The following is a 57,181-nucleotide window of genomic DNA, read 5'->3' on the forward strand; positions in this document are numbered from 1 at the left end:
GAAGCACCAGCGCAATGGCCGAGGCATAACCGAAATCCAGACGCCGGAAGGCCTGCGTGAAGATGTAGCTGGCGACGATCTGCGTGCGGTCCGCCGGTCCGCCATTGGTCATGACGATGATGAGATCGGCGAAGTTGGCGATCCAGACGGTGCGCAGCAGAATGGTGATGGCGATGGTGGGCGCCAGAAACGGCAGCGTGATGGAGGTGAAACGCTGCAGCGGGTTCGCTCCGTCAATTTCCGCCGCCTCGTAAAGATCGCGCGGGATGGCCTGAAGTGCGGCAAGCAAAGTGATGGCGAAGAAGGGAATGCCCCACCAGACATTGGCGATGATCGGCCCCCACATGGCAAGCTGCGGATCGGCGAGGATATTGTTGGGTGCGGATAACAGCCCGAGCGAGACCATCCAGTGCGGCAGCGGCCCGATGACCGGGTTGAACAGCCAAGCCCAGTTGAGACCGGCAAGGAAGGTCGGCACGGCCCATGGCAGGAACACCAGCGCCTGCGCCAGCCCCCTGCCCGCAAAGGGTTTATCGAGCAGCAGCGCCAGAATGAGGCCGAAGAAGAATTGCAGGAAAACCGAAGCACCGGTCCACCACAGCGTATTTTTCAGCGCCCGGTAAAAGGCCGCATCCTGCGACAGTGCCTCCAGATGTTTGAGACCAACAAAACCGCCGGAAAACGGATTGAGCAGCTGCACATCGCGAAAGGCATAGGAGAGGCCGAGCACCAGCGGCACCAGCATGACGGCGACGATGAGCACCAGCACAGGCGCGCTGTAAAGCCAGGGTTCGGCCCAATCGGCAAACCGCCGCATCGCAGGCTTGCCAGCCGGTTTGCGCGCAGCCACCGGCCCGGCGCCATGGGCATAGGACATTGTATCGCTCCCTGATCGGACGATGGAACGGACGGGTTTTCCAGCCTCACGGCTTACCGATCCGAAAAATTTCTATGAAAAGGCCTGTCGCAGCGAAGGCCGGCAAGACCCGCCGCACGGGCATTTGCGCCCGCGCAGCCGGTCAATGTCGTTACTTCGAGGCCAGGAACTTCTGCTGCGCCTTGGTCATGTAATCAGCCCATTGCTTGGCAAGGTCTTCCGGCGTGATATCGCCGAGCAGCGCTTCCTGCGATGTCTTGATCACAAGCGAATCCTTGAAGAAGGCGAATTCCTCAAGATAGGTCGGCATCGTCGTCGGCACGGCGTTCTTGTCGGCCAGTTCGTCGAACCAGCCCTTGAACTGCTCGCTGGCATAGAAGGGGTCCTTCTCCGCCGACTTGTGCACCGGCAGCGCGCCAGTCTTCTTGTTCCACTCGATATTGCCTTCCGGCCCTTCAAGTGTCTCGATCAGCTTCCAGGAAAGGTCCTTGTTTTCGGATTTCGACATCATCGACCAGCCGGCGAAACCGATCGTCGGGAAGGTCTTGCCGTCAGGTCCCTTGGGCATGGTCATGACGCCGAAATCTTCCGGCTTCATGCGCTGGGCGATGGCGATAAGTGCATCCGGGTCCTGATCGAGGAAAGCGCAGGTGCCGGAATAAAAGCCGGCGACGATCTCGTTGAAGCCCCAGTTGACGCTGTCCTTCGGCGCATAACCGTTCTTGTAGAGATCGATCACATAGGTCAGGCCCTTCACCCAGCCGGGGCTGTCGAAGGTGGAGGTGCCGTCCTTGGTGAAGAACTCGTTCGAACCGGCCATGGATGCGCCGAACATGACCCAGCCGTTAAGGCCGCCCGGGCCGCCGCGCAGGCAGTAGCCAGATTTACCGGGAAGGGCTGCGACCTTCTTGGACGCATCGGCAAATTCCTCGAGGGTCTTCGGCGGCTCCTTCACGCCGGCTTCGGCCAGCAGTTTCTTGTTGTAGAACATGGCGCGCAGGTAGAAACCATAGGGCAGCATATAGGCCGTGTCCTTGACATCGCGGCCGAGTTCCAGCGTGCGCTCGCTCAGGCCCGCGGTGTGCTCCCATTTGGCAAGATAGGGCTCAAGGCTCTCCAGCATGCCGTTATTGGCATAAAGCGACAGCCATGTGTCGGGCATTTCCATCACGTCAGGCACATCGCCGGCCGAGACCATGGTGGCGAATTTCTGAAAGGCTTCGCTCCACGGCAGGGAGATGATTTCCACCTTGGTGCCGGGATTGGCAGCCTCGAATTTCGAGACGATGCCTTTCAGCGTTTCCGTCCGCTCGGGACTTGTGATGACCTCGACCAGTTTCAAGGTCGTGTCCGCCAGCGCCGTTCCGGTCATCAGGGCGGTGAAGATTGCTGCTGTTACCAGTTTTTTCATGTCGTTCTCCCCTTTTTTGTCGTCAGTTTAAAAACGCGTCAGGCGGCGGAGGCCGCCTTGATCGCGGGTTCGAGATCGTTCCAGAGGGCTTCCGTGCCCTCCAGCCCGACATGCAGGCGCACCGAACGCGCGCTGATGCCGAAGGTGTGGGCGGAGTTTGGCTGCGCCTTCTGTTCGAGCACCACTTCGCCGGGGACGATGAGGCTTTCATGCCCGCCCCAGGAAACACCCAGTTTGAAAAGCTTGAGGCGGTCGGCAAAAGCGCGCACATCCACCCCGTCCTTGAAGATGAAGGAAAACAGGCCCGAGGTGCCGTGAAGGCCGGGCGGCAGACGGTTCGCCAGCCCCGGATGGCAGACCTTCTCCACCACATCCAGCGCCTGCAGGCGGGTAGCGATCTCAAGCGCCGAGGCCTGATGCGCCTTCATGCGCAGCGGCAGCGTGCGAAGCCCGCGAATGAGCAGCCAGGCATCGAAGGGCGACATCTTGCCACCGAGATAGGGATAGGTTTCCGCCCGGATGCGGTCGATCATCGCCTTCGAACCCGCCACCACGCCGGAGACCACATCGCTGTGACCGCCCAGATATTTCGAGGCCGAATGTACGACGAGATCCACGCCGAGCGAGATCGGCTGCTGGAAGACCGGGCTTGCCCAGGAATTGTCGATGACGGTGACGGCGCCATGCCGCTTGCCGATGGCGGCAAGCGCACCGACATCATGGGCTTCCATCACCCAGCTCGTCGGGCTTTCCATGTAAAACAGCTTTGCGCCCGGCATCGCCTTTTCAACCGCCGCCTCATCGCGGCCGTCGACATAGGTCACCTCGATATTCATGCGCTGCATGAAGGTGCCGAACAGGCGGAATGCATCGGGATAGACATGGCGCACGGCGACGATCCGGTCGCCCGGCGAAACGAAGGACAGCACGGTGGAGGAAATGGCCGACATGCCGCTTGCAAAACCGAGCGCATCTTCGGCACCTTCCAGCTTCGCCAGCATCTCTTCAAACAGCCGCACGGTGGGATTCAGCCCGCGCGTATAGACCGGCCGCACCTTTTCGCCGCGATAGGTGGAAACCATTTCGTCATAGCTGGAAAAGGTGAAAAGCGAGGTCTGCACGATGGGCGGCACCACGGCTTCGAAGGCGTGGGCCTCGTCATGCGCAACGATAAATGAGGCGGGATCGAAGAGATCGTTGCCATGGTTCATTTCGACATGTCCTTGATATCCTCCTCGACGACGGCGAGGATTTTCAGTGTTTCTTCACGGGCGGTCTCGGCATCACCGGCGGCGATGGCATTGAACAGCGTGCGGTGAAAGGGAAAGGAGCGGCTGGCGAAATCCGGGCGGTCGAACGGCTTCGACCAGAAGCGTTCGAAGCCTTCGCGCATCTGCTCCAGAAGCTGCTTGAACAGTGTATTATGGGTGGCATCGTAGATCGACAGATGGAAGGCAAGGTCGGCCTTGCCGGAGGTGCCTTCGGCCAGATGCACCCGCTCCATCTCATCAAGCCGCGCTTCCATCGTGGCGATATCGTCTGCCGTGCGGCGGCGCGCAGCCGCCATGGAGGCTTCCACCTCGATGCCGCGTCGCACTTCCAGCGTCATCAGCAGCGCATCGCGCAGGCTTTCGGCATCGATGGAAATCGGCATATGCACGGTGGCGGCGGAAATCGGCTTCAGCAGATAATTGCCGCTGCCCTTGCGGCTGTCGATGACGCCGAGCGCCTGAAATTTACGGATGACTTCGCGGATGGTGGAGCGGCCAACACCCAGCGCCACCATCAGTTCGCGTTCAGCGGGAAGCCGGTCTCCGGCCTTCAGCCCTGCCCGCTCCACATAGTCGGAAAGCGCGGCCTCCACCTGGCGCACGCGGTCGCTCGGTGGAATCGGCTGCATGAGTTCCCGGCTGGACCTGTCCAAGACACACCCTCTAAATTGGTCTGACATCTTACCATTTCAAACGGGATGTCAATTGTCAACCGGCAAGGCGGCCGTGCCTGCGCACCATTCGGCTGGAGTCGCGAAGAGTACCGGCGCAACCGCTCGATACGGAAAAAGGTAGAGACGGGGATGGTTGAAGTGAAGGGATTGACGCGCCGCGTCACGGCGACGGACGGCCGCCGGCTAAAGTACCTTCGCGCGGGCCACTCCACGCGCCAATGCATCGGCATGCTCGTTGCCGACAGTGCCGGAATGCCCTTTGCACCATTCTACAACCACATGGGGATGCCGCTCCAGCAGGCTGTCGAGCTGCTGCCAGATGTCCCTGTCGGGTATCGGTCTTCGGCGGGTACGCTGATTGGGCGTGATCCGCTTCCAGCCGTTGTTGCGCCAGATCGCCCTATATCGGCGGCAGCCTTCGATGACATGAACGGCATCCGTCCAGAGCGTGACTGACCGCGTTGGCGCTTCGACGGCGACCCACGACATTGCGTTGAGGACGGCGAGGACTTCGAAAGTATTGTTGGATGTGCCGACAGTCCTGCCTGAAGCGGAATGGACTTGGTGGCCCGCTTCATGAACCACGAACGCCCATCCTCCGGATCCGGAGGCATCGTCGAAGGAACCGTCAGTGAAGATGTGAAGCGCATCGGACATGAGGAAGCTTTTTAGCACCAATATGGAAATCGCTAAAGGAGGAGTTCCAGGGCCGTTGCATTAACACAAAAGCAGAGAGGGCGGCATAGGCCACCCTCCCCGAACTCGCAGCGATATGGTCAAACTTACTGGCCGAGCACAGCCGCCGTGATCGTCTCGATATTGTGGTTGATCATGTCGATATAGGTCGCGGCCGGGCCCTCAGCGGTCGAAAGCGCGTCGGAATAGAGCGTGCCGCCAACCTTCAGGCCGGTTTCGCTGGCGATCTGGTCGATCAGCCGCTTGTCGGTGATGTTTTCGACGAAGATCGCCGAGGCCTTGTCGTGCTTCACCTGATCCACCAGCTTGGCGACATCGGCGGCCGAGGCTTCGGATTCCGTCGAAACGCCTTCGGGTGCGAGGAAATTCAGGCCATAGGCATGCTCGAAATAACCGAAGGCGTCATGGGAGGTGATGATGACGCGCTTTTCCGGCGGGATGGCGGCGATCTCGGTCTTCACCTTCTCGTTCAGAGCGGCAAGCTTGGCGATATAGGCGTCCGAATTGGCGGTGTAAGTGGCGCAACCGGCCTTGTCGACCTCGCAAAAGGCGCCGGCAATGTTCTTCACGTAGATTTCGGCGTTCTTGATCGACTGCCAGGCATGCGGGTCGAACTCGCCGTGATGGTGATGTCCCTCATGGCCGTGGTCGTGATCATGGGCCTCGGCGGTCTCATGGCTGTGGCCGGCTTCTTCTGCCTTGTGGTCGTGACCTTCCTCTTCCTCGGCTTCCGGATGGGCGTGACCGGCCGGCTCTTCGGAAAGCTTGAGCGGCTCCACACCCTTGGTCAGTTCCACCACCGGCGCCTTGGTGCCGCTGGTGTCGATCAGCCGCTTGAGGAAGCCTTCGAATTCCAGACCGTTGACCAGCACCACATCCGCCTTGCTGACGGCGACGGCATCGGCCGGGCGGGGTTCATAGACATGGGCGTCGCCATCCGGCCCGACCAGCGTGGTGATTTCGACACGGTCGCCGCCGACGTTTTTCGCGAAATCGGCGATGATCGAGAAACTGGCAACGACCTTGAGTTCGGCGGCGGACGCCTGCGCCATCAGAACCGGGGAGAGGGAAAGAAGGCTGACGCCGGTGGCCAGACGGAGTGTTTTGAACATGAAGGTTCTCCTTTTTCGAACGCTGTTTTCAGGCCGTCCTGTGACGGCCGGAACCGAGAAGATCGCTGAGCACGCCGCGCGTGCCGACGAGGATGGAGAGCGCATAAATGACGCCCGCGGAAAGGATGATCGCCGGGCCGGATGGCAGCGACGCGTGATAGGACAAAAGCAGGCCGGCAAAGCAGGACACCATGCCGATGCCGATGGAAATGAAGCACATGGGTGCGACACGGTTGGACCAGAAGCGGCTGGCGGCGGCGGGCAGCATCATCAGCCCGACGGAGAGCAGCGTTCCCAGCGCCTGAAAGCCGCCGACCAGATTGAGGACGACGATGGCAAGGAAGAGGAAATGCACCGGGCTGCCCCAGTTGCTGACCGAGCGCAGGAACAGGGGGTCGAGGCATTCCGCCAGCAGCGCCCGCCAGAAGGTTATCATCACCAGAAGCGTTACGATGCAGATGCCGCCGATCAGGCCGAGCGCCTCATTGTTCAGCGCCAGCACGGTGCCGAACAGCACATGCATGAGATCGACGCTCGAACCGCGCCATGAGACGAGCAACACGCCGAGCGCCAGCGAGATGAGATAAAAGGCGGCAAGCGAGGCGTCTTCCTTCTGGATGGTGAAGCGTGACACAGCGCCTGCACCCAGCGCGACCAGAAGGCCGACGGCCAGCCCGCCGATGGTCATGGGCAGGATTTCCAGCCCGTAGAACAGAAACCCGACCGCCGCTCCCGGCAGGATGGCGTGAGACATGGCGTCGCCCGTCAGGCTCATGCGGCGCAGCATCAGAAACACACCGACCGGGCCGCAGCTGACGGCAAGGATCAGCGCCCCGGCAAGCGCACGCTGCATGAAGACATACTGAACGAAGGGTTGGATGAAGATATCAGCCATGGACATTCGAATTCGCGTGGGAGTGGGGATGGGAATGGGCGGATGCCGCCTGCGGACTTGCCCCGACGAACTGCAGCGAAGGCGCCGCGGCCGGTTCGCACCAGGGAGCATTTTCCTCCCACGCCTCGTGGAAATGTCGCGCCTGCCGGATGTTCTCCGCCTTCAGAACTTCGGCCGTAGGACCAAGGCCGACAAGCTTTCGGGCAAGGAACAGGGTCTCTGGAAAATGCTGCCGTACGAGCTGGAAGTCATGAAGGACGGCCAGAACCGTGCGTCCCTCCGCCACCCATGATTTGATCAGGACCATAAGGTCGGAAACGGTGCGCTCGTCGACGGCGTTGAAGGGTTCGTCGAGCAGGATCAGCTGCGCATCCTGCAACATGGCGCGGGCAAAAAGGGCGCGCTGCATCTGCCCGCCGGAAAGCGAGTCGATATTGCGCCTTTCAAAACCGGAAAGCCCGACCGCCTCCATCACGCGGCCCATCGCCGCCCGGTCTTCGGGACGGTGGCGGCCAAGCAGGCCGCGTTTCGGCCAGAGACCAAGCGCCACCAGATCCCGCACCTGCGCTGGAAAAGAGCGGTCGAGTTCCGATTGCTGCGGCAGATAAGCGACGGACAGATCTGGGCTTATCCGGCATTCGCCGCCGAGCGGCTTCAAAATGCCGGCAATGCCTTTCATCAACGTCGATTTTCCAGAGCCATTGGCGCCGACCACCGCAGTGAGCGAGCCTCTGGCGATATCGCCATTCAGATGATGCACGGCCGCGCGGCCGGCATATCCAAGCGTCAGGTTTTTGAAGGCGAGGCACGGATCGCTCATCGATCCCTCCGGGGCAGGATGTCATTCGATGGCCCTTGATATGTAATGTTATTACATTCGTCAAACGAATATGTAATGAAATAACATTAACTATCGGAAAGATACGTTGCGCTTCGCATAAGCCTCGGCCCCCGCATTGCGGGACGCTTTTTTTCTGTCGCCCGTTGACAGGCGGTCAATATGTAATGTTATTACGTTACAAAACAAAGACGGGGCAGCACCGAACCGTCATTTCCAGATCGTGTGCGTGGCCGCCATGAGGTCCACGCGAGCTTTGCCAAAGAACGAGGTCCATATGTCGCAAAAACTTCCCGTCACCGTGCTTTCCGGCTTTCTCGGCGCCGGCAAGACGACGCTTCTCAATCATATTCTCGCCAATCGCGATGGTCTGCGCGTGGCGTTGATCGTCAACGACATGAGCGAGATCAATATCGACGCCGCACTGGTGCGCGATGGCGGCGCCAATCTCTCCCGCACGGAAGAGCAATTGGTGGAAATGACCAATGGCTGCATCTGTTGCACGCTGCGCGACGATCTCTTGACGGAGGTGCGGGCGCTGGCCGAACAGGGCCGTTTCGATTACCTGCTGATCGAATCCACCGGCATCGCCGAGCCGCTTCCGGTGGCCGCGACCTTCGATTTTCGCGATGAAAACGGCCGCAGCCTTTCCGATGTCGCGCGTCTCGACACCATGGTGACGGTGGTGGATGCCGCCAATCTTCTCAACGACTACGGTTCGTCCGATTTTCTCGCCGACCGGGGCGAAACGGCGGGGGATGGCGACAACCGCACCATCGTCGACCTTCTGGTGGAGCAGATCGAATTCGCTGATGTCGTCGTCCTCAACAAGATCGGCACCGCGACGCCGGAGGAGCGGGACGCCGCCCGCAAGATCATCGTCGGGCTGAACCCGGATGCGAAACTCATCGAGGCCGATTTCGGCAAGGTGGCGCTGAAGGAGGTTCTCGGCACCGGCCGTTTCGATTTCGCCAGGGCCGAAGAACACCCCCTGTGGTTCAAGGAATTGCACGGCTTCAAGGACCACATTCCCGAAACCGAGGAATATGGCATTCGCTCCTTCGTTTACCGCGCCCAAAAGCCGTTCGACCCCGTGCTGTTCCAGCGCTTCATCGACCGCGCCTGGCCCGGCGTGGTGCGCGCCAAGGGCTTTTTCTGGCTGGCGACGCGTCCGCGTTATGTCGGCGAGATCAGCCAGGCCGGCGCATTGGTGCGTACCGGCAAGATGGGCCTGTGGTGGTCCGCCGTGCCGAAGGAGCAATGGCCGCGCGAAAAGCAGTTCCTCGATATGATGAAGCCATATCTCGATCCGGTTTTCGGCGACCGGCGACAGGAAATCGTCTTCATCGGCTCCGATCCGATGAACGAGGCGCGCATCCGCGCCCAGCTCGATGCCTGCCTGATCGATACCGAGGCATTCACACCGGATGCATGGCGGCACCTGCCCGATCCTTTCGCAAGCTGGGACAGGCAGGCGGCTTGATCGATAGCTACCGATGCGAAGCATCTGTAAGCCGTCACCCCGGACTAGGTCCGGGGTCCAGCGCGATCAAGTCCTTGATCGCGAGAGACTCTTTTCACGGCGCAGACGCGCCGTGGCTGGATGCCGGATCTAGTCCGGCATGACAGAGGAGAGGCTTTATAGAAAATTCAGCGTCACCAGCGCCAGAACGAGATAACGCCCGACCTTGGCGATGGTGACCAGCAGCAGGAAGACCGGCAGCGGTTCCTTCATGATGCCGGCGGCGACCGTCAGAGGATCGCCGATCAGCGGCGCCCAGCTGAGCAGCAGGGACCATTTGCCATAGTGCCGATACCAGTTCTGGGCGCGCTCCAGCGCCGCCTCCCCGACCGGAAACCAGCGTTCATGCCGAAAGCGCTCGATGCCGCGGCCGAGCAGCCAGTTGACGAAGGAGCCGGCGACATTGCCGGCGCTGGCCACGGCGACCAGCAGCCAGATGGGCTGTGATTTCAGAAGGATGAGGCCGGCCAGTGCGGCCTCCGACTGCATGGGCAGAATGGTCGCCGCGATGAACGCCGTCAGGAACAAACCCGCATATACCGCCAGATCGGCCATTGCCCGCCCTTTATCATCCGCGAATCTCACGGTCTTGCCGAAGTGCCGGAAGACGCTCTTGCCGTCAAGCGGGCGATATTTCACACGACCCTACGGCACATCGGCGGCAATGGCCCCGAGGATGTCATGGCGGGCTACATCCAGCAGCGCCTTGTGAACCGACAATTGCCGGGTACTGCCGGATGCGGACAGAATGAGGATCACGGTTTCCTTCGGGGGGCAATTCGGCAACGCGCAGGCGATCTCGTGGACGGAAACAATGTCGTCTTCTGAAAGAAACAGCAGTTCCCGCGTCCAGTCCTTCATGATGCGGGCCTGCGAGACGATCGCAGAGCCGCTGCGCGCAAGCGGATTCGTTTTTAGCGTCATCGGAATACCTTTCGCCCCGTCTGCGCGGCCAATGTGTCGAAGAGAGCGCGGATCGGCTGTTGCGGCATGTCCATGCCGATCAGCACGATGCGCGTGGAACGATTGCCATCCGGCCAGCGCTCCAGCCGGGTCAATGGATAAAGCCGATGCTGCACCGCGTGCGCGACAACCGGCCGCTCCGGGTCATCCGTTGCGCCGAAAACTCCCTTGAGCCGCAGCAGGCCGGAATGCACATTGCTGGTGACGAGCTCCAGAAAAGTGACAATCGCCTGCGGATCGAAAGCGCCGTCAAAGGTAAGATCAAAAGCCTCGACCCCGACGCCATGGCGATTGATATCGTGCTGATGGGCGGCATGAAGGCTCAGCCTGTCGGCCGCAAACCATCCCGGCGCATCCTCCGGCTTGCCGCGCAGCGAATAATCCGATGCTGCAAACAGCGACATCAAGTCGAAATCGGCCGCATTGCGGTCATGGAACGAGGCCGCAGGATTGAGATCGGCGAGGCTTTCGCGGTCCACGGCTGCGGCATCGGCAAGATCGGTTTTCGTCAGAACGATATGGTCGGCAAAGGCAAGCTGTTTCCAGCCTTCGATAAAGTTGTCGAGCATCGCGGGGCCGGAGACAACGTCGAAAACCGTGACCACGCCTGAAAGGTGGAAATGCCGGGCCACGATGTGATCGCGCAGGCCAAGAGCCGGCGTGCCGCCGGCGATCAGGCTGTTGATGATCGGCGCGGGATCGGCAAGGCCGGTGGTTTCGATGACGACCCGCGATACTTCCGGCATCATCCCTTCCAGAAAGGCCTGATGCAGCTCGTAAAGCGAGGTGCGGATATCGCTGGTGGCCGTGCAGCAGATGCAGCCCGTCGTCGTTCTGAAATATCGTTCAGAACCCGTTCGCACCAGACCGTGATCGATGGGCACCGAGCCGAATTCATTGACGATGACCGCGGCATCGCGCATGGCCGGCTCAGTCAGAAGCGCGTTCAGCAACGTCGTCTTGCCCGCGCCCAGAAAACCGGTCAGCAGGGTAACCGGCACCGTGCGGACAGGTGGCGCGACGAGCGAATCTTGCCTGGAATCGACCGCCTTTTTCCGCTTCATTCCGAACACATCCGCACCTTCGACATCCATAAATTCACCGCACCATAATGCGTAATGTAATAACATATCAATGGTGATTGTTGGATTTCGGCGGGAGTCAATCCCGCACCCGCACGCCGCCAACGGCAGGGCGCATGAAAAAACCATGGAACGAAGGAAATGGAATAATAAATCCGTTTCCTTCACTTTCGTTTTAATCGTTCCACGTTCTCTTGCATTTTCGTTAGAGTTCGCTTTTAATCAGATCGCTAATACAGAAAAGATCGCCCGCAGCCGGATCGAGGAGGATAGGCTGCAATAAGGGGCTGTATCTTTTACTGTTTTCATAACGGGAGGAATGACCTTGAAAAAACTCAGCTACCGCCTCGCCGCGGCATCCGCGCTTTCGTTTTTTGTCACATCGAATGCATATGCAGTAACCGACATTCAGTGGTGGCACGCCATGACCGGCGCCAATAACGAGGTCGTGGATACGCTTGCCAAAGAGTTCAACGACAGCCAGAAGGAATACAAGATCACGCCCGTCTTCAAGGGCACCTATCCGGAAACGCTGAATGCCGGCATTGCGGCGTTCCGCGCCAAGCAGCCGCCGGCGATCATTCAGGTCTTCGATGCCGGTTCGGGCGTGATGATGGGGGCTGCCGGCGCCATCAAGCCGGTGGCGGACGTGCTGAAGGAAGGCGGCTACACCTTTAACAAGGATGAGTATCTGGCCGGCATCGTCGCCTATTATTCCAAGCCTGACGGCACCATGCTGTCCTTCCCTTACAATTCGTCCTCGCCGATCCTTTATTACAACAAGGATGTCTTCCAGAAGGCCGGCCTTGATGCCGCCAACCCGCCGAAGACCTGGCCGGAAGTTTTCGAAGCCGCCAAGAAGATCAAGACCAGCGGTGCGGCCCAGTGCGGCTTCACCTCCACCTGGCTCACCTGGATCCAGACCGAAAACTTCGCCGCCTGGAACAACGTATCCTACGGCAGCAATGAAAACGGCCTTGGCGGCACGGATGTGAAGCTTGCGGTCAATGCGCCGCTCTTCGTCGAGCATTTCCAGGCCATTGCCGATCTCGCCAAGGACGGCACCTTCCGTTATGGCGGCCGCACTTCGGAAGCCAAGCAGCTGTTCATGTCCGGCGAATGCGGCATCCTGACCGAATCCTCCGGCGGTCTTGGCGATATCGTCAAGACCGGCATGAATTACGGCATCGGCCAGCTGCCCTATTATGAGGGCCATGGTCCGCAGAACACCATTCCCGGCGGCGCCAGCCTCTGGGTCTTCGGCGGCAAGAGCGAAGCCGAATATAAGGGCGTGGCCGAATTCTTCCACTTCCTCTCCCAGACCAAGATCCAGGCGCGCCTGCATCAGGTCTCCGGCTATATGCCGGTGACCATCGCGGCCTATGAGGAAACCAAGAAGTCCGGCTTCTATGATAAGAACCCCGCCCGTGAAACGCCGCTGCTGCAGATGATGGGCAAGCCGCCGACAGAGAACTCCAAGGGCGTGCGTCTCGTGAACCTGCCGCAGGTGCGCGACATCATGAATGAAGAGTTCGAGGCGATGCTGGCCGGCAAGCAGGACGCGAAAGCGGCGCTCGACAAGATCGTCGAGCGCGGCGATGCGGCCATCAAACAGGCTGCCGGCAACTAAACGATCCCCTGCCCCGCCCGCATCCTCAACAGGGTGCGGGCGGCATTCCCATCTCATCAGGAGATCGCCGTGCAAAGCGTCGTATTCCCCAACAAGATCCTGCCCTATCTGCTGGTTGCGCCGCAGATCATCCTCACGGTGATCTTTTTCTTCTGGCCGGCAAGCCAGGCGCTTTATCAGTCGACCATGCGCGAGGACGCCTTCGGGCTGAACAGCAATTTCGTCGGGCTGGCGAATTTTTCGGCTGTGCTCTCGGATGAAAGCTATCTGAACTCGCTGCAGGTCACGGTCATTTTCAGCATCCTGACCGCGCTCGTCTCCATGGGGCTGGCGCTGCTTCTGGCGACGGCGGCCGACCGGGTGGTGCGCGGCAAGGGTTTTTACCGCACCATGATGATCATGCCCTATGCCGTCGCCCCTGCGGTGGCCGGCATGTTGTGGCTCTTCATGTTCAACCCGGCCATGGGCACCTTCTCCTACATCCTGCGCCGCAACGGCATCATGTGGGACCCGCTGCTCAACGGCGATCAGGCCATGCTGCTCGTCGTCGCGGCTGCTGCGTGGAAGCAGATCAGTTACAATTTCCTGTTTTTTGTCGCAGGTTTGCAGGCAATTCCTAAATCATTGCTGGAGGCGGCCTCCATCGATGGCGCGCGCGGTTCGCGGCGCTTCTGGACCATCGTTTTCCCGCTGCTTGCGCCGACAACCTTCTTCCTTCTGGTCGTCAACACGGTCTACGCCTTCTTCGATACCTTCGGCATCATCCATGCGGTGACCGGCGGCGGCCCCGCCAAGGCGACGGAAACGCTGGTCTACAAGGTCTATAATGATGGTTTCGTGAACCTCAATCTCGGCTCTTCCGCCGCGCAATCCGTGATCCTGATGGTGATCGTCATCGCGCTCACCGCATTCCAGTTCCGCTTCGTCGAGAAGCGCGTGCATTACGGCTGAGGATTTCACAATGATTGAAAATCGCCCGGTCGCCCGCGTGATCGCCCATCTGATGCTCGTTCTCGGCATCATCATCGTGGCCTTCCCGATCTATTACACCTTCGTCGCCTCCTCCATGACATCGACGGATATCATCCGCCCGCCCATGTCGCTTTTGCCCGGCGATCATCTTGGCGCCAATTACACCGAGGCCATGGCCGGCGGTGTCGAAAGAGTGGTCGGCGTCAGCCTCGAGCGGCTGCTGTTCAACAGCTTCGTCGTGGCGCTCGCCATCGCCATCGGCAAGATCGTCATTTCGTTCCTGTCGGCCTTCGCCATCGTCTTCTTCCGCTTTCCCTTCCGCATGGGCTTTTTCTGGATGATCTTCATCACGCTCATGCTGCCGGTGGAAGTGCGCATCCTGCCCACTTACAAGGTCATCGTCGATTTGGGCCTGATCGACACCTATGCGGGGCTGACACTGCCGCTGATGGCGTCGGCGACCGCGACCTTCCTGTTCCGGCAGTTCTTCCTGACCATTCCCGGTGAGCTGGTCGAGGCGGCGCGCATCGACAATGCCGGTCCGTTCCGCTTCATGCGGGATATTCTGCTGCCGCTGTCGAGAACCAATATCGCCGCCCTTTTCGTGATCCTGTTCATCTATGGCTGGACCCAGTATCTCTGGCCGCTGCTCGTGACCAACGACGCCAAGATGAACACGATCATCATCGGCCTGAAGCGCATGGTGGATTTCACCGACGCTTCGACGCCCTGGAATTACGTGATGGTGACGGCGATCCTCGCCATCATCCCCCCGATTATCGTTGTGGTGCTGATGCAGCGCTGGTTCGTCAAAGGTTTGGTGGAGACCGAAAAATAATGGCAAAAATTGCGCTGAAAGACGTCCGCAAGGTTTATGGCGGCAATGTCGAGGCCATCAAGGGCGTATCGATGGACATCGCCGACGGCGAAATGATCGTGCTCGTCGGCCCCTCCGGCTGCGGAAAATCCACCCTGCTGCGCATGATCGCCGGGCTAGAGGGCATTTCGGGCGGCCAGATCGTCATCGGCGACCGTGTCGTCAACGATCTGGAGCCCTCCGACCGCGATATCGCCATGGTGTTCCAGAACTATGCGCTTTATCCGCATATGACGGTGCGCCAGAACCTTGCCTATGGCCTGAAGAACCGCAACACGCCGAAGGAGGAAATCGAACGGCGCATCACCGAGGCGGCCAAGGCGCTGGAGATCGAGCAGTTCCTGGAGCGCAAGCCGCGCCAGCTTTCCGGCGGCCAGCGCCAGCGCGTGGCCATGGGCCGCGCCATTGTGCGCAAGCCCGCGGCCTTCCTGTTCGACGAGCCGCTCTCCAACCTCGATGCCAAGCTGCGCGTGCAGATGCGTGTGGAAATCCGCCGCCTGCAACGCTCGCTCGCCACGACAAGCGTGTATGTGACCCATGACCAGATGGAGGCCATGACGCTGGCCGACCGGCTGGTGGTGCTGAATGCCGGCCGCATCGAGCAGATGGGCACGCCGATCGAGCTTTACGAAAAACCGGCCACCACTTTCGTCGCCACCTTCATCGGCTCGCCTTCCATGAACCTGTTGAACCATGGCGCGACATCGGCAAACGGCTCTTCCGGCTGGTCGGTGCAGGCAACCGCGGCACTGCCGCAGGGCGTCGCCACGCTCGGCATCCGCCCCGAGGACATCACCCTTGCCAATGAAGCCCCCGCGGACGCCGCCTTCGCCGGCACCGTGCAGGTGGACGCCGTGGAACTGGTGGGTGCGGAAAGCTATGTGCACGGCTCCTTCGCCGACGGCACAACAATCGTCTTCCGCGTCCACGGCCGCTCTCAGCTGCGCATCGGCGAAACGCTGAAGATCGCCGCACAGGCGAAGGATTTTCACCTGTTCGATGCGGCGGGCAAGCGGATTTAAGCTTGGTCGCAGAAACGGGACACCCGCCGCTGGGCGGGTGCTCACACTATAGCTAGAATCTCCGACGGCTCGTTACCACACCAGCTCCACCTGCGGCCGGCCGTTGGAGGTTTTCTCCACCGTGCGGCCGGAGGTGTCGACATTGCAGTGGACGCGCTGGCGGAAGGCGGAAAAGCTTTCGAAAGTCACCACATCCACCGGATCGTCGAGATGCAGGGTCAGCCGGTAGCGTTCGGGATCGCCGCCGAGCGCCTGCACGCCCAGAACGGAGGCCACGAAAGGCTGGCCGAGGTAAAAACCTTCCACCCTTGAACCCAGAAGATAGGGGTTGAAGGCGGGGCGGTTGCCGGCCGATGCGTGGAGGGTGTTCCAGTCGCGGAAGCCATATTGCGCGGCGATGAGTTCCAGCGCTTTCGAATGGGTGATTGCCTGCCCCTGATCCTCAAGGGCGGCGCGCAGGCGTTTCGCCTGTTCTTTCAGCCCCTCAAGTGCGGGAAGCGGTTTGGACACGTTCATAACGGTTCTCCAACATGCGCATGCCGAATGTTCCGAAGGGGGTCCGCGTTGCCATCGACGACATGCAAAACATGGGATGACCGTTATCAAGGATAAGAGCTTCACCAGGGGCATAAATGCCTGCGGACGGCCGGGGCTCTTTGCCCGTGGCCGTCCGTATAACTCAGAAAGGGCGGCCCGTCAAAGGCCGCGCTGAAGCGCGTCCCGGGATCAGAAGCGATAGGTGATACCCGCGCCGATCAGCCATGGATCGAGCTTGGCCTTGCCGCTGATCGGCGTGCCGCCGAGTTCCGCAGTCCAGTCGGTCTTGAGGAAAATCTTCTTCACGTCGAAGTTCACGCCCCAATGTTCGTCCAGCATATAGTCGAAACCGACCTGCACGGCCGCGCCGACCTTGTTCTTGACGTCGAGATTGCTGAAACCGGGCTTTTCCGTCTGGTTATAGAACAGCGAATAGTTCACGCCCGCGCCGATATAGGGCTTGAAAGCGCCGAAATCGGTGAAGTGATATTGCAGCGTCAGCGTCGGCGGCAGCAGCCACGTCTTGCCGACTGGCGTGCCGGCCAGCACACCTTCGCCATTGATCTTGGCATAGGTGGTGCCGAGAATAAGCTCTGCAGCAAAGTTTTCGGTGAAGAAATAGCTGATGTCGAGTTCCGGGATCACGGTGTCCGAATAGGACAGGCCCGCCCCCGGCAAACCGTCGACGCTGCCGCTATCATGGGTGATGACGCCGAGGCCGCGCACGCGCAGCATCCACGGGCTTGCCGCCGCAATCGCCTCTTCGGCGGTGGGGGCCGGCGCTGCCGGGGCCAGATCGGCGGCCATGGCATTGGCGGATACCAGCATGGTCGCAACACCAACCGCGACACTGGCAAGCAAGGCGGTTTTTTTGTTTCTGTTCGTCATTCCATCTCTCCTATAGCGCACCGCAGCCGGGCAAGTCCCCGGAACCGGCTGATGACGGCGGGCTTTCGCGAATCTTCGCCTGCCGCAACCGCTTGGGGCCACTATGACGAAGGCAGAGGCGGGCCGATTGAGATGGATCAAACCGGGACGCCGATCATGGATCGGAGCGATTAACCGGCAAGCATTGTGACAATTACGCAACAAATGCCATGCGGCGATCGGGAAGCGGATGCACAACGCGCCCGGCAGATGCCGGAAAAATACGAAAAAGGCCTGCATTTGCAGGCCTCCTTCCAGTGCATCACCTCGATCACGCGGCCTGGGGCGTCAGTGTTACGGAACCCGGCTTGCGCAGAAGCAGAACCGAGACGGCCGCGATCATGCACATCAGACCGGCAATCTGCAGCGCGGGCATATAGGTGTCGAAGTCGCTCTTGAAAAAACCGGCGCCAAAGGCGGCGGTGGCGGCTCCCAGCTGATGGCCGGCAAACACCCAGCCGAAAACGAGACCGGCCTTTTCGCGGCCGAAATTCTCGGCAGCGAGCTTCACCGTCGGCGGCACGGTCGCCACCCAGTCCAGACCGTAAAAGACGGCGAAGACCGAAAGCTCCACGAAGCTGAACCCCGAGAATGAGAGATAAAGCAGGGACAGCCCACGCAGACCGTAAAACCAGAACAGCAGGAAACGATTGTCGAAGCGGTCGGAAAGCCAGCCGGCGAAGATGGTGCCGAAGAAATCGAAAATGCCGATCACCGCCAGCGTACCCGCCGCCGTCACCGCAGCCATGCCGAAATCGCCGCAGATCGAAATCCAGTGTGTCTGGATGAGACCGTTGGTCGAAAGCCCGCAGACAAAGAAGGTGCCGAAAAGCACCCAGAAGACCGGGTTGCCCGATACGCTCTTCAGGGTCACCAGCGGCGATACCAGCGTGGCGAGAAGATTGTGATCCTGCCTGACCGGCTTTGCCACCGCTGTCTCGCCATAGGCCGGCAGGCCGACATCGGCGGGATGGTCACGCATCAAAAGCAGGACGAGGACCATGGCGGCTGCGATCACCGCAACGGACAGGGTCAGGGCGGTTCGCCAGCCATAGGCTTCCGTCAGCGCCGCCAGCAGCGGCAGGAAAACAAGCTGGCCGGTGGCGTTGCTCGCCGTCATGACGCCGATTACCAGTCCGCGACGCTTGGAAAACCAGCGTGTCGCCACGGTGGCGCCCAATACCAGCGCGGTCATGCCGGTGCCGACGCCGATCACCACGCCCCAGAGCAGCAGCAATTGCCATACCTCGGTCATGAAGAAGGAGGCGACGATGCCGCCCATGATCAGGGCAAGCGCGGTGGACACCACCTGCCGGACGCCGAAATGATTCATGAAGGCGGCGGCAAAAGGCCCGAGCAGGCCAAAAAGCACCAGCCTGACGGCCATTGCGGAGGAAATATCGGCGATATCCCAGCCGAATTCCTGATGCAGCGGCTGGATCATCACCCCCGCGGACCCCATGGCACCGGCGGTGGCCAGCATGGTCAAAAAGGTGGTTGCGGCAACGAGCCAGCCATAATGCAGATTTCTGCCGGCCATCCAGCTGGCGAGGCGTGTGGAGAGCATGTTCAAATTCCCTTTCCAGCGGCCGCGGCCGATATTTTACGGGTATATACCCTATATTGCGGGCAGATACCCGCATATCCCCAAAAATCACAGGGCTGCGAGCAGTTCCTGCAATTGTGCTGTCTTCTCAGGCCCAAGCCGGGCCTCTATTTCATCCTGCACCCCATCCCAGAGCGGCGCGCCCGCTTTCAGGATCGCGTGGCCTTCCTTCGTCACCGTCAGCATCGCTTCCCGCTGATCCTCCCCGTGACCGATGGCGACCAGACCCATGCGAGCCAGCACCCTGGCGTTGCGGCCGACGGTGGAGCGATCCAGCTCCACCCTCGCGGCGAGATCGGTCAGCGAGACCGGCGCGGTGCGATTGATGTTTCGCAACAGGCTGAACTGACCGATATTCACGCCAAGCGGCGCCAGGGCCTCGTCATAATAGGACGAAACCTTGCGGGATGCTTTGCGCAACAGGATGCAATGGCAACTATCGTTTGGCATTTGTCTCGGGTATATACCCGTAAATTTCTGCGCGCAAGAGACGCTCCGAGAAATTATCGGCGGGCAACGCCCGACCCATGGCCATAGAGCAGAAACAATAAACCCCGGCTTTGGGCCGGGGTTTGATATCAGCAGCGAGACCCGTCTCAGGCAGAGAGCCTGCGGCCGCTTGCCACCAGCAGGCCGGCAGCGCCTTCAAGCCAGCCGGTTTTCAGTTCCAGCGCCAGGAAACGGCTGCGCTCGAACGGGCCGGGCATGATGAGGTGCTGGGCCTTGTCGGCGAAAAAGCCGAAGCGCTCGTAATAGGGTGCATCGCCCACCAGAAGAACGGCGCCGTGGCCACGCCTGGTGGCTTCGGCAATGGCGGCACGCATCAGCGCCGAGCCGATGCCCTTGCCCTCATGGGCGGCATCGACGGCCAGCGGGCCGAGCAGCAGCGCTTCGACGGCGCGGCCTTCGCGCGAGATGCCGGCCTCGACGTTCCACAGGCGCACCGTGCCGATGACATGGCCATCCTCATCGCGGGCGACGAGCGCGAGGCCTTCGGCCGGAATACGGCCGGCGCGCAACTTTTCGGAAGACTTGCGGCGGCGGCCGGCGCCCATGGCGCGGTCCAGCAGGTTCTCACGGGCGACGACATCGCCCGGATTTTCCTGATCGACATGAAATGTCTGCGGCGTGAAAAATGCCCGTACCGAATTCAAAAGAGCGGCCATCCTTGGCCTCCCGTCACACTACCGCCCACACGCGGCCCTTGATGAAAATTGGTGGAGCCGTTCCGGCCCGCCGACACGCTTTCCTCGGCTGGAAGAGGTGCAGCAAGCAGGGATTTGCGCAACAGCACAATCGGCAGGGCCGGAACGGAAGCTTGGTCGAGACGCCGCCCTTTTCAGCGGACGGCGCTCGGATCAGATGACGTAGGCCTTCAGCGGCTCGAAACCGTTGAACGCGACCGCCGAATAGGTGGTCGTGTAAGCGCCCGTGCCTTCGATCAGAACTTCATCGCCGATGGTCAGCGAGACCGGCAGCGGATACATGTTCTTTTCATACAGCACATCGGCGCTGTCGCAGGTCGGGCCGGCCAGAACGCAGGGCTCCATCTCGTCCTGATCGCGCTCGGTGCGGATCGGGTAACGGATCGCCTCATCCATCGTCTCGGCGAGACCGCCGAACTTGCCGATGTCGAGGAACACCCAGCGGTGGTTGTCATTGTCGGACTTGCGCGACACGAGAACGACTTCCGCCTTGATGACGCCGGCATTGCCGACCATGCCGCGGCCCGGCTCGATGATCGTCTTCGGGATCTGGTTGCCGAAGTGCTTGCGCAGCGCCGTGTCGATCGCCTGACCGTATTCTTCGGCAGCCGGAACGTCGCGCAGGTACTTGGTCGGGAAACCACCGCCCATATTGACCATCTGCAGGTGGATGCCCTGCTTGGCAAGCGAAGCGAAGACGCGCTTGGCATCGGCCAGCGCCGCATCCCATGCGTCGAGATTCATCATCTGCGAACCGACATGGAAGGATACGCCGTAGGATTCGAGACCGAGCTGATGCGCGTAGACGAGAACGTCGACAGCCATCTGCGGAACGCAGCCGAACTTGCGCGACAGCGGCCATTCGGCACCTTCGCCATCCGTCAGCACACGGCAGAAGACGCGCGCGCCGGGAGCGGCACGGGCGACCTTCTCGACTTCCTCATGGCTGTCCACGGCGAAGAGATCGATGCCGAGCGCATGGGCGCGTGCAACATCGCGTTCCTTCTTGATGGTGTTGCCGAAGGAGATACGGTCGGCCGTCGCGCCGGCATCGAGCGCCATCTGGATTTCAGCCACGGAGGCGCAATCGAAGTTGGAGCCGAGCGAAGCGAGCAGCTTCAGGATTTCGGGAGCCGGATTTGCCTTGACGGCATAATAGATCGCGCTGTTCGGCAGGGAGTGCCGGAAAGCGTTGAAATTGTCGCGCACGACGTCGAGATCAACCACGAGGCAAGGGCCTTCGGGACGTCGGGTCTTGATGAAGTCGAGAATGCGTGCAGTCGTCATCGATGTATTCCCTGTTAAACCGGCTCCGGAAAAATCCGAAGGACAAAGGACGCTCGAGATATGCATTCGAATCAGCCGGTGGAGGCGCAGAATCGATAGCATACGCTCAAGGCGCGAATGTGAACGACGCCCTGCCAGAGCATCATTCGGCTTTGTCTGCCATGGATTGGAGGGAATGACCCGACCGCACTTCAGGCAATGATGGTGTGCCTCTTTAGTACCCCGGCTGATGGAAAGCCGGCAGAGAACCAGAAAGGCCCGCACCGTCGTTGCTTCGTATGTCCTCGCATTTTCCGGTTGGCCGGAATAGCGACTGGAGGGGTTAGTTCCAGGTACCTTACCTAAATCCTCACCACATCGAGGAATCGGCGGACACACATGGGCACGTGCGACTTTGGGCAGCACGGGAAATAAGAATATTCGCCGTCATAATCAAGAGGAATTTTTCATCATATCGCGGATTTTTTCGGCATCAATTTTAAGGTTGAACAGTAGCCTTCCAGCGTTCAATTATGTGGAACGAACCGGAGGATTTTCATGGACACGCTGACCCGCATCCGCGCCTTTATCGATGTCGTCGAAGCGGAGGGTTTTTCCGCCGCGGCGCGCAAGACGGGGCGTTCCAAGGCGCTTCTGTCCAAATATGTGCGGGAACTGGAGGACGATCTCGGCGCGCTGCTCCTCAATCGCACCACCCGGCAGTTCTCGCTGACGGAGGCCGGGCACACCTATTACCGCACCGCTTCGGATATTTTGAAGGAGATTGATAACCTTGCCGATCTGGTGCGCGAAAAGAATGCCGATCTGAAGGGCAAGCTCAGGATTTCCGTTCCCCGCACCTTCATCGATGCCGATGTCGGCCAGAGCCTGATCGACTTCGCCAAGGAAAATCCGGAACTGTCGCTGGAAATCGTCGCGGAAGACCGGTTCGTCGACCTGATCGAGGAGGGTTTCGATCTCGCGGTTCGGATAACCCGGCTGGAAGATTCCGGTCTCATCGCCCGCAAGCTTTCCGATTTCCGGGTCTATGCGGTGGCGACGGCGGATTTCGTGGCGCAGCACGGGCCGCTCGACGGACCGCAGGATTTCTCCCGCGTCCCCTTCATCATCGACACCAATACGCGTTTTCACAATACGGTGCGCTATCTCGAGCCGGATGGCGGCTCCAATTCGGTCACCATCAGCGGGCCTATCGAGGTCAACAGCCCACAGGCGACGCTGCGCGCCGCCCGCGCCGGCCTCGGCATCGCCATGGTGCCGGATTTCATCGCCCGGCCCTATATCCAGTCCGGCGAGCTGGTGACGCTGTTCGACGATTATATCTCCAAGGACAGGGGTATCTATGCGGTCTATCCGCATCGCCGTTACCTGCCGGCCAAGGTGCGCAGCTTCGTGGATTATCTCTCGGCGTGGTTCAGGAAGAATGGATGAAGGGCCGGGCGGCATTCGCCGAGCGTCCTTCCGTCATGCCGGACTTGATCCGGCATCCAGCCACGGCGCGTCTGCGCCGTGAAAGGACTCTCCCGCGATCAAGGACTTGATCGCCCTGGACCCCGGATCAAGTCCGGGGTGACGGAGTGGGGATGCAGCCGTCTCGTCAAATCCAAACCTCGGCAAAACTTTTAGCAGCATCGACGCCCGCGTTTTAGCGGGCGTCGCTTGGCAGAAGCCAGCGCGTCAGAACGGCGAATCCGGGAAGTAGAACTGCTCGGCATTGTCCTTGGTGATGAGCGTCGCATCGAGGATATATTCACCCGCGACCGGCACCTGATCGTAGAAATGCCCGGCCGTCAGCTGCATGGCTGTCGCCACCATCGCCGGCGGGTAGAGCACGTCGACCGGCACCAGCTTGTCCCCGTCCATGACCTTCTTGATCATGTCTTTGGAGCCGGCGCCCGCGACGATATACTGGATATCGGTGCGTTTCGCCTGCTGGATGGCTTCCAGCACGCCAATCGCCATGTCGTCATCCTGACACCAGACCACGTCGATCTTCTTGTACTTGGTCAGATAGTCCTGCATCACGCGGAAGGCGTCGTCGCGGTTCCAGTTGCCGTACTGGCGGTCGAGAACCTTGACGCTGGAACCAGCGATACCCTGGTCGAAACCATCTTGACGCTGCTGGTCGATGGGGATCGGCAGACCGCGAATGACCACGACTTCGGCGTCAGGCGTCGTCTTCTTGATGTATTCGCCGGCCACCTGGCCAAGTGCGGGGTTGTTGCCGGCAACATAGAGATCGCGGATCGAATTGTCATTGACGCTCGGCGCGCGGTCGACCAGCGCGACGAAGGTGCCCTTGTCCTTGATCTCCTTGATGGCGTTGACCAGCGGATCGGGATCGGACGGCAGCACGACCAGCGCATCGAGCCCCTGCACGGCAAGATCCTGCAGGGCGTTAGCCTGATTGGCGGCGTCCGGCGATGTCTTGACGATCACATTAAGCCCCGGATGCTCCTGCATGAGCAGCTTCGCCACGCGCTCGGCATGATAGACAACGCCCGCCGTCCAGCCGTGATCGGCGGCTGGAATGGATACGCCGATGGTGACTTTCTTGTCCTGCGCATGCGCTGAAGCGGCAAGCACCGTGGCCAGCGCGGCAAAGGCCACGCCGATGAATTTACTACGCATAGTCTCTTTCCTCCCAAGACCGGGGCGTTCCTCCTTCGACCGCGCCTGCCCCACATGGCGCGGCGTGATACCTCACCTGCGGCTGAGCGAACGCTGCACCAGCATGGCGATGATGATGATGGCCCCCTGAATGGCGCCGATCAGATATTCGCTGACGAAGTTCGACAGGATCATGATGTTGCCGACAATCTCCAGAATGAAGGCGCCGCAGATCGTGCCCCAGATGCGCCCTACCCCGCCTCTCAGAGCCGTGCCGCCGACAACGACGGCGGTGATGGCCTGCAACTCCCACAACATGCCTGTCGTGGCGGAGGTGGAGGCAAGACGCGGCACGTAAAGCAGCACCGCAACGGCGACACACAGCCCCTGCACCACATAAGCGATGGTGCGCACCCGCGCGACCGAAATGCCGGAATAACGCGCCACATCCTCGCTCGACCCTACCGCGGTCAGATGCCGGCCGTAACGGGTGCGGTAAAGCACGAAGGCGGCTATCGCAGCGGTGACGAAGATGACGATGACCGGCACCGGCACGCCAAGGACATTGCCGAAATAGACCGGACGATAAAGCGTCTGGATTTCCGGGTTGCGCAGCGTGATCGCCCCGCCCTGCGACAGCCATGTGGTCAAGCCGCGATAAATGCCCATGGTGCCGAGCGTGGCGATGAAGGGTTCGATACGGCCGATGGTGGTGATGAGGCCGTTCGTCAGCCCGCAGGCAGCCCCAATGGCGAGCGCCAACGCCATGGCGGTGAGCAGCATTAAAAGCGGACTGGCGATGACGCCGCTATTCATGAACAGGATCATCAGGCTGGCGACGAAAGCCACCATCGCGCCAACCGAAAGATCGAGCCCGCCCGAGGTGATGACGTAAGTTGCGCCAAGAGCGATGATGGCGATGAAGGCGCTGCGGGTGACGACGTTCAGGAGATTGTCGATGCCGATGAAATTGGGATTGGCGATGGTGCCGAGAACCAGCAGCAGGGCCAGCGCCACGAAAGGCGCGACGGCGCGCAGGTCCCAGTCCTTCGAGGTCTTCGGCGTTTTGCCGTTGTCAAATGCGGCCTCAGTCATGTTTCCCCTCAGTCTCTTTTGTCAGGCCATGTTTCCCGGCACATGGGCGCTCAGGCGGGTTCCTGCGTATGAACACCCGTCGCCAGCGCCACAATGTCGTTTTCGGTCATGCGCTCGCCGGTCACCTCACCGACGATCCGGCCCGACCGCATCACCAGAATGCGGTCGCAGATGCCGATCAGCTCCGGCATTTCCGAAGAAACGACGATGATCGAGCGCCCCTCATCCGCGAGCCTGGCGATGAAGCGGTAAATCTGTTCCTTCGTGCCGATATCGATGCCGCGCGTCGGTTCGTCGATGATGACGATGGACGGATCGAGCAGCATCATCTTCGCCAGCAGCAGCTTCTGCTGGTTGCCGCCGGAAAGCTGGCCCGCCAGCAAATCCTTGCGGCCGGTGCGGATGTCGAAATCCCGGACCGCATCATCGAGCGCCGCCGTTTCCCGGCGGGTATCGATCTGGAACAGCCGGCTGAATTTCTTCAGCGAAGCAAGCGTGAGATTGACACGCAAATCCTTGGTAAGCAGCAGGCCCTTGCCCTTGCGGTCCTCGCTCAGATAAACGATGCCGGCCTTCAGACTGTCTTCCGCCTTTGCGAAATGCACCGGCCTGCCATGATGCCGCACGGTTCCCCGCCCGGCGCGCAGACCGAGCATTCCTTCCATGAGTTCCGTTCTGCCCGCGCCGACCAGACCGGCAAAACCGAGGATTTCGCCCCTGCGCAGGCTGAAACCGGCATCCTCCGCGTAACCCGGAACGGTAAAATGCTCCACCTGCAGAACCGGCTCGCGCTCGCCGCCGGCGGCGCGGTCCGGATAAAGCTTGGCGACATCGCGCCCCACCATCAGCCGCGCCATATCTGCAGGCTCCAGCGCCGATGCCGGATGGGAGGCGACCAGCCTGCCGTCTCGCAGAACCGTCACCCGGTCGGCGATTTCCTTCACCTCCGGCAGACGGTGCGAAATATAAAGCACGGCCACGCCCTTCGCCCGGATGTCCCTGATGACATTCAGCAGCGCATCCGTTTCGATGGGGGTCAGGCTCGCCGTCGGCTCGTCGAAAATCACCACACGATGCGGCACCAGCAGCACACGGGCGATCTGCACCAGTTGCCGCTGGGCAATCGACAGGCTGCCGACAATGGCGTCCGGATCGATCGTACCGCCGAGATCGGCGATTGCCTTGCGGGCGCCGGCGCGCATGGCGCGGTCGTCCACCATGGCGCCCCGGCGCACTTCGCGGCCGAGATAGATGTTCTGCGCCACCGTCAAATCCGGGGCCAGCAATATTTCCTGATGCACGAGAACGATGCCGCGATGTTCGGCATCCACCGGACCGCTCAGCGTAACGGCTTCGCCATCGATGCGGATTTCGCCGCCCGACGGCTTTTCATTGCCGGCGAGCAGCTTCATCAGCGTCGACTTGCCGGCGCCGTTCTCGCCTATGATCGCATGGACCTCACCGGCGCGCACCGCGATCTCTATATCCTTGAGAACCTGTACCGGCCCGAAAGACTTGGACAGCCCAACCGTCCGGATAAGGGCGTGGTCTGGAGATTCGTCAGCAAAAGCCATGTGCCGTCACCGGTATCCGGCGTGAACGGGCGGCGCTTGCCCCTTGATTTTATCTGAAACGACCATCTGCGAACTCCTCCCAAAGCTCGAGGAAGAAGCTAACCTCCGTTTTGAGGTACGTAAAGCAAATTTCGCTGGTCTTCTGGAATACTCTTAAATTTGACCCGTATTGCACGGACGATGCAGGCCGCCTTCGGTCATGACGCCGGGGGACGCTGGAACCCCTTCATGAGACGATGCATGGCCTCGGCGCCTTCCTTGACCAGATCGAAACGTTTCCCGAACAGCAGCCAATCGTAGACGATACCTTTGATCAGCCAGTAGAGCGCACCGAGCGCCGATTCCGCCGTCCAGTTGTCGTTGAAGATGCCCTCGGCCTGCGCTCGCTCGAAAGCCGCCTCCAGCCGCTCCTTGTGGTAACGGTCCAGCTCTTCCTGCGCATGCAGGACGGGGGCGAATTCGTCGGAATAATTGGTGCGCAGGCTAATCGTCATGATGCGCTGGCGCTGTTCGTCTTGCGCCAGAAGCGCAAGCCACTTGCACGTCGCCTCCTCGATCTTTTCCAGCAGCGCCGCACCCTTAAGGTCCGGATCGGCAAAGTCCAGCAAATCCGACTCAGGCAACGCGACCGATTCGTAAAGGCCGATGAAAAGGTCGCTCTTGCTGGAAAAATGCCAGTAGATCGCTCCGCGCGTAACGCCGGCCGCAGCCGCCACCTCATCCAGAGAGCTGTTGGCCACGCCCTTCTTGAAGAACACACGCTCGGCAGCGGCAAGGATCGCCTGACGCGTCTCTTCTGCCTCGGCCTTGGTACGGCGCATGCTGATGTCTCCTTCCAGTCGTGACACGGCGCTTTCGCACCGTGCCTTTTCTTGTCGTGCCAGGCTGTCATTCACATGAATATGGCCCGGCCTTCACATCCGTTTTATTCCGCCGGCGACACGGCGTCAGCAGCAATCTTGTCGTCCTTCTTCCGATCCCCGAAAAACTTCATGACAAATACGAAGAAGACGGGAACGAAGAAGATCGCAAGGATCGTCGCCGAGATCATGCCGCCCAGAACGCCGGTGCCGATGGCGTTCTGGCTGGCCGCACTGGCACCCGATGCAATTGCCATCGGCAACACGCCGAGCGAGAAGGCAAGCGAGGTCATCAGGATCGGCCGGAAGCGCAGGTGGGCCGCCTCCACCGTCGCATCATAGGTGGATTTGCCCTCCGCCCGCAGATCCTTGGCAAACTCGATGATCAGGATCGCATTCTTGGCCGAAAGCCCGATGATGGCGACAAGGCCGACCAGGAAGTAGACGTCGTTCGGCATGCCGCGCAGCATCACCGCCGCCACCGAACCGATGACGCCGAGCGGCACCACCAGCATGACGGAGAGCGGAATGGACCAGCTTTCATAAAGCGCCGCCAGAAGCAGGAAGACGAACAGCACGCTGAGGCCGATAAGCGCCGGCGCCTGCGAACCCGACTGGATTTCCTGCAGCGACTGGCCGGTCCATTCGAAACCGAAGCCGCTTGGCAATTCGCCCGCCAGACGCTCCATTTCGGCAATCGCATCACCCGAGGAGTAGCCGGGCGCCGACTGGCCACCGATACGGATCGCCGGATAGCCGTTGTAACCCACCACCTGCGACGGGCCGCGCACCCATTCCACGGTGGCGAAGGAGCTTACCGGCACCATGCCGCCATTGGCATTGCGGACATTGAGGTTCAAAAGATCCTCGGTCTTCATGCGCTGGCCCTGCTCCGCCTGCACCGTCACGCGCTGCATGCGGCCGGCATTGGGGAAGTCGTTGACGTAGGAGGAACCCATATTGGCCGAGATGGTGGCGTTGATGTCGCTGAAGGTCACGCCGAAGGTGTTGGCCTTCTCACGGTCGATGATGAGGTTGACCTGCGGAGAGTCCGGCATGCCTTCCACGCGCAGGCCGGCCAGAATGGGGCTTTTCTGCGCTGCCGCCATCAGCTGTGCACCGGCGGCGCTCAGCGCCGTCTGTCCGGCACCCCCACGATCCTGCAGGCGGAAGGTGAAGCCGCTGGAATTGCCGAGACCCTGGATGGGCGGCGGCGACAGCGTGAAGGACATCGAACCCGGCAGGCCCCAGAGCTTGCCGTTGATGCGTTGAGCGATGGCGGATGCGGAATCCTCCGGCCCACGCTCGCTCCAGTCCTTCAGCGTCGCGAAGGCGAGACCGGCATTCTGGCCGGAACCGGAGAAGGAGAAGCCCGAAACCGCAATCACGCGATCGACCGCCGGCTCCGCCAGGAAGATCTTTTCGATTTCCTGGATGGATTGCAGGGTGCGCTCGCTGCTGGCTTCCGCCGGCGCCTGAATGTCGACGATCAGGTAACCCTGGTCCTCATTGGGCAGGAAGGAGCTGGGCAATTGCATATAGGCCCAGCCGAGACCGACGAGCAGCGCCGCATAGATGACCATGAAGCGGCCGGAACGCTTGATGATGCTGCCGACCGACGAGGAGTATTTGTGCGAGGCCTTGTCGAAGCCACGGTTGAACCAGCCGAAGAAGCCCTTCTTTTCATGGTGCCCGGCCTTGATCGGTTTCAGGAACGATGCGCAGAGCGCCGGCGTGAGCGACAGCGCAAGGAAGCCCGAAAACAGGATGGAAACCACCATGGTCAGGCTGAACTGCTGGTAGATGATGCCGACGGCGCCGGGGAAGAAGGCCATGGGCACGAACACCGCTGTCAGAACCAGCGTGATGCCGATGATGGCGCCGGAAATCTGGCCCATCGCCTTGCGGGTCGCCTCCTTCGGCGACAGATGCTCTTCCGCCATGATGCGTTCGACATTTTCCACCACGACGATCGCGTCATCGACGAGAATGCCGATGGCGAGAACCATGGCGAACATGGTGAGAACGTTGATGGAGAAACCCGAGACATACATGATGGCGCAGGTGCCAAGCAGCGCCACGGGCACCACCAGTGTCGGGATGATCGTGTAGCGGATGTTCTGCAGGAAGACGAACATCACCACGAAGACGAGGATGATCGCCTCCACCAGCGTGTTGATCACCTTCTGGATCGAGATCTTCACGAAGGGGCTGGTGTCATAGGGAATTTCATATTCCAGACCCGGCGGGAAATACCGCGACAGTTCCTCCATGGTGGCGCGCACGCCATCGGAAGTCTGCAGCGCATTGCCGGTGGGCGACAGCTGCACGCCGATGGCCGCACTGGGTTTGCCGTTCAGGCGGCTGGAAAAGGCGTAGCTTTCGCCGCCCACTTCCACCCGCGCCACATCCCGCAGCCGGACCGACGAACCGTCCGGATTGGCGCGCAGCACGATGGAGCCGAACTCTTCCGGCGTCGTCAGCTGGCCCTGGACGTTGACGGTGGCCGAAATCTGCTGGCCGATGGGGTTGGGCGATGCGCCAATGCGACCAGCCGCAACCTGCGAGTTCTGCGCCTGAATGGCGCCGATGACGTCGGACGAGGTGAGGCTGAGGCCCAGCATCTTGTCCGGGTCCATCCAGATGCGCATGGAGCGCTGGGTGGCGAACAGCTGCGCGCTGCCGACGCCCGGCACGCGGCGCAATTCGCCGACCACGTTGCGGCTGAGATAATCGCCGAGGCCGATGGCGTCGGTATTGCCATCAACGGAGGTGAGCGCCACCATCATCAGGAACGAGGTGCCCGCCTGCTCGACGCGCAGGCCCTGCTGCGTGACCGCCTGCGGCAGACGCGGCTGAACGCGGGCGATGCGGTTCTGCACCTCGACCTGCGCCTCGCCGATATTGGTGCCCGGCGCGAAGGTGACGTTGATGGAAATGCTGCCGGAGGATTCGGAAGTCGATTCGAAATAGAGAAGACCCGGAACCCCGTTCAGCTCTTCCTCGATGGGACGCGTGACGCTCTGGTAAATGTCCTCGGGCGCGGCACCGGGATAGGTGGTCGCAATCGAAATCTGCGGCGGCGCCACATTCGGATATTGCGCAATCGGCAGCATCGGAATGGCGAGCAGGCCCGCCAGCATGATGAAGATGGCGACGACCCAGGCAAAAATGGGCCGATCGATGAAAAAACGTGCCATGAAATCGGTCCTTATTGCTTGGCGGCCGGGGTCTCAGACGAGGTCTCGGCCGAAGCCGCGTTCTCGCTGCCGGCAGAGGCAGTGGCGTCGGGCTCCGCAGACCATGGTTCAGGCTTTACCTTGGCGCCCGGGGCGGTCTTCTGGAAACCTTCGGCCACAACGCGGTCGCCATCCTTCAGGCCTTCCGAAATCACCCAGCGGTCGCCGATGGAGCGGCCGACGCTGACGCGCCGCTGCTCGACCGTGTCTTCGGCATTAACGACAAGCACGCTCGCCTGCCCGCCGGCATCGCGCTGCACTGCCTGCTGCGGCACGGCGAAGGCCGCTTTCTGGATACCCTGCTGGATCTGCACGCGGACATACATGCCCGGCAGCAGATCGCCGTTCGGGTTCGGGAACTCACCGCGCAGCGTCACCTGACCGGTGGTTTCATCCACCGCCGCTTCGGAAAACAGCAGGCGGCCGGGCAGCGGGTAACGGCTGCCATCATCGAACAGCAGATTGACTTCGGCCTCGTTCGGGCCGGTCATCAGCTGGCCGTCCTGCAGCGCCTTGCGCAGGCGGATAAGATCGGCCGCCGGCTGGGTGAAGTCGGCATAGATCGGATCGAGCTGCTGGATCGTCGCGAGATTTTCCGAGCCGGTTGCGCTGACGAGTGCGCCTTCCGTAATACGCGCGCGACCGATGCGGCCGCTGATCGGGGCTTTGACATCGGCATATTGCAGATTGAGCTTCGCTTCCGCGACGCCTGCTTCGGCCACGGCCACCTCGGCATCGGCCTGCGCCAGCTGGGCGATGGCATTGTCGAATTCCTGCTGCGAACCGACGTTGGAACGGCGCAGCTGCTGCTGCCGGTCGGCCGTCTGCCGCGCCTGAAGCTGCGCGGCCTGCGCCCGGCGCAACGTGCCTTCGGCGCTGTCGACGCGCACCTGGAACGGCGCGGGATCGATCCGGTAGAGAACGTCGCCCTCCTTCACCAGCGAGCCCTGCTCGAACACCCGCTCCACGATGATGCCGGAGACACGCGGGCGCACTTCGGCAAGCCGCGTCGGCGCGATGCGCCCCGGCAATTCGTTGGTGATGGGCAGCTCTTCCTGGCTCACCGTCACGATCTTCACCGCACCGGGCGGCGGCGCGCCGGGCGCGGACGCCTGCTCATCGCTACATCCGACCAAAACGATGCCCGTCAACAACACCGCCGCGATCTGCCCCAGTCTCTTCGCCATACTGCGCTCCGAATCCATAAAAAAAGTCACATTTACATACATACTAAGACGTATGTAAAATTTCGGCAACGGATTTGTTGCAGTGCAAAAGCCGTCTCACGCGCTTGTGAAGGCGTGTGAGACAGCTTCCACCGGCCGCTGTGATTGCGAAGGGAGGATTAACTGGCGTTCAAGGCAGGACATATCGCGACGAGCTGGAGGCGACCGACGGACGAATGAAGCTTTCTGCTGCTTCCGTCAGGTCCAAGCCACCGCTTGCGGTTTTAATTCCGAAGGCGAGCATTCTCTCGACGTCAGCCTCGGGCCTGTTCCGAGAATCTGCAACCGATTGATTTTATTCGACGTGATTAGATCCTCGGAACGGGGCCGAGGCTGACGTCGGGGCTGAGGGAATGTCTCACGACGCCCTCGCTCACCCTAGGACAGACGCTTCAGCGAGGAAGCTTCCGGCTGCGGGCCGGGTTTCGTCGTGTCGTTATTGTCTGCGGATCTGTTACGCAGGGCCGCATAATAGGCGTTCTTCTGCTCGTACATATTCATATCGGCGCGACGCACCAGCGATTCCATCGTCTCGCCGGCCTCGCTGGTGGCCACGCCCAGCGACAGGCTGAGCGGTGCGCTGGAATAGAACTGGTTGTTGATCTTCAGCAGCTCATAAACGGTCTCGACCATGGCGGCGGCAATCTGTTTGTCGGCGCCGGGAAGAAGGATGGCGAATTCGTCGCCGCCGATGCGCGCGGCATGGTTCGGCGCGGTCACCACGCCGTTCAACACCTCGCCCACACGCCGCAACAAAGCGTCGCCGGCATCGTGCCCCAGCCTGTCATTGGCGCCCTTCAGACCGTTGAGATCGATGACAATGGCGGAAACCGGCCTGAGCGCACTGCGCTCCAGCCGGTTCAGCTCATCCGAATAGAAGGCGCGGTTGTGGAGCTTGGTCAGCACATCGTGCTTGCCGAGATATTCGAGATAGGCTTCCGCCTTCTTGCGCGCGGTAATGTCCGTCAGCGCCACCTGCACCAGCGACCAGTCGCGCTCATGGCCGGGGAAAACCGAAAAATGCAGGAGCACATGCCGCTCCGACCCGTCAAGCGCGTAATTCACCACCTCGCGATGGTGGGTGAGATTGCCGTTCCAAAGCTCCATCAGCTGTTCCCGGAACGGTTTTTCCATCTCGCCGCGGAAAATATCGCCAAGCCGCTGCAACAGAACCTGCCGGTCCGGCGCGCAGAACAGGTCGAGCGTCGCGCGGTTGACGTCGATGACGCGGATTTCGCTCATGCATTGCCGCACGAATTCGGGGTGCACATCCATGAACACGCGGAAATCGACGATGCCGCGGTCCCTGACCTCCTCGATCAGCCGCCGAACCCGGCTGAAATCCTCCACCCACAGGGATACGGGCGAATGTTTGAACATGCCTTCGGCGTAACGGCGGTTGAGAAGCTCCTTGCGACGCGCCTCCTCCCGCTCCGTCACATCCTCGGTGGTCAAAAGCAGCCGTCCGAGGGTTTCTTCATGGCCGGGTATGACCGCGCCGCGCAGCTGGATATCCAGCCGCTTGTCGCCGATTGAATAATTGACCGCGTTGCTGGTGAATTCCGTCTTGCCCGCCCAGAGTTCGGAAAGCTCGTTCACATGGCTTTCCAGCATGTCGTCGCGAAAAATCCGATGCAGATTGTCGACGAGATGGGCCTGATCGCGGGCCTCGAACAGTTCCAGCGTCCTGGCGTTGACCTTGATCACGCGGATTTTCTGCGAGCAGGCCGCCACCCTCGATAAATCTTCCAGAAGAAACGCCCGGATATCCTCGACGCCCTGCGATCGCCAGATATCGAACTGGCTTTTCACCTCGCTGAAATCCTCGATCCACATCGCCACGGGGGCAAGATTGAAGACATTGGTATCGATTATCTCATTCATACGGGAGGTCTTCTCAAGGATAGCAGGCGAATGCCGAAACGGTGCGGCACAGCGATAGCCGTCCGCATGACCGGATTTATTAGTGATATTCGATTTAACGCAAGCATTTATCGCGCAAACCGCCGGATTGCGCGATAATTCATGGGTTTTGCGGATATGACGCCTGTTACCAGAGCTTCACGTGCCGGTTCACATCCTTATAGAGCAGGTAACGGAAGCGGCCCGGTCCACCCGCATAGCAGGCCTGCGGGCAATAGGCGCGCAGCCACATGAAGTCGCCCGCCTGCACTTCCACCCAGTCCTCGTTCAGCCGGTAGACGGCCTTGCCTTCCAGCACATAAAGGCCGTGTTCCATCACATGGGTTTCCATGAAGGGAATGGTCGCGCCCGGCTCGAAGGTGACGATGTTGAGATGCATGTCGTAACGCACGTCTTCCGGATCGATGAAGCGGGTCGTCGCCCATTTGCCGTCCGTATCCGGCATCGCCGACAAAGCGTGCTCATCCTCATGCGAAAAGATCGCCGGCGGCGGCTCCAGCCCGTCAACCGCCTGGAACGCTTTGCGGACCCAGTGGAACTTGACGGGCGCCTTGCCCGAATTGCGAAGCTGCCAGCGGGAACCGGCCGGCAGGAAGGCGAAGGATCCCTCCCGCAACGCATGCTGCACGCCCTCGAATTCCACGGTCATTTCGCCGTCAACGACGAAGATCGCCGCTTCGGCCCGCGCGTCCGGTTCCGGCCGGTCGCTGCCGCCGCCGGGCTGAACCTCGACAATATATTGCGCAAAGGTTTCAGAAAAACCCGTCATCGGCCGGGCGATGATCCAGGCCCGGGTGCCGGTCCAGTGCGGCAGCACGCTTGTCACGATATCGGACATGACGGTTTTGGGGATGACCGCATAGGCGGTCTTGAACACCGCCTTGCTCGACAGAAGTTCCGTCTGTCCCGGCAGACCACCCATATCCGAATAATATCTCTTCATTTCAGCCATTCCATTCTGCAACGCATTCGGCGCGGATTCTTAGGCCCGCGCCGAGGTTTAATCAAATGGTTATTGGCAAGCAGAGACTGGCCCGAAGAACGTCACACCTTCTTACGCATCGTGGCGTAGACGATATTGTGGTTCTCCCCGAAGAACACATCCGCCTCGATGCCTGCAGGATCGGCGCTGGCATTGACGATCCGCCACATATCCGCTTTCGAACGCAACAGCAGCGCCCAGTTCATGAAGGTTTCCATGTAACCGTCGACGACGATGTCCTCCGAGAAATTGGCGAAGAGGAACATGCCGCCGGGCTTCAGCATTTCCATGCAGCGCCGCGTGAGTTTGATCGCCACGCGGTCGTTCAGATAATCGTAGAGACCGGCCGCGTAGATCAGGTCGAAAGTGCCGAGTTCCTGCGTGCGCAGGACGATATCGCGCACGGAACCGTCGATCGCCTCGATGCAGCTGCCGTTGAAATCGCGGGCGACGGAACCGACGCTCAAGGGGTCCTGATCGAGCGCCACCCAGCGCTTGATTTTGCCCTCTTTCAGCGCCACGGAGGCATCCGCCTCGCGCAGATGGCCGGAAGCGATGGTGAGGATTTCCGCCTCATTGCCATGCCGGGCCGCAGCCTCATCGACGAACCGCGTCAGCAAGTCGCGCCGCTCACGCACGGCAACCGAGGAGCTGGCATCCTTGGTGTAATCGTAAAGGGCCGCACCGAGCGGCGTGGCCTTGTTCACCAGTTCGGCAACACTGTCGTGGCCATAAATGAAATCGAGCAGCTGCGCATCGCCCGAATAACCCCGCGGCTTTTCGAAAGACCAGCGCGTGAACGGGTCCTCCAGAAAATGGGCGGAAACGGGGTGATTCTGTACAAGCGGAATCAGTTCAGCCCACACGCTTGAGTGGAGCTTTTCTCGCAGACCGTGAAGTGCACCCGCCGTCCGATGTATTATCTCACGTGCTGAAACACGATTGTCGAATTGCTGTTGTGCCAATTCGAGAATGAGCGCCACCTCTGCTTTCGCAACTGCGAACTGCTCATCGAATGTTTCCGTTCTGCGTGCAAAAATCTCTTTTGCGACAGTATCCGGGGTAATCAGACTTGCCCCGTCAAGATTTTTCTTCTTTACCCGCACCACTTCAGCCTCCAGTATTAACACATTGTTAACTATACGTTTCTGGGAGGCGGAAGGCCACTCGCTTTCGATTTTTGAGCGGTGTAGGGATACATTAGTAGATTAGCGTATTTTTTTGGTCACACTCGTGAGGACGGGACAAAGCAGATACGCGGTTTAGTGAAACTTAATGTTGCGAACGTATGATGCGTTCTTCCTTTCCATGTTCTCCGCACACATCGGCAGAGATCGACGGGAACCCGCACTGGGTGCGACAGCACACGGAAAAGTGGAATAAGCAGTTACTTAATAAAGTATACGCAACACTATGGGAAAGTGCATGAAGCACACATTGGGAGAGGTGAGTGGACAGCAAGACTATCGGCGGCCGGACTCCCGGTTTTCTGATGAACTTCTTGCCCTTTACCAGCAGGAAGGTGAGCGCAGCCGCCGCGGTTCGATCCGTCGGGGCCTGTGGACCGCTGTCTTCATCTATATGCTGTTTGCCGCAACCGACATCATTCTGATACCCGACGTCGCTTTTTACACCATTGTCGCACGCTTCGCGGTCGTCCTGTCATCCCTGCTGACGCTGGAAATCCAGCTGCACAGGGGCGCCAGCACCGCAGCGCTCGACCTTACCTGTGCGACCGCTCTCGTCATGGGATATATCGGCTGGCTGTTGCCTTCGCTGCTGACCGACAATATCGAAAACATGTCCTATTACATGGTTTTCGGCGCGATCTTCATGATGGGCGCCAATCTGTTTTTCACCTTCCGCTTCCATCTGTCGCTGGTGTCTTCAGGCATCATTCTCGTTACCTATTTTCTGGCGGCAACGCAGTTTCCCGAAGACAGCTTCTACAAGTTCGCCTTCGGCACCTTCTACATATCCTGCTTCGTTTTCACCTCTTACGTGAACTGGAACCTGAACCGGGAGCGTTACCACGTCTTCGTCAACGGGCTGGAAGCGAAGGCCCAGCAGAAGGCGGCGGACGAACGTGGCCAGGCGCTGCTGCGGCTGTCCAATACCGACTCCCTGACGGGCCTGCAGAACCGCCGCGCCATCGACCACCATCTGCGCCTGCTGTGGGACAATTGGATCAGGAAGGAGGAAGGCTTTGCCGTTCTCCTGATCGACGTCGACTTCTTCAAGAAATACAACGACCGTTACGGCCACCAGGAAGGCGACAAATGCCTGGTGACGGTGGGCACCGCCCTGCAGGATGCGATCACCGAACACGGCGCCTCCATCGGCCGCTATGGCGGCGAGGAGTTCATCGTGCTGGCGCCGTTCAAGTCCAAGCAGCAGGTGGGTGAGCTTGCCGAGACGATCCGCCACACCGTTGAAAACCTGTCGCTGGCGCATGACCAGCGCCGGGATGGCACCTTCATCGTCACCGTCAGCATCGGTGCGTCCTTCACCCGTCCCAATGCGGACGGCAAGCTGGAAAAGATCATCAACGAGGCCGACCGCGCGCTCTATATAGCAAAGGGCAATGGCCGCAACTGCATGAAGCTGTTCGATCCGGACGATCCGCAGACCAGCGACGAGACGGAGAATATTGCCGCCCTGCTGAAAATCGCCGTCGCGGAAGATCTCGTTTCCCTCGTCTATCAACCTATTCTCAACGTTTCGACCAACGAGACCGCAGGGGTCGAAGCGCTGATGCGGCTTCGCCTGCTGGACGGCAATCCAGTCGCACCCGGTATTTTCATTCCGATTGCCGAACGCACCGGCACGATCATGGAACTGGGCCTGTGGACCATCAAGACCGTCTGCAAGCAGATACTGGCCGATGACAAGGTGGCGGTCGTCAGTGTCAACGTATCGCCGATGCAGTTGAAAAATCCGGGGTTCGCCACTTCGGTGGCCGCCATTCTCGTGGAAGCGGGAATTGCCGGCAACAGGCTTGCCTTCGAAATCACCGAAGGCGTCGACATGGAAATGCATTCGGACGTGCTGCGTTGTCTGAACGACCTGAAAACGCTCGGCATCAATATCTGGCTGGATGATTTCGGAACGGGTTTTGCCGGCCTTTCCTGGCTGCGCATGACGGATTTCGATACCGTCAAGATCGACCGCTCCTTCCTGCACGACAGCAAGACCCCGCGTGGCCGGGCGATGCTGCAGGACATGATCCGCCTCATCCGCAATCGCGGCCACAAGATCCTGATCGAAGGCGTCGAAACCGAGGAACAGTTGAGGCTCGTGCGTCAGATGGAGATCGACTACGCGCAGGGTTATTATATCGGCCGCCCCATCGGGGCCGAAAGGCTGGGCGCGGCGGCAGCGCCCTATCCGCGCCCGAACATGCTGCTGCGACCCGCCTGATCATGGGATGACGGCGGAACGCCGCCGTCATCCCGCGGGCTGCTTTAATGATAGGCCGGCGGGATGACCGAGAATTTTGCAGCAAGCTCCGAGAAGGCCGCCCGCGTGACGGGATCGACAGGAGCCCCTTCCCTCTCCCGCCTTGCCGCCACCGCCCACTCCCGGTCACCCGGCGCCATGACCTTGCAGTCTTCCCGCACGGGGGACCCGCGCAGGACCTCGAGATAACGTTTCATGCCCTCGTCGAACACCTCGCGCTCCAGGAAGGCTTCCGGCTTCAGCGCCAGAACGAAGGCCCCAAGCCCGCGCGGCGTGGAAAAATCCGGCCCGCCCATGGGGGCGATATCGAAGCTGAGTTTCATGCCCGTGAGAACGGCGCTGAAAATCTCGACCATTCCCGCAAGCGCCGCACCCTTGAAACCGAACTCGCCGCCGACCGGGGCAAGCATTTCAACGGCATGGGGATCGCGCGTATCGACACCATCACCATCCGAGGCGACACCTTGCGGCAATTGCTGGCCAAGGCTCCGGTAAAGCAGGACACGGTTATAGGGCACCGCGCTGGTGGCCATATCCAGCAGCCAGGGCATGTCATCCGCCGCCGGCACACCGATGGCGATGGGATTGGTGCCGTGGAAACGCATGGCGCCATCATGCAGGCGCACGAAACTGTCGGAGTTACAGAAGGTGAGGCCGATATAGCCCTGCCGCGCCGCTTCCAGCGCATAAGCGCCGGCCGGGCCGAAATGCGATGAGTTGCGGATCGCCACCGCGCCAATGCCGAATTTTTCCGCGAGCGCCATGGCGCTGTCCATCGCCGCATAGGTGGCGCGGGCGCCATGGGCGTGGTCGGCGTCGATCGTCTCCACCGCGCCGAAGCCAGAAACGCGGCGGATCTGCGGCCGCCGATTGAGACGCCCGCCTTCGAGCGCGGTGATATAATGCGCGAGCAGGCGCACACCGTGGCTGTCCACACCAAGCCTTGTGCCATGCATCATGGCGCGCGTCGCCGCATCGGCCGTTTCGTCGTCGGTGCCGGCGGCCAGGAAAACGGCGCGGCAAAACCGCTCCAGCTCATCCAGACTCGCCAGAACGGTGGCTTTTTCATTGCTGTGCGCCATGAGGGGAATCCTCCCAATTCCAGAATCCATGCCGCACAAGCTATTCACGGGGCGCGTTTTTGCAATCGAATATCGCACGCGCCGAAGGCTCAATCAGTCCTCCGCTCCCATGGCATCGTAAGAAGAGCGTTCGCCGGCGATGATCGCGCGTTTGCCGACATGGTTGGCAGGCCCGACAATGCCTTCCTGTTCCATGCGCTCGACCAGCGAAGCGGCACGGTTATAACCGACGGACAGGCGGCGCTGGATATAGGAAGTGGAGCACTTCTTGTCGCGCATCACCACCTTGACGGCCTTTTCATAGAGATCGTCGCTATCGTCTTCGCCCATGGCGGTCTTGTCGAAAACAGCGGCTTCCTCTTCAACCTCTTCGTCGTTTTCGTCGGCGTCTTCGGTAACGGTGCCGAGATATTCCGGACGGCCCTGCGTCTTCAGATGCGCGACCACCTTTTCCACTTCCTCATCCGAAACGAAGGGACCGTGGACACGGGCGATGCGGCCGCCGCCCATCATGTGCAGCATATCGCCCTGACCGAGCAGATGTTCCGCGCCCTGTTCGCCAAGGATGGTGCGGCTGTCGATCTTCGAGGTCACCTGGAAGGAGATACGGGTCGGGAAATTCGCCTTGATCGTACCGGTGATGACATCGACCGACGGGCGCTGGGTTGCCATGATGAGATGGATGCCGGCAGCACGCGCCATCTGCGCCAGGCGCTGGATCGCGCCTTCGATTTCCTTGCCGGCGACCATCATCAGGTCGGCCATTTCGTCGACGATGACGACGATATAAGGCATGGCCGTGAGGTCCATTTCCTCCTGCTCGTAGACCGCCTCGCCGGTGGCGCGGTCGAAGCCGCTCTGCACGTTGCAGAACACCGTTTCGCCCTTGGCGCGGGCGGCAGCGGCCCTTGCATTGTAGCCATCGATATTGCGCACGCCGAGACGCGACATCTTGCGATAACGGTCTTCCATTTCGCGCACGGCCCATTTCAACGCCATGACCGCTTTTTTCGGATCAGTGACGACAGGCGTCAACAGATGCGGAATACCGTCATAAACGGAAAGCTCGAGCATCTTGGGATCGACCATGATGAGACGGCACTCTTCCGGCTTCAGACGATAGAGCAGCGACAGGATCATGGTGTTGATGGCAACCGACTTGCCGGAGCCGGTGGTGCCGGCGACCAGCAGATGCGGCATCTTCGCCAGTTCGGCGATGACAGGTTCGCCGCCGATGGTCTTGCCCAAGCAAAGTGCGAGCTTCTGGCGGGTCTCGGCGTAATCGGTCGCTTCGATCAGTTCGCGCAGATAAACCGTCTCGCGCACCGGGTTCGGCAGTTCGATGCCGATGACATTACGGCCGGGCACGACGGCGACGCGTGCCGAGAGCGCCGACATGGAGCGGGCGATATCGTCCGAGAGACCAATGACGCGCGAGGACTTGACGCCGGGGGCGGGTTCGAACTCATACAGCGTCACGACCGGGCCGGGGCGGACATCGATGATCTCGCCCTTGATGCCGAAATCTTCCAGCACGCTTTCGAGAAGCCCGGCGCTCTGCTCCAGCGCTTCCGGCGTCATGGTCGTGGTCTGCTGGACGCGGGCCTCCTGCAGAAGATCGATGGAGGGGTATTCATATTCCCCCTCGGCGAAGACAGGCGCTTCGCGGAACATCGGCTGCGAAGCCTGGATGGGCGCACGTGGCGTGAAGCGCGGCTCGGCCGCAATTCTCTCAACCGGCTGAACCTGCTCCACAGGTCTCGGCGTTTCGACAACCATCGGCGCTTCCGCGACAGGCGGCGGCGCGACTTCCTGTTCCACGACCGGAAGGGCGGGAGGAACGACGGACTGACGCACGCCGATCTCGCGGTAAAGCCGGATTGCGGAACCGCCCGGCACGGTGACGACCGGAGGTTCGGACGAAAGCACGATCGCAGCGGCTGCCGGCGATACGACAGCGACCGGCGCGACTATCGCTGGCGCCGTGACGACCGAATTTGCAAGAACGGCGCGTGTGGACGCGGAAACGCCCTCGCCGGCACTGCCCGGCAGATCGAGCGTCATCACTTCCCAGAAAAGCTCATCCGGCAGATGGGCGGCGAAAGCAGGAATGACGGCCTGAGCGGCCTCGACAGCAGGCGCGACGGATTGCGGCTGAACCGACGGGAATATCTGCGGCACGGGCGCTTCCACCGCTACGGCGATACCCTCCTGAACCGGCATCTGCGCAGCGGCAGCCGCCTCTTCCGCCTGCTTGCGGGCAAGCTCCAGCCGCAATTTGTAAGTCAGCGCTCTGGCGCCCCGGGCCTCCGGCGGCTGCGGCAGAAATGGCATGCGCGGCGGCGGCACGCGCTGCTCCGCCGGCTTCACGACGGGTTGGGAGACAGGAGCAACCTCCTGCTGCGCAGCCTGTTGCTGCGCCACCGCTTCCTGCTCCACCGTTTCAGGCAGAACTACAGCCGGCATTTCCTCTTCCGGAATATTGGGCGTCTCGACCGGCATGCGCCGGGCAAAGGCGCTTTCCGGCGTGCGGGTGAAACGCACATTCGGGCCAAGCACGAAAGCATTCTGCCAGCCGGGCATCTCGGCGCGGCCTTCGATGGCGTCGGCTGCGCTGACGTCGGCGTTCGGCCGGGATGCCGCGCCGGCCTTCATTCCCGCCGTCTGCTGACCGGCAACCGACTGGCCGCCGGCATGACGAGCCTTCTCGCTCCCCTCCCCTACGCTATTGGACGAATTCTGGAATCTGGATCGGGAGAAACTCATGGCAGCGTGCACACTCATCATAAACGTACATATTTCGGTCTCCCTGAAATAGAAAATAAAGGTTAATTACCCCTTTCCAAACGGGGTCACCGCGGCAGATTTTCGCTCTGCCCACAGGCGCAACAGGGCACACACGGTCGAAGCATCGGCGTCCCAACCACCTAATTTCATTGCGTTAAATCAAATTTCCGGAACATCTCCGCCGGCAGGACCGCAACAGGAGAAAAGCGCATTGCCGCCGGAAAGCATATTGTTTCCGCAAAGGCCCGCGCAACGTAAAATCATTGCTGTAAAGCCCGCGAATTAACGTGGACACTGCCGAGGTTGCAGTCTTAAGATCGGCCGCCGCGGACCAAGCGGAAAGGCCCGCCCAGTCCTCATTTCCGGAGTGAATCATGTCGCCTGTCCACCTGTCCCGCCGCTCGCTTCTCAAGACGTCACTCCTTCTTGCCGCAACCACGGGTTTGGCGGGCATCGCCGCCGCGCAGCAGGCGGCACCCGGCGGAAGGCTGATCGTCGCGGCCGATTCGGAGCCGAAGAACCTCAACCCGGCGATCGTCGCCTCAAACGGCGTGTTTTATATCGCCAGCAAGATTATCGAGCCGCTGGCCGAAGCCTCCTTCGATGGCAAGGACGGGCTCACGCCGCGGCTTGCGACCGAATGGCAGGGATCGGATGACGGGCTCAGCGCCACTTTCAAGCTGCGCGAAGGCGTGACCTGGCATGACGGCAAGCCGTTCACCTCGGCGGATGTGGCCTTTTCTGCGCTCTCCATCTGGAAACCCTTGCAGAATCTCGGGCGGCTGGTCTTCGCCAATCTCGAGAAGGTGGACACGCCGGATGAACACACGGCGATCTTCCGCTTCTCCAAGCCGACACCCTTCCAGCTCATCCGCAACGCGCTGCCGGTCGTTACCAGCGTCGTGCCGAAACATCTTTATGAAGGCACCGACATCGCCACCAACCCGGCCAATACCAAGCCGGTCGGCACCGGGCCTTTCGTCTTTGCCGAATACAAGCCCGGCGAATATTATCGCCTGACCCGCAATCCCAATTACTGGGGCAAGGACGAACCGCAGCTCGAAGAGATCATCTACCGCGTCCTGCCGGACCGGGCGGGTGCAGCTTCCGCGCTCGAAGCAGAGGAAATCCAGCTCGCCGCCTTCTCCGCCGTGCCTCTGGCCGATCTCGACCGCATCTCAAAGGTGGCGGGCATCAAGGTCGTTGCCGACGGTTACGAGGCGCTGACCTATCAGCTGGTGGTCGAAATCAACCATCGCCGCAAGGAACTGGCCGATCTCAAGGTCAGAAAGGCCATCGCCCACGCCATCGACAAAAAATTCGTCATCGACAAGGTCTTCCTCGGTTACGCCACTGCGTCCACCGGACCGGTGCCGAAGAACGCCCCTGAATTCTACACCGACGATGTCGAAACCTATGATTTCGATGTGGCCAAGGCCAATGCCCTGCTGGACGAGGCGGGTTATGCGCGCGGCCCGAACGGAACACGTTTCTCGCTGAAACTTCTGCCGGCGCCCTATTTCAACGAAACCAGACAGTTCGGCTCCTATCTTCGTCAGGCATTGCAGGAAATCGGCATCGATGCCGAGTTGGTCAATAATGATTCAGCCGCTCACCAGAAGGCCGTCTACACCGATCACGCCTTCGATCTCGCCATCGCGCCTCCGGTCTTCCGCGGCGACCCGGCAATTTCCACCACCATTCTCGTGCGTTCCGGCATTGCGGCGGGCGTCGGCTTCTCCAACCAGGGCGGTTACGAGAACAAGACGCTGGACGAATTGATCGACAAGGCGGCGATAACGGTCGATACCGCCGCGCGCACAACGCTTTACAAGGATTTCCAGAAGCAGGTCGCCGCCGATCTGCCGCTGATCAACGTTGCCGAATGGGGCTTCATCACCGTGGCGCGCGATACGGTCAAACATGTCGCCAGCAATCCCCGCTGGGCCGTTTCCAACTGGGCGGATACGGCGGTCGATACGTAAGGACGCATCGTGAAGCGTGCGGTAACATTGCTGAAGCGAAGGGCAGTCAGCGCCATTCCGGTGCTGCTGATCGTTCTCGTCTTCACTTTCGTACTGCTTGAAAATGCATCTGGAGACGCAGTAGACGCCTATCTCGTCTCCATCGGCGGCGGCGATGCCGGGCTCAGGGATGTGTTGCGTGAGCAATACGGCCTGAACGGTTCGGTATTCGCCCGTTTCTGGCTCTATGCCAGTTCGGTGCTGCGGCTCGATCTCGGCTGGTCGCTTGCCTTCGACCGGCCGGTGCTGGGGCTGATCCTCGAGCGACTGCCGAACACGCTTCTCCTTATGGGCAGCGCCACGGCACTCGCCTTCCTCCTCGGGACCGCGCTCGGCATCTGGGCCGGCGCGCGTCCCGGCGGGCTGGCGGACCGCGTGCTTTCAACGGTCTCGCTCACGCTTTACGCCACGCCCGGCTTCTGGCTCGGCCTCGTGCTGGCCATCGTCTTTGCCGTTCAACTCAAATGGCTGCCGACATCAGGCATCGAAACCATCGCCTCGGGCAAGCAGGGATTTGCAAGGGCGCTCGATATTGCCCGCCATCTCGTGCTGCCGGTCTCCAGTCTCGGCCTCATTTATCTCGCGCTTTTCCTGCGCGTCATGCGCACCGCCATGGCGGCGGTCTGGCCGCTGGATTTCGTGCTTTTTGCTCAATCCAAGGGGCTTTCCAAACGGCGGATCGTGCTGCGCCATGTCGCGCGCAACGCCGCTCTTCCGCTTGTCACCGTGCTTGGCCTGCAGGCCGCAACCATGCTGGGCGGCAGCGTTGTGATCGAAAGCGTCTTTGCGATTCCCGGTTTCGGCCGGCTGGCGCAGGAGGCCGTCAGCGGCCGCGACACGCCGCTTTTGATGGGCATTATTCTGACAAGCGCCGTCTTCGTCATCCTCGTCAATCTCTCCGTCGATATTGTCTATGCCGTTCTCGATCCGCGCATCGGCAGCGGGGAGCGACAGGCATGAGTTTCGCTCTCCGGCTGCTGCGCAGTTTCGAAGGCGCCACGGGCACCATCATTCTGGTGGCGCTTGCCATGACGGCGCTTGCCGCCCCCCTCCTCTTTCCGGGCGACCCGCTGGCCATTGTCGGCGAACCGCTGATCGCGCCGTTTACGGATGCCACCCTGCCGCTGGGCACCGACCGGCTGGGCCGCAATGTGCTGGCCGAGCTTGCCCATGGCGCGCAGGCCTCCCTGCTCGTCGGCATGGGCGCCGCCGCCGCCGCGCTGGTGATCGGCACCGTCATCGGCACCATCGCCGGTTTTGCGGGGGGCCTCGTGGACGAAGCATTGATGCGCGTCACCGACGCTTTCCAGATCGTGCCGAATTTCCTGCTTGCGCTCGCCTTCGTCAGCACCATCGGCCCTTCCATGCCCATCGTCATTCTTGCCATTGCGCTCGGCGCATGGGCGGATCCGGCGCGGCTGATGCGGGCGCAGGTGTTGAGCATACGCGAGCGCGACTACGTGCAATCCGCCCGCGCCATCGGCATGCACCCGCTGGAGATCGCCTTCCGGCAGATCCTGCCCAACGCTCTGCCGCCGGTTCTGGCGCTGGCCGCCATCATCGTCGCGGCAGCCATCCTCACCGAAGCGGCACTGTCCTTCCTCGGACTTGGCGATCCGAACATCGTCACCTGGGGCTCAATGATCGCCGAAGGACGCAACGTCCTGCGCTCGGCCGCGTTTTTATCCGTCATCCCCGGCATCGGCCTTCTGGTTACGGTTCTCGGCGTTTATCTTCTCGCAGAAGGCATCAACAGGGCGATGGCGACGAGGAGAGAAGCGCCATGAGCGGAAATGCGCTGTGCCGGATCGACGATCTCAGCGTTTTTTATGCGGCAGGCGATACGCCGGCATTGCAGAATGTCTCGCTGACGATCCGGCAGGAGCAGAGGCTGGCGATCATCGGCGAAAGCGGTTCGGGAAAATCCACGCTCGGCAAAGCCATTGCCGGGCTTCTTCCCGGCAATGCGCGGGTTTCCGGCGATATTTCCTGGAGCCGAGATAGTGGTCTGTTTCACGGCAGGCCACAGCCCGGACGCGATATCGGCACGATCTTTCAGGATACCGGCGCGACACTCAACCCGGTTCTCACCATCGGCGAACAGGTGGCCGAAGGCGCCGTGCGGCATCTCGGCCTGTCATGGAGGCAAGCGCGCGATCTTGCCCGCGATCTTCTGGAGCGGGTGCGGCTGCCCCACCCCTCCCATCTGCTCACCGCCTATCCGCACCAGCTTTCCGGCGGCCAAAGGCAGCGCGTGGCAATTGCCGCCGCCATTGCCGCCAGTCCTTCGATCCTGATTGCCGACGAGGCCACGAGCGCGCTCGATACGGTCAGCCAGGCCGCCATCGCCACGCTGCTGGACGATCTGGTGCGGCAGGAAAACAAGACGCTGGTGTTCATCACCCATGATATCGGCCTTGCCTCCAGCCTTGCCGACGAGATCGCGGTTCTGCGCGCGGGGCTGCTGGTGGAACACGGCCCGACGCGGCGGGTGCTCTCCACACCCGCCCATGACTATACGCGTGCGCTGCTTGCCGATTATCTCGATCTCTCCACCCCGCCGCTCATCAGCGAGGCCGCGTCATGAACGAAGCCCTTCTGAGCGTCGATGGACTGTCGAAAACCTATCGCACCGGCGCAAGAACGGTGGCGGCGCTTTCCGACATCTCCTTTTCGCTTCAGCCCGGCGAGACGCTGGGGCTTGCGGGTCCCTCCGGCTGCGGGAAATCGACGCTCGCACGCATTCTGATGCGGCTGATCCCGGCCGATGAAGGCACGATCCATTTCAAAGGCCGTGACTGGCTGGCGCTTGACGGCGGCAAGCTTCGCGCCGCCCGCCGGCACATGCAGATGGTGTTTCAGGATACGCATGGCGCCTTCAATCCACGCGCCAGCGTCGAGGATGCCATCGGCGAACCGTTGCGCATCCATCGCATGGTCAAAAGACGCGAACGCGCGGCGGAAATACACCGCCTTCTCGAGCGCGTGGGCCTGCCCGCCAGCTATGCCGGCCGCTCGGTCTTCGAGCTTTCCGGCGGCCAAAGACAGCGTGTCGCGATTGCACGGGCCATTGCGCTCAAACCGTCGCTTCTCATTCTGGACGAAGCCGTCTCCGCGCTCGATGTTTCGGTTCGCCGGCAAATCCTCGAACTGCTGGTGGAAATACAGCGGGAGACGGCCGTTTCCTGTATTTTCGTTTCCCATGATCTCGCAGTCGTCCGGGCCGTCTGCCACCGCGTCGCCATCATGGAAACGGGGCGGATCGTTGAAATCGGCAGGACGGGAAATATCGTCTCGGCGCCGCAATCCTCGACCGCCAGAACCCTGATCGACGCCGCACCGCGCCTGACCATTGCCACGTAAGGAAAAGACATGCCCGTTCCGGATTATGCATTGCTGCTCGACCCACCTGCTTTTCCCGCGGAGCGTTACGCGATTCTTTCTGACCGGCTGGCAGCCTTGATGGGCACGGGGAACGACGTCCTTCTCATACAGGCGGAAGCCGTACTGGCACTCGAAGCGGCGGCGATGAGCCTTGCCCGACCGGGTCTTAGAGCGCTCAACATCGTCACCAGCCCCTATGGCGCATGGTTCGGCGGCTGGCTCAATAGAGGCGGTGCGACGGTGCGCAACCTGGCCGCCAGCCCGGCGAAGCCGGTCACGCTGGAGGAGGTGGAGCGGGCGCTGAACGAGGGGCCGGGCTTCGATCTTCTCGCCATCGTCCATGCGGAATCGGCAAGCGGCATTCTCAACCCCCTGCCCGCCATTGCCGCGCTCGCTCGGGAAAAGGGTATCGTCACGCTCGTCGACGCCGTCGCCTCCATCGGCGGCCATGCCTTCGAGGTCGACCGGCTGGGCATCGATATCGCCGTCATCGGACCGCAAAAGGCGTTGGCCGGCCCGGCCGGGGTTTCCGCCATTTCCGTCAGCGAAAAAGCGTGGGAGCTTCTTTCCCACGGTGAGGCGCCGGAAAACTCCATGCTCTCGCTTCTGGACCAGAAGAAACTCTGGCTCGATGCCGGCCGCGGCGCGCTGCCCGGAACACCCGCTCCGCTGGAATTCTACGCGCTGGAGGCCGCCCTCGACCGGATAGAGGCGGAAGGCCTGGCATCCGCCAATGAACGCCACGAAAGAGCGGCGGCAGCCACCCGGAACGGCATCAGGGCGCTTGGTATCCCGACCTGGGTGGAAGAGGCACACGCCTCCGCCCTCGTTTCCACGGCGATCCTGCCGGATACCATGGAAGCCAAGGCATTCCTCGCCGCTGCATCCCAAAAGCAGGGCGCGGATCTTTCCGCCGGTGTCGGCCCCGGTGCGGAACGGCTGATAAGGCTCAATCACACCGGTCGGAGGGCGCATCCTGACGCGGTGAAAGCCAATATCGCGGCCTTCTCCAGCGCCCTGAAAAGCCTCGGCCATGCCGCAGATACCGATTCCGCACTGGAAGCGACTGAAAAAGCCTATTCTGACGCCCCCGCGAACGACGTTTGACCGCTCCGATAAACGTTCATTGCGCCAAATCCGGCAGCGTTGGAATGTCAGTCACGACATTGTTGTTAAAAATGGTAGACAAATTCCTCGGCCAATCTTGACGAAATCATGGCAACGCGCGAAACTTAACGCTACGTTAACTCGCGTGAAGAAGGGAAATGGCCATGGTAGCAGGGTTCAACATGCTCTCCTTTGACCTCTTTGGCATCGGCCGAAGGATGCCCGTCGTCAATGAGCGGGTGGAGACCGAGTTTCAGGACAAAACACCGCGCAGACCCGACGACGAGTCGCACGACGACGACCGCGATCAGGAATACGAACTGTTCTTCTGGTCGCTTTACCCGGTGATCTGAGACACTCATAGCGGCTTGCAGCCATGAGCCTTGCCAAGGACCGCCGGTTCATTCAATGATTGCCGCATGCGCCGGTCCGGAAATGAAAAGAACTCTGCAAACAGAGACTTGAAACTGCTGCGCCGCCTTCTGCGGGCCAAGGATCATATGGACGCGGCGCCCCATGAGGCGTGGCCTGTTTCACGCCTTGCAAGCGTCAGCGGCGCCTCGCAGGCGCACTTCGCGAGATCGTTTCGCGATGCTTTCGGCATACCCCCTCACCGCTATCTGCTGACCCGCCGGGTGGAGCGCGCCGTGGCGCTGTTGCGTGACACGGATCTTCCGGTCATCGAGATCGCGCTGCAAACCGGCTGGAACAGCATCGGCACGTTCGGCCGTGTTTTCCGCGACGTGACGGGGGAAAACCCGAGTGAATTGCGGCGCAGGATGCGGTTTTTGCCTGCCGACCTTGAGCAGGTTCCCCATTGCTTCGTCAGCGCCGCCCATCGCCCCCATCTCACAATCGCAGTTTCGGAGAAGCGCCGACAGGCGAAAGGCGGTAGGCACGGTGAGTGAAAGGGAGATAGCTCATGAAAAATGGTGTTCAAGTCGTCGGGCTTTACGTTCATGACCAAGACGAGGCGCTACAATTTTATGTCGAAAAACTTGGATTTCGTGTGCATACGGATGCACGCAACGGCGATTATCGCTGGTTGACCGTGCAGCATCCGGACCAGCCGGATTTCCAGCTCGGCCTGTTTCGGCCGCAGGCCCCGACCGTTGACGAGGCAACGGCGCAGGATCTGAACGAAGCCGTGGCCAAGGGCGCCATGCCGCCTTTGGTTCTGGTGGTCGAGGATTGCCAGAAGGCCTTTGACGCCATGCACAAACGCGGCGTCGAATTCACCCAGGAACCGATCACGCGTTACGGCTCGGTGGATGCGAGTTTCCGCGACCCTTCCGGCAATGGCTGGAAGCTCGTCCAGGCCCGTTGAGGCAACCGTGTGTCACATTCCATCATGGATGCTTTTTCTCGGGGGCGACTTTGATCTTGCAAAAATGGATAAGGCAGAGCCATCGGTGGCTGGGCATTCTGCTGACCATCACCATTCTGGCGAACTTCGCTTCGATGGCTTTCGGCCCGACACCACCGGTGATCGTTTATGCCCCGCTTCTTCCGCTGACTTTGCTTGTCTTCAGCGGGCTGTACATGTTCTTCCTGCCTTATCTGGGAAAGCCGCTCTCCCCCTGGAAGGAGTAGGCGGGCGGGCAACGAGGCGCTGTATGCCTCACACATCGGGAACATTGCGGCGGTTTTGAAGACCGGCGCTTCATCGATGCCTGAAAATATTTCAGCCCCGAGACGACGCCCGGGGCTGATTTTTAGCTGATTTTTAAAAGCGGCCGGCCGAAACGGCCTTGCCTTTAGTGGTTGTCGCGCGGCAGGCCCTTGGTCTGGGCGATGCGCTGATACTTGACCGCCGGTTCCAGAACCGCGCCGGTTTCCATCTGGCTGACGATACCGCGCTGGATTTCCTGCCATGGCGTCTGGTGGTCCGGGAACTTGTAGCCGCCCTCAGCCGACAGCGCCTCGTAACGCTTGGCCAATTCCTCGCCGGAAATCAGGATATCCGCCTTGCCGCGACCCACATCGATGCGGACGCGGTCACCCGTCTGCAGGATGGCGAGGCCGCCGCCGGCCGCCGCTTCCGGGGAAGCGTTGAGGATGGACGGGCTGCCCGACGTGCCGGACTGACGACCATCGCCAATGCAGGGCAGCGAATTGACGCCTTCCTTCAGGAGATAATCCGGCGCGCGCATGTTCACCACTTCCGCGGCACCCGGATAACCGATGGGGCCTGCGCCGCGCATGAAGAGGATGGTGTTGGCGTCGATCTTCAGCGACGGATCGTCGATGCGGTGATGGTAATCTTCCGGACCGTCGAACACCACGGCGCGGCCTTCGAAGGCCTCCGGATCGTTCGGGTTGGAGAGGTAACGGTTGCGGAACTCTTCCGAAATCACGCTCGTCTTCATGATGGCGGAGGAGAACAGGTTGCCGCGCAGCACGCGGAAGCCGGCGCGTTCCTTGAGCGGCTGCTCATAGGGGCGGATGACCTTCTCGTCTTCGATGATCGCGCCACGGCAATTGTCGCCGATGGTCTTGCCGTTGACGGTCATGGCATCTTCCATGATCAGTCCCTGGTTCATCAGCTGATTGACGACCGCAGGAACGCCGCCGGCATGATAATAATCCTCGCCGAGATATTCACCGGCCGGCTGCAGGTTGACGAGCAGCGGCACGTCTTCACCATAGGTCTGCCAGTCATCCACCGTCAGCTCGACGCCGACATGGCGGGCAAGGCCGTTCAGGTGGATCGGCGCGTTGGTGGAACCGCCGATGGCCGAGTTGACGCGGATGGCGTTGATGAAGGCGTCCTTGGTCATGATGTCGGAAGGCTTCAGGTCTTCCTTGACCATTTCGACGATGCGCAGGCCGGTCAGGTAGGAGACTTCCTGACGGTCGCGGTAAGGAGCCGGAATGGCGGCGGAGCCCGGAAGCTGCATGCCGAGCGCTTCGGCCAGCGAGTTCATGGTCGTCGCCGTGCCCATGGTGTTGCAATAACCGGTGGACGGGGCAGACGAAGCGACGAGCTTGACGAAGCCCTGATAGTCGATCTCGCCCTTCGCCAGCAACTCGCGCGCCTTCCAGACGATGGTGCCGGAACCGGTGCGTTCACCACGGAACCAGCCGTTCAGCATGGGGCCGACGGAAAGGGCGATGGCCGGAATGTTGACGGTGGCCGCCGCCATAAGACAGGCAGGCGTGGTCTTGTCACAGCCGATGGTCAGCACGACGCCATCGAGCGGATAGCCATAAAGCACTTCCACGAGGCCGAGGTAAGCCAGGTTGCGGTCGAGGCCGGCCGTCGGGCGCTTGCCGGTTTCCTGGATCGGATGCACCGGAAATTCGATGGCGATGCCGCCGGCTTCACGGATGCCTTCGCGCAGGCGGTTCGCCAGTTCCAGATGGTGGCGGTTGCAGGGCGAAAGGTCCGAACCGGTCTGCGCAATGCCGATGATCGGGCGGTCGGACTGAAGCTCGGCCTGGCTCAGACCGAAGTTCATGTAACGCTCGAGATAAAGTGCCGTCATATCCGCGTTGGCGGGATTGTCGAACCACGCGCGCGAGCGAAGCTTGCCTCCCTTGCCCTGGGTTGCGGGAAGATTGTCGGATGTAGTCATGATGCGGGTCTCCAGCCGGAAGTGGCCAACGGTAAAATATTACGAAATGCGACAAGCTTATGTTGTGCGCAAGGAAAATGGAATCAGCTTTCGGAGATCACGCATAACCGACAGAGCAGCCCCAGACGAGTGATTTGGAGCTGTTCTTCGGCTTTAGCCGAATATTTTTCGGCATTTACGATGATACCGGTGTCGCGCAACGGCCTCTTCCTCCCTGCCTTGCCGGAATGCGGCTGGCCGGATGGCCCGGCACTCCGCCTCAGTCCGATCTCTTTATTTGTATTACTATTAGATGCCATCATTGCCTGTCAAGCCACGTCATGGGCCATTTTCGGCATGTTCAGACAGGAAAAGAGTGCAATTGATTTCCGCACAAACCATTGATTCATTATATTTTATGACAAAATTTCACCGTAACTGGCGAAAGCCAAATTGCGAAAAGGCCAAAAAACCACTTTTCAAGAGTATTACTATATGCTCATAGTGTCGCCGTCACGCTGACATCATCTCTGGGAGGATAAGATGAGAAAAGCTCTTGCGGCATTCACTGTCGCCGTTTCCGCATGCCTTGCATCCAGTGTTTCCGCACAATCGCTTACCGTCGGTTTCTCGCAGATCGGTTCGGAATCCGGCTGGCGCGCGGCTGAAACCACCGTCACCAAGCAGCAGGCGGAGAAGCGCGGCGTCACGCTGAAATTCGCCGACGCGCAACAGAAGCAGGAAAACCAGATCAAGGCCGTTCGCGGCTTCATCGCGCAGGGCGTCGACGCGATCCTGATCGCTCCGGTTGTCGCAACCGGTTGGGACGCCGTGCTGAAGGAAGCCAAGGAAGAAAAAATCCCTGTCATCCTGCTCGACCGCCAGATCGAGGCTTCGGACGATCTTTACCTCACCGCCGTAACCTCCGATCAGGTTCATGAAGGCAAGGTTGCCGGCGACTGGCTGGTCAAGGATGTCGGCTCCAAGGACTGCAAGGTCGTTGAATTGCAGGGCACAACCGGCTCTTCGCCCGCCATCAACCGCAAGAAGGGCTTCGAAGAGGCTATTGCCTCGCACAAGAACATCAAGATCGCGCGCTCGCAGACCGGTGACTTCACCCGCACCAAGGGCAAGGAAGTGATGGAAAGCTTCATCAAGGCCGAAGGCGGCGGCAAGGATATCTGTGCGGTCTACGCTCACAATGACGACATGGCCGTCGGCGCGATCCAGGCGATCAAGGAAGCCGGCCTGAAACCCGGAACCGACATCAAGGTCGTTTCCATCGATGCCGTGCCTGATATCTTCAAGGCCATGGCAGCCGGCGAAGCCAACGCCACCGTCGAACTGACGCCCGACATGGCCGGCCCCGCCTTCGACGCGCTCGAAGCCTATCTGAAGGACAAGAAGGCCCCGCCGAAGTGGATCCAGACGGAATCCAAGCTCTATACGGCATCCGACGACCCGATGAAGGTCTACGAGGCGAAGAAGGGTCTGGGTTACTGACAACCCATTCTTCGGAAGGAGCGGCGCGTCGTTCGTGCCGCTCCATCATGGCATTTTTCATGCGGAACCTGCTCAATGTCCGAAACGGCACCACTTCTGGAAGCACGCGCCATCGGCAAATCCTTTCTCGGGATTACGGCGCTTGATGGCGTCGATTTTTCGCTCGGGCGCGGTGAAATCCACGCGCTGCTCGGCGAAAACGGCGCAGGCAAATCAACGCTGATCAAAATTCTCACCGGCGTTTATCACCGCGACAGCGGTTCGATCTTTCTGGAAGGTAGCGAGATTTCGCCCAGCAATGTCGGCGAGGCGCAGGCGCTGGGCATCGGCACTGTCTATCAGGAGGTGAACCTTCTCGAAAACCTGACGGTTGCCGAAAACCTGTTTCTCGGCCGCCAGCCGCGCCGCTTCGGGCTGATCGACCGCAGCACGATGCAGAAGAATTCACAGGCGCTGCTTGCCCAATACGGGCTGTCCATCGACGTCAACGCGCTGCTATCAAGCTATTCCGTGGCCATCCGCCAGATCATCGCCATTGCCCGCGCCGTCGATCTTTCCGGCAAGGTGCTGGTGCTGGACGAGCCGACTGCCAGCCTTGATGCCCATGAGGTCGAGATGCTGTTCGGCGTCTTGAGAAACCTGCGCGCACGCGGCATCGGCATCGTCATCATTACCCACTTCCTCAATCAGGTCTATGACATAGCCGACCGGGTGACGGTGCTGCGCAACGGCCGTCTTGTCGGCACCCGCGATATCGGCAGCCTGCCCCGTTCCGAACTGATCTCGATGATGCTCGGTCGCGAGCTTCAGCACATCACCCATGAACATCAGGCGACCGAAGATACGGTTGCCGAGGGCGAGCCGCCGATCCGTTTCGAAGGTTACGGCAAACGCGGCAGCATCGCCCCCTTCGATCTCGGCATCCGCCCCGGCGAAATCGTCGGCGTCGCCGGGCTGCTCGGTTCTGGCCGGACGGAAACAGCCTTCCTGCTGTTCGGCATCGACCGGCCGGATACCGGAAAGGCTGTCATCGACGGCCAGACGGTGGCGATTTCTTCGCCGGAAGCCGCCATCACCGCCGGTTTCGGTTTCTGTCCGGAAGAGCGCAAGACGGATGGCATCATCGGCGACTTTTCCGTCACCGACAATATCGCGCTGGCGCTTCAGGCACGGCAGGGCTGGGCCCGGCCGCTGTCGCGCCGGCAGAAAGCGGAACTGGCCGAAAGCTTCATCAAGTCGCTGGATATCCGCCCGGCCGATCCCAACCGGCCGATCAAATTCTTGTCCGGCGGCAACCAGCAGAAGGCCATTCTGGCGCGCTGGCTCGCCACCCACCCCCGGCTGCTGATCCTCGACGAGCCGACACGCGGTATCGATATCGGCGCGCATGCGGAAATCCTGAAAATGATCGAAAAATTCTGCAGCGAAGGCATGTCGCTCGTCGTCATCTCTTCGGAACTGGAAGAACTCACCGCCGTTGCGCACCGCGTCGTGGTACTTTCCGACCGCCGTCATGTCAGCGAGTTGAAGGGCGGTGACGTGACCGCCGACAACATCATGCGGGCGATTGCCGATGCGGCGAAAACGGAGGCGGCATGATGGCAGCAGTGACACGACGCCTGAAAAGGCTTGCTCCGCAGCTTGCCGCGCTCTTCATCATTCTGGCAGCGATAACAATCCTTTCGCCTGGTTTCCTGCATGTCTCGTTCCAGAACGGCAGGCTCTATGGCAGTCTGGTGGATATTCTCGTGCGTGCCGCACCGGTCGCACTTTTGACCATCGGCATGACGCTGGTCATCGCCACCAAGGGCATCGACCTTTCCATCGGCGCCGTCATCGCCATCTGCGGCGCGGTCGCGGCCACGCTCATCAGCAATGGCCATTCCATTCCTTCGGTCATCGTCATCTCGCTTGCGGTGGGCATTGCCTGCGGGTTGTGGAACGGCGTGCTGGTGGCCCTTCTCGACATACAGCCGATCATCGCCACGCTGATCCTGATGGTGGCGGGGCGCGGCATCGCCCAGCTTATTACCGAAGGCGTCATTCTCACCTTCAACAATGACAGCTTTTCCGCCATCGGCTCCGGCTCGTTCGCAGGTATTCCGCTGCCGGTCATCATCTGGGTTGCGGCGGCGCTCACGATCGGCCTTCTGGTGCGCAAGAGCGCGCTCGGTTTCCTGATCGAGGCCACCGGCATCAATCGCCGTGCCGCAGCACTGGCCGGGGTGCGAGCCCGCTTCCTGCTGTTTTTCGTCTATGCGGTTTCCGGCCTCTGCGCGGCCATCGCCGGCATGATCGTCACCGCCGATATTCGCGGCGCGGATGCTAACAATGCCGGGCTGTGGCTGGAGCTGGACGCGATCCTTGCGGTGGTCATCGGCGGCACCTCGCTGAATGGCGGGCGCTTTTCCATCACCGCCTCGCTGATCGGCGCGCTGATCATCCAGACCATCAATACCGGCATTCTCGTCTCGGGCTTCCCGCCGGAATTCAACCTCATCATCAAGGCCGGCATCATCATGGTGGTGTTGACGCTGCAATCACCGGCGATCATGGCCGTCCTCGGTTTCGTGAAAGCGCCGAAGCCGCATGCAAAACCGGCGGCCACCAATGGCATGACCAAGGAAGGAACCGCGCGATGATCCACAGCCGCAACCTGCCCTTCCTCACCACGCTGACGATCTTCGTGATCGCCTATCTTCTCTGCGTGCTGCAATATCCGGCGATCCTGTCGACACGGGTGATCGGCAACCTTCTGACCGACAATGCCTTCCTCGGCATCGCGGCCGTCGGCATGACCTTCGTCATCCTGTCGGGCGGCATCGATCTTTCCATCGGTTCGGTCATCGCCTTCACCAGCGTCTTCGTCGCCGTCATGGTCGGCACCTATAATATCCATCCGCTGCTGGCCTTCGCCATCGTGCTGGTGGTCTCGACGCTGTTCGGCTGCCTGATGGGGGCGATGATCCGTTTCCTGTCCATCCCGCCCTTCGTGGTTACGCTGGCCGGCATGTTTTTGGCGCGTGGCGCGGCTTACCTTATCTCCACCCAGTCAGTGCCGATCTCGCATCCGTTCATCGATGCGATACAGGGCTTTTATTACCGCTTCCCCGGCGGCGGCAGGCTGACGGCGCTCGCCATGCTGATGCTTCTCGTCTTTGCCGCCGGCATGCTGATCGCCAGCCGCACCCGCTTCGGCGCCAATGTCTATGCGCTCGGCGGCAACCCGCAATCGGCCGAGCTGATGGGCGTACCGATTGGCGCGACGACCATCGGCATCTATGCGCTGTCCGGCTTTCTCTCCGGCCTCGCCGGCATCGTCTATACGCTCTACACCTCGTCGGGCTATTCACTGGCAACGGTGG

50 protein-coding genes (2 of these 50 running past the window's edge) are annotated in these 57,181 nt (G+C 60.9%); 21 read left to right on the plus strand and 29 right to left on the minus strand.

All coding sequences use genetic code 11. The features are described 5' to 3' along the window. The 8 genes from ACIK7D_RS18215 to aztA form a co-directional block, all read right to left on the minus strand. Positions 1-877, minus strand: the 5' portion of a protein-coding gene (locus tag ACIK7D_RS18215) for a carbohydrate ABC transporter permease (protein ID WP_003525091.1). The gene continues 68 nt to the left of window position 1, outside the view; only the first 877 of its 945 coding nucleotides appear in the window; its start codon is at positions 875-877; its stop codon lies beyond the left edge, outside the window. A 151-nt stretch (positions 878-1,028) separates the two neighbouring features. Continuing rightward, positions 1,029-2,288, minus strand: coding sequence for a sugar ABC transporter substrate-binding protein (locus ACIK7D_RS18220; RefSeq protein ID WP_127758036.1), 1,260 nt, complete (start codon positions 2,286-2,288; stop codon positions 1,029-1,031). Between the two features lie 38 nt (positions 2,289-2,326). Beyond that, positions 2,327-3,499: a PLP-dependent transferase gene (locus ACIK7D_RS18225; protein WP_022562682.1), complete on the minus strand. Its 1,173-nt coding sequence runs from the start codon at positions 3,497-3,499 to the stop codon at positions 2,327-2,329. Then, positions 3,496-4,188 carry a FadR/GntR family transcriptional regulator gene (locus ACIK7D_RS18230; RefSeq protein WP_400156989.1) on the minus strand — a complete coding sequence of 231 codons (693 nt, stop codon included), beginning with the start codon at positions 4,186-4,188 and terminating at the stop codon, positions 3,496-3,498. The genes ACIK7D_RS18225 and ACIK7D_RS18230 overlap by 4 nt, the downstream gene beginning before the upstream one ends. A 228-nt stretch (positions 4,189-4,416) precedes the next feature. Next, entirely contained in the window at positions 4,417-4,890 is a 474-nt protein-coding gene (locus ACIK7D_RS18235; protein ID WP_137454182.1) for a ribonuclease H, read from the minus strand. Positions 4,891-5,015: 125 nt separating this feature from the next. Continuing rightward, positions 5,016-6,041: a zinc ABC transporter substrate-binding protein AztC gene (aztC, locus tag ACIK7D_RS18240; RefSeq protein WP_137454183.1), complete on the minus strand. Its 1,026-nt coding sequence runs from the start codon at positions 6,039-6,041 to the stop codon at positions 5,016-5,018. 28 nt (positions 6,042-6,069) lie between these two features. After that, a complete protein-coding gene (aztB, locus tag ACIK7D_RS18245) occupies positions 6,070-6,936 on the minus strand; it encodes a zinc ABC transporter permease AztB (protein WP_400156990.1) in 867 nt (288 codons plus the stop codon). Beyond that, positions 6,929-7,756, minus strand: coding sequence for a zinc ABC transporter ATP-binding protein AztA (gene aztA / locus ACIK7D_RS18250; RefSeq protein ID WP_137454185.1), 828 nt, complete (start codon positions 7,754-7,756; stop codon positions 6,929-6,931). The genes aztB and aztA overlap by 8 nt, the downstream gene beginning before the upstream one ends. 295 nt (positions 7,757-8,051) lie before the next feature. Here aztA and zigA point away from each other — a divergent pair, with 295 nt between their 5' ends. Next, positions 8,052-9,257, plus strand: coding sequence for a zinc metallochaperone GTPase ZigA (gene zigA / locus ACIK7D_RS18255; RefSeq protein WP_174022847.1), 1,206 nt, complete (start codon positions 8,052-8,054; stop codon positions 9,255-9,257). 156 nt (positions 9,258-9,413) lie between these two features. Here the strand turns inward: zigA and ACIK7D_RS18260 are convergent, their stop codons facing one another. From ACIK7D_RS18260 to ACIK7D_RS18270, 3 genes are all read right to left on the minus strand, one after another. Then, on the minus strand, positions 9,414-9,851 hold the full coding sequence (locus ACIK7D_RS18260; RefSeq protein ID WP_080820726.1) for a YqaA family protein: 438 nt from the start codon (positions 9,849-9,851) through the stop codon (positions 9,414-9,416). A 90-nt stretch (positions 9,852-9,941) separates the two neighbouring features. Continuing rightward, positions 9,942-10,220, minus strand: a complete 279-nt coding sequence (locus ACIK7D_RS18265; protein WP_080820725.1) for a hypothetical protein — start codon at positions 10,218-10,220, stop codon at positions 9,942-9,944. Further along, positions 10,217-11,323 (minus strand): CobW family GTP-binding protein, encoded by a 1,107-nt coding sequence (locus ACIK7D_RS18270; protein WP_400156991.1) that lies wholly within the window; start codon positions 11,321-11,323, stop codon positions 10,217-10,219. The genes ACIK7D_RS18265 and ACIK7D_RS18270 overlap by 4 nt, the downstream gene beginning before the upstream one ends. A gap of 337 nt (positions 11,324-11,660) precedes the next feature. Here ACIK7D_RS18270 and ugpB point away from each other — a divergent pair, with 337 nt between their 5' ends. The 4 genes from ugpB (at position 11,661) to ACIK7D_RS18290 (ending at position 15,842) form a co-directional block, all read left to right on the plus strand. Then, positions 11,661-12,971: a sn-glycerol-3-phosphate ABC transporter substrate-binding protein UgpB gene (gene ugpB, locus ACIK7D_RS18275; protein WP_135399203.1), complete on the plus strand. Its 1,311-nt coding sequence runs from the start codon at positions 11,661-11,663 to the stop codon at positions 12,969-12,971. 69 nt (positions 12,972-13,040) lie between these two features. After that, positions 13,041-13,922 (plus strand): sn-glycerol-3-phosphate ABC transporter permease UgpA, encoded by an 882-nt coding sequence (gene ugpA / locus ACIK7D_RS18280; RefSeq protein ID WP_003523346.1) that lies wholly within the window; start codon positions 13,041-13,043, stop codon positions 13,920-13,922. A 10-nt stretch (positions 13,923-13,932) separates the two neighbouring features. Continuing rightward, the gene (gene ugpE / locus ACIK7D_RS18285) at positions 13,933-14,781 is read left to right on the plus strand and encodes a sn-glycerol-3-phosphate ABC transporter permease UgpE (RefSeq protein ID WP_127758044.1); all 849 of its coding nucleotides are present in this window, start codon (positions 13,933-13,935) and stop codon (positions 14,779-14,781) included. Then, positions 14,781-15,842, plus strand: coding sequence for a sn-glycerol-3-phosphate import ATP-binding protein UgpC (locus ACIK7D_RS18290; protein ID WP_400156992.1), 1,062 nt, complete (start codon positions 14,781-14,783; stop codon positions 15,840-15,842). The genes ugpE and ACIK7D_RS18290 overlap by 1 nt, the downstream gene beginning before the upstream one ends. A gap of 72 nt (positions 15,843-15,914) precedes the next feature. Here the strand turns inward: ACIK7D_RS18290 and ACIK7D_RS18295 are convergent, their stop codons facing one another. The 6 genes from ACIK7D_RS18295 to odc2 all read right to left on the minus strand — a co-directional run bounded on the left by ACIK7D_RS18295 (position 15,915) and on the right by odc2 (position 21,404). After that, positions 15,915-16,358, minus strand: a complete 444-nt coding sequence (locus tag ACIK7D_RS18295) for a glyoxalase superfamily protein (RefSeq protein WP_077984241.1) — start codon at positions 16,356-16,358, stop codon at positions 15,915-15,917. Positions 16,359-16,568: 210 nt separating this feature from the next. Continuing rightward, positions 16,569-17,267 carry an OmpW family protein gene (locus ACIK7D_RS18300; RefSeq protein WP_400156993.1) on the minus strand — a complete coding sequence of 233 codons (699 nt, stop codon included), beginning with the start codon at positions 17,265-17,267 and terminating at the stop codon, positions 16,569-16,571. Between the two features lie 310 nt (positions 17,268-17,577). Then, entirely contained in the window at positions 17,578-18,873 is a 1,296-nt protein-coding gene (locus ACIK7D_RS18305; RefSeq protein ID WP_400156994.1) for an MFS transporter, read from the minus strand. Positions 18,874-18,960: 87 nt separating this feature from the next. After that, the gene (locus ACIK7D_RS18310; RefSeq protein ID WP_080820716.1) at positions 18,961-19,362 is read right to left on the minus strand and encodes a MarR family winged helix-turn-helix transcriptional regulator; all 402 of its coding nucleotides are present in this window, start codon (positions 19,360-19,362) and stop codon (positions 18,961-18,963) included. A gap of 146 nt (positions 19,363-19,508) precedes the next feature. Further along, positions 19,509-20,078: a GNAT family N-acetyltransferase gene (locus ACIK7D_RS18315; RefSeq protein ID WP_137454190.1), complete on the minus strand. Its 570-nt coding sequence runs from the start codon at positions 20,076-20,078 to the stop codon at positions 19,509-19,511. A gap of 192 nt (positions 20,079-20,270) precedes the next feature. Continuing rightward, positions 20,271-21,404: an ornithine/lysine decarboxylase gene (gene odc2, locus ACIK7D_RS18320; RefSeq protein ID WP_003523360.1), complete on the minus strand. Its 1,134-nt coding sequence runs from the start codon at positions 21,402-21,404 to the stop codon at positions 20,271-20,273. A 537-nt stretch (positions 21,405-21,941) separates the two neighbouring features. On the opposite strand from odc2, the gene ACIK7D_RS18325 reads away from it, so the two are divergent. Next, positions 21,942-22,835, plus strand: coding sequence for a LysR family transcriptional regulator (locus tag ACIK7D_RS18325; protein WP_065117027.1), 894 nt, complete (start codon positions 21,942-21,944; stop codon positions 22,833-22,835). Between the two features lie 246 nt (positions 22,836-23,081). On the opposite strand, the gene ACIK7D_RS18330 is transcribed toward ACIK7D_RS18325, so the two are convergent. The 9 genes from ACIK7D_RS18330 to ACIK7D_RS18370 all read right to left on the minus strand — a co-directional run bounded on the left by ACIK7D_RS18330 (position 23,082) and on the right by ACIK7D_RS18370 (position 36,022). After that, complete coding sequence (locus tag ACIK7D_RS18330) at positions 23,082-24,035, minus strand: substrate-binding domain-containing protein (protein WP_137454191.1); 954 nt, start codon at positions 24,033-24,035, stop codon at positions 23,082-23,084. A 72-nt stretch (positions 24,036-24,107) separates the two neighbouring features. Continuing rightward, on the minus strand, positions 24,108-25,109 hold the full coding sequence (locus tag ACIK7D_RS18335) for an ABC transporter permease (RefSeq protein WP_080820711.1): 1,002 nt from the start codon (positions 25,107-25,109) through the stop codon (positions 24,108-24,110). 50 nt (positions 25,110-25,159) lie between these two features. Further along, positions 25,160-26,683, minus strand: a complete 1,524-nt coding sequence (locus ACIK7D_RS18340; protein WP_137454192.1) for a sugar ABC transporter ATP-binding protein — start codon at positions 26,681-26,683, stop codon at positions 25,160-25,162. Positions 26,684-26,880: 197 nt separating this feature from the next. Then, the gene (locus ACIK7D_RS18345; RefSeq protein ID WP_269312705.1) at positions 26,881-27,504 is read right to left on the minus strand and encodes a TetR family transcriptional regulator; all 624 of its coding nucleotides are present in this window, start codon (positions 27,502-27,504) and stop codon (positions 26,881-26,883) included. Between the two features lie 104 nt (positions 27,505-27,608). Then, entirely contained in the window at positions 27,609-30,743 is a 3,135-nt protein-coding gene (locus ACIK7D_RS18350; protein WP_400156995.1) for a multidrug efflux RND transporter permease subunit, read from the minus strand. Between the two features lie 11 nt (positions 30,744-30,754). Next, entirely contained in the window at positions 30,755-31,969 is a 1,215-nt protein-coding gene (locus ACIK7D_RS18355) for an efflux RND transporter periplasmic adaptor subunit (RefSeq protein ID WP_400156996.1), read from the minus strand. A gap of 417 nt (positions 31,970-32,386) precedes the next feature. Beyond that, on the minus strand, positions 32,387-33,892 hold the full coding sequence (locus ACIK7D_RS18360) for a diguanylate cyclase domain-containing protein (protein WP_400156997.1): 1,506 nt from the start codon (positions 33,890-33,892) through the stop codon (positions 32,387-32,389). Positions 33,893-34,058: 166 nt separating this feature from the next. Next, entirely contained in the window at positions 34,059-34,883 is an 825-nt protein-coding gene (locus ACIK7D_RS18365; RefSeq protein WP_262532643.1) for a bifunctional allantoicase/(S)-ureidoglycine aminohydrolase, read from the minus strand. Positions 34,884-34,975: 92 nt separating this feature from the next. Continuing rightward, complete coding sequence (locus tag ACIK7D_RS18370) at positions 34,976-36,022, minus strand: class I SAM-dependent methyltransferase (RefSeq protein WP_269312710.1); 1,047 nt, start codon at positions 36,020-36,022, stop codon at positions 34,976-34,978. A 316-nt stretch (positions 36,023-36,338) separates the two neighbouring features. Here ACIK7D_RS18370 and ACIK7D_RS18375 point away from each other — a divergent pair, with 316 nt between their 5' ends. Further along, the gene (locus ACIK7D_RS18375) at positions 36,339-38,333 is read left to right on the plus strand and encodes a putative bifunctional diguanylate cyclase/phosphodiesterase (protein WP_400156998.1); all 1,995 of its coding nucleotides are present in this window, start codon (positions 36,339-36,341) and stop codon (positions 38,331-38,333) included. 44 nt (positions 38,334-38,377) lie between these two features. Here the strand turns inward: ACIK7D_RS18375 and ACIK7D_RS18380 are convergent, their stop codons facing one another. Together ACIK7D_RS18380 and ACIK7D_RS18385 are read right to left on the minus strand one after the other, a co-directional pair. Next, positions 38,378-39,454, minus strand: a complete 1,077-nt coding sequence (locus tag ACIK7D_RS18380) for an Ldh family oxidoreductase (RefSeq protein ID WP_162936928.1) — start codon at positions 39,452-39,454, stop codon at positions 38,378-38,380. 93 nt (positions 39,455-39,547) lie between these two features. Then, complete coding sequence (locus ACIK7D_RS18385) at positions 39,548-42,241, minus strand: DNA translocase FtsK (RefSeq protein WP_400156999.1); 2,694 nt, start codon at positions 42,239-42,241, stop codon at positions 39,548-39,550. 374 nt (positions 42,242-42,615) lie between these two features. Here ACIK7D_RS18385 and ACIK7D_RS18390 point away from each other — a divergent pair, with 374 nt between their 5' ends. From ACIK7D_RS18390 to ACIK7D_RS18435, 10 genes are all read left to right on the plus strand, one after another. Next, positions 42,616-44,226 carry an ABC transporter substrate-binding protein gene (locus ACIK7D_RS18390; RefSeq protein ID WP_400157000.1) on the plus strand — a complete coding sequence of 537 codons (1,611 nt, stop codon included), beginning with the start codon at positions 42,616-42,618 and terminating at the stop codon, positions 44,224-44,226. Between the two features lie 9 nt (positions 44,227-44,235). Beyond that, a complete protein-coding gene (locus ACIK7D_RS18395) occupies positions 44,236-45,225 on the plus strand; it encodes an ABC transporter permease (protein ID WP_400157001.1) in 990 nt (329 codons plus the stop codon). Then, on the plus strand, positions 45,222-46,052 hold the full coding sequence (locus tag ACIK7D_RS18400; protein ID WP_400157002.1) for an ABC transporter permease: 831 nt from the start codon (positions 45,222-45,224) through the stop codon (positions 46,050-46,052). The genes ACIK7D_RS18395 and ACIK7D_RS18400 overlap by 4 nt, the downstream gene beginning before the upstream one ends. Continuing rightward, positions 46,049-46,852 carry an ABC transporter ATP-binding protein gene (locus tag ACIK7D_RS18405; RefSeq protein WP_400157003.1) on the plus strand — a complete coding sequence of 268 codons (804 nt, stop codon included), beginning with the start codon at positions 46,049-46,051 and terminating at the stop codon, positions 46,850-46,852. Before ACIK7D_RS18400 ends, ACIK7D_RS18405 begins: the two co-directional genes overlap by 4 nt. Next, complete coding sequence (locus ACIK7D_RS18410) at positions 46,849-47,628, plus strand: ABC transporter ATP-binding protein (RefSeq protein ID WP_400157004.1); 780 nt, start codon at positions 46,849-46,851, stop codon at positions 47,626-47,628. Before ACIK7D_RS18405 ends, ACIK7D_RS18410 begins: the two co-directional genes overlap by 4 nt. A gap of 9 nt (positions 47,629-47,637) precedes the next feature. Then, positions 47,638-48,756 (plus strand): pyridoxal-phosphate-dependent aminotransferase family protein, encoded by a 1,119-nt coding sequence (locus tag ACIK7D_RS18415; protein WP_400157005.1) that lies wholly within the window; start codon positions 47,638-47,640, stop codon positions 48,754-48,756. 158 nt (positions 48,757-48,914) lie between these two features. Then, positions 48,915-49,109, plus strand: a complete 195-nt coding sequence (locus tag ACIK7D_RS18420; protein ID WP_003523745.1) for a hypothetical protein — start codon at positions 48,915-48,917, stop codon at positions 49,107-49,109. A 66-nt stretch (positions 49,110-49,175) separates the two neighbouring features. Then, positions 49,176-49,664, plus strand: a complete 489-nt coding sequence (locus ACIK7D_RS18425; protein WP_400157006.1) for a helix-turn-helix domain-containing protein — start codon at positions 49,176-49,178, stop codon at positions 49,662-49,664. A gap of 14 nt (positions 49,665-49,678) precedes the next feature. Beyond that, positions 49,679-50,083 carry a VOC family protein gene (locus ACIK7D_RS18430; RefSeq protein WP_004438893.1) on the plus strand — a complete coding sequence of 135 codons (405 nt, stop codon included), beginning with the start codon at positions 49,679-49,681 and terminating at the stop codon, positions 50,081-50,083. A 56-nt stretch (positions 50,084-50,139) separates the two neighbouring features. Beyond that, positions 50,140-50,349 (plus strand): hypothetical protein, encoded by a 210-nt coding sequence (locus ACIK7D_RS18435; protein WP_400157124.1) that lies wholly within the window; start codon positions 50,140-50,142, stop codon positions 50,347-50,349. Positions 50,350-50,513: 164 nt separating this feature from the next. Here the strand turns inward: ACIK7D_RS18435 and ACIK7D_RS18440 are convergent, their stop codons facing one another. Continuing rightward, positions 50,514-52,334 carry an IlvD/Edd family dehydratase gene (locus ACIK7D_RS18440; RefSeq protein WP_137004630.1) on the minus strand — a complete coding sequence of 607 codons (1,821 nt, stop codon included), beginning with the start codon at positions 52,332-52,334 and terminating at the stop codon, positions 50,514-50,516. A gap of 522 nt (positions 52,335-52,856) precedes the next feature. Here ACIK7D_RS18440 and ytfQ point away from each other — a divergent pair. The 4 genes from ytfQ to yjfF all read left to right on the plus strand — a co-directional run. Continuing rightward, positions 52,857-53,816 carry a galactofuranose ABC transporter, galactofuranose-binding protein YtfQ gene (gene ytfQ, locus ACIK7D_RS18445; protein WP_020809449.1) on the plus strand — a complete coding sequence of 320 codons (960 nt, stop codon included), beginning with the start codon at positions 52,857-52,859 and terminating at the stop codon, positions 53,814-53,816. Between the two features lie 75 nt (positions 53,817-53,891). Continuing rightward, on the plus strand, positions 53,892-55,415 hold the full coding sequence (locus tag ACIK7D_RS18450; protein ID WP_400157007.1) for a sugar ABC transporter ATP-binding protein: 1,524 nt from the start codon (positions 53,892-53,894) through the stop codon (positions 55,413-55,415). Beyond that, positions 55,415-56,458 (plus strand): ABC transporter permease, encoded by a 1,044-nt coding sequence (locus tag ACIK7D_RS18455; protein WP_164865537.1) that lies wholly within the window; start codon positions 55,415-55,417, stop codon positions 56,456-56,458. Before ACIK7D_RS18450 ends, ACIK7D_RS18455 begins: the two co-directional genes overlap by 1 nt. Further along, a protein-coding gene (gene yjfF, locus ACIK7D_RS18460) for a galactofuranose ABC transporter, permease protein YjfF (protein WP_127758064.1) crosses the window boundary here: on the plus strand, positions 56,455-57,181 show its 5' portion. 254 nt of this gene lie beyond the right edge of the window; the window shows 727 of its 981 coding nt (coding positions 1-727); its start codon is at positions 56,455-56,457; its stop codon lies beyond the right edge, outside the window. The genes ACIK7D_RS18455 and yjfF overlap by 4 nt, the downstream gene beginning before the upstream one ends.

Origin of the sequence: Agrobacterium sp. P15N1-A, from assembly GCF_044626815.1 — a bacterium.
Lineage (GTDB): Bacteria > Pseudomonadota > Alphaproteobacteria > Rhizobiales > Rhizobiaceae > Agrobacterium > Agrobacterium leguminum.

What these genes read in the sequence shown, in the direction of transcription:
- ACIK7D_RS18220 (WP_127758036.1), bottom strand. Translation starts at nt 2,288, where the DNA reads ATGAAAAAACTGGTAACAGCAGCAATCTTCACCGCCCTGATGACCGGA.
- ACIK7D_RS18225 (WP_022562682.1), bottom strand. Translation starts at nt 3,499, where the DNA reads ATGAACCATGGCAACGATCTCTTCGATCCCGCCTCATTTATCGTTGCG.
- ACIK7D_RS18230 (WP_400156989.1), bottom strand. Translation starts at nt 4,188, where the DNA reads ATGCAGCCGATTCCACCGAGCGACCGCGTGCGCCAGGTGGAGGCCGCG.
- ACIK7D_RS18235 (WP_137454182.1), bottom strand. Translation starts at nt 4,890, where the DNA reads ATGTCCGATGCGCTTCACATCTTCACTGACGGTTCCTTCGACGATGCC.
- aztC (WP_137454183.1), bottom strand. Translation starts at nt 6,041, where the DNA reads ATGTTCAAAACACTCCGTCTGGCCACCGGCGTCAGCCTTCTTTCCCTC.
- aztB (WP_400156990.1), bottom strand. Translation starts at nt 6,936, where the DNA reads ATGGCTGATATCTTCATCCAACCCTTCGTTCAGTATGTCTTCATGCAG.
- aztA (WP_137454185.1), bottom strand. Translation starts at nt 7,756, where the DNA reads ATGAGCGATCCGTGCCTCGCCTTCAAAAACCTGACGCTTGGATATGCC.
- zigA (WP_174022847.1), top strand. Translation starts at nt 8,052, where the DNA reads ATGTCGCAAAAACTTCCCGTCACCGTGCTTTCCGGCTTTCTCGGCGCC.
- ACIK7D_RS18260 (WP_080820726.1), bottom strand. Translation starts at nt 9,851, where the DNA reads ATGGCCGATCTGGCGGTATATGCGGGTTTGTTCCTGACGGCGTTCATC.
- ACIK7D_RS18265 (WP_080820725.1), bottom strand. Translation starts at nt 10,220, where the DNA reads ATGACGCTAAAAACGAATCCGCTTGCGCGCAGCGGCTCTGCGATCGTC.
- ACIK7D_RS18270 (WP_400156991.1), bottom strand. Translation starts at nt 11,323, where the DNA reads ATGAAGCGGAAAAAGGCGGTCGATTCCAGGCAAGATTCGCTCGTCGCG.
- ugpB (WP_135399203.1), top strand. Translation starts at nt 11,661, where the DNA reads ATGACCTTGAAAAAACTCAGCTACCGCCTCGCCGCGGCATCCGCGCTT.
- ugpE (WP_127758044.1), top strand. Translation starts at nt 13,933, where the DNA reads ATGATTGAAAATCGCCCGGTCGCCCGCGTGATCGCCCATCTGATGCTC.
- ACIK7D_RS18290 (WP_400156992.1), top strand. Translation starts at nt 14,781, where the DNA reads ATGGCAAAAATTGCGCTGAAAGACGTCCGCAAGGTTTATGGCGGCAAT.
- ACIK7D_RS18295 (WP_077984241.1), bottom strand. Translation starts at nt 16,358, where the DNA reads ATGAACGTGTCCAAACCGCTTCCCGCACTTGAGGGGCTGAAAGAACAG.
- ACIK7D_RS18300 (WP_400156993.1), bottom strand. Translation starts at nt 17,267, where the DNA reads ATGACGAACAGAAACAAAAAAACCGCCTTGCTTGCCAGTGTCGCGGTT.
- ACIK7D_RS18305 (WP_400156994.1), bottom strand. Translation starts at nt 18,873, where the DNA reads ATGCTCTCCACACGCCTCGCCAGCTGGATGGCCGGCAGAAATCTGCAT.
- ACIK7D_RS18310 (WP_080820716.1), bottom strand. Translation starts at nt 19,362, where the DNA reads ATGCCAAACGATAGTTGCCATTGCATCCTGTTGCGCAAAGCATCCCGC.
- ACIK7D_RS18315 (WP_137454190.1), bottom strand. Translation starts at nt 20,078, where the DNA reads ATGGCCGCTCTTTTGAATTCGGTACGGGCATTTTTCACGCCGCAGACA.
- odc2 (WP_003523360.1), bottom strand. Translation starts at nt 21,404, where the DNA reads ATGACGACTGCACGCATTCTCGACTTCATCAAGACCCGACGTCCCGAA.
- ACIK7D_RS18325 (WP_065117027.1), top strand. Translation starts at nt 21,942, where the DNA reads ATGGACACGCTGACCCGCATCCGCGCCTTTATCGATGTCGTCGAAGCG.
- ACIK7D_RS18330 (WP_137454191.1), bottom strand. Translation starts at nt 24,035, where the DNA reads ATGCGTAGTAAATTCATCGGCGTGGCCTTTGCCGCGCTGGCCACGGTG.
- ACIK7D_RS18335 (WP_080820711.1), bottom strand. Translation starts at nt 25,109, where the DNA reads ATGACTGAGGCCGCATTTGACAACGGCAAAACGCCGAAGACCTCGAAG.
- ACIK7D_RS18340 (WP_137454192.1), bottom strand. Translation starts at nt 26,683, where the DNA reads ATGGCTTTTGCTGACGAATCTCCAGACCACGCCCTTATCCGGACGGTT.
- ACIK7D_RS18345 (WP_269312705.1), bottom strand. Translation starts at nt 27,504, where the DNA reads ATGCGCCGTACCAAGGCCGAGGCAGAAGAGACGCGTCAGGCGATCCTT.
- ACIK7D_RS18350 (WP_400156995.1), bottom strand. Translation starts at nt 30,743, where the DNA reads ATGGCACGTTTTTTCATCGATCGGCCCATTTTTGCCTGGGTCGTCGCC.
- ACIK7D_RS18355 (WP_400156996.1), bottom strand. Translation starts at nt 31,969, where the DNA reads ATGGCGAAGAGACTGGGGCAGATCGCGGCGGTGTTGTTGACGGGCATC.
- ACIK7D_RS18360 (WP_400156997.1), bottom strand. Translation starts at nt 33,892, where the DNA reads ATGAATGAGATAATCGATACCAATGTCTTCAATCTTGCCCCCGTGGCG.
- ACIK7D_RS18365 (WP_262532643.1), bottom strand. Translation starts at nt 34,883, where the DNA reads ATGGCTGAAATGAAGAGATATTATTCGGATATGGGTGGTCTGCCGGGA.
- ACIK7D_RS18375 (WP_400156998.1), top strand. Translation starts at nt 36,339, where the DNA reads ATGAAGCACACATTGGGAGAGGTGAGTGGACAGCAAGACTATCGGCGG.
- ACIK7D_RS18380 (WP_162936928.1), bottom strand. Translation starts at nt 39,454, where the DNA reads ATGGCGCACAGCAATGAAAAAGCCACCGTTCTGGCGAGTCTGGATGAG.
- ACIK7D_RS18385 (WP_400156999.1), bottom strand. Translation starts at nt 42,241, where the DNA reads ATGATGAGTGTGCACGCTGCCATGAGTTTCTCCCGATCCAGATTCCAG.
- ACIK7D_RS18390 (WP_400157000.1), top strand. Translation starts at nt 42,616, where the DNA reads ATGTCGCCTGTCCACCTGTCCCGCCGCTCGCTTCTCAAGACGTCACTC.
- ACIK7D_RS18400 (WP_400157002.1), top strand. Translation starts at nt 45,222, where the DNA reads ATGAGTTTCGCTCTCCGGCTGCTGCGCAGTTTCGAAGGCGCCACGGGC.
- ACIK7D_RS18405 (WP_400157003.1), top strand. Translation starts at nt 46,049, where the DNA reads ATGAGCGGAAATGCGCTGTGCCGGATCGACGATCTCAGCGTTTTTTAT.
- ACIK7D_RS18410 (WP_400157004.1), top strand. Translation starts at nt 46,849, where the DNA reads ATGAACGAAGCCCTTCTGAGCGTCGATGGACTGTCGAAAACCTATCGC.
- ACIK7D_RS18415 (WP_400157005.1), top strand. Translation starts at nt 47,638, where the DNA reads ATGCCCGTTCCGGATTATGCATTGCTGCTCGACCCACCTGCTTTTCCC.
- ACIK7D_RS18420 (WP_003523745.1), top strand. Translation starts at nt 48,915, where the DNA reads ATGGCCATGGTAGCAGGGTTCAACATGCTCTCCTTTGACCTCTTTGGC.
- ACIK7D_RS18425 (WP_400157006.1), top strand. Translation starts at nt 49,176, where the DNA reads ATGCGCCGGTCCGGAAATGAAAAGAACTCTGCAAACAGAGACTTGAAA.
- ACIK7D_RS18430 (WP_004438893.1), top strand. Translation starts at nt 49,679, where the DNA reads ATGAAAAATGGTGTTCAAGTCGTCGGGCTTTACGTTCATGACCAAGAC.
- ACIK7D_RS18440 (WP_137004630.1), bottom strand. Translation starts at nt 52,334, where the DNA reads ATGACTACATCCGACAATCTTCCCGCAACCCAGGGCAAGGGAGGCAAG.
- ytfQ (WP_020809449.1), top strand. Translation starts at nt 52,857, where the DNA reads ATGAGAAAAGCTCTTGCGGCATTCACTGTCGCCGTTTCCGCATGCCTT.
- ACIK7D_RS18450 (WP_400157007.1), top strand. Translation starts at nt 53,892, where the DNA reads ATGTCCGAAACGGCACCACTTCTGGAAGCACGCGCCATCGGCAAATCC.
- ACIK7D_RS18455 (WP_164865537.1), top strand. Translation starts at nt 55,415, where the DNA reads ATGGCAGCAGTGACACGACGCCTGAAAAGGCTTGCTCCGCAGCTTGCC.